This window comes from Pseudomonas sp. PDM22 (assembly GCF_014851965.1).
Lineage (GTDB): Bacteria > Pseudomonadota > Gammaproteobacteria > Pseudomonadales > Pseudomonadaceae > Pseudomonas.
Map to the genome: position 1 here is coordinate 221,931 of NZ_JACVAR010000006.1, position 57,671 is coordinate 279,601.

At 66.1% G+C, this 57,671-nt stretch carries 43 protein-coding genes and 1 pseudogene; 17 read left to right on the forward strand and 27 right to left on the reverse strand.

All coding sequences use genetic code 11. The annotated features are described in order from the left end of the window. The first annotated feature begins 185 nt into the window (after positions 1 to 185). Complete coding sequence (locus tag IB255_RS21665; protein WP_192210849.1) at positions 186 to 1,127, forward strand: hypothetical protein; 942 nt, start codon at positions 186 to 188, stop codon at positions 1,125 to 1,127. Positions 1,128 to 1,173: 46 nt separating this feature from the next. Here the strand turns inward: IB255_RS21665 and IB255_RS21670 are convergent, their stop codons facing one another. Both IB255_RS21670 and IB255_RS21675 read right to left on the reverse strand, forming a co-directional pair. Beyond that, a complete protein-coding gene (locus IB255_RS21670; RefSeq protein WP_192210850.1) occupies positions 1,174 to 1,995 on the reverse strand; it encodes an alpha/beta fold hydrolase in 822 nt (273 codons plus the stop codon). 139 nt (positions 1,996 to 2,134) lie between these two features. Then, positions 2,135 to 3,034 carry a LysR family transcriptional regulator gene (locus tag IB255_RS21675; RefSeq protein ID WP_081516676.1) on the reverse strand — a complete coding sequence of 300 codons (900 nt, stop codon included), beginning with the start codon at positions 3,032 to 3,034 and terminating at the stop codon, positions 2,135 to 2,137. 117 nt (positions 3,035 to 3,151) lie between these two features. Between IB255_RS21675 and IB255_RS21680 the strand changes: the two genes are divergently transcribed. After that, a complete protein-coding gene (locus IB255_RS21680; protein ID WP_192210851.1) occupies positions 3,152 to 4,144 on the forward strand; it encodes an aldo/keto reductase in 993 nt (330 codons plus the stop codon). 67 nt (positions 4,145 to 4,211) lie between these two features. After that, entirely contained in the window at positions 4,212 to 4,679 is a 468-nt protein-coding gene (locus IB255_RS21685) for a thermonuclease family protein (RefSeq protein ID WP_081516674.1), read from the forward strand. 12 nt (positions 4,680 to 4,691) lie between these two features. Here the strand turns inward: IB255_RS21685 and IB255_RS21690 are convergent, their stop codons facing one another. The 5 genes from IB255_RS21690 to IB255_RS21710 all read right to left on the reverse strand — a co-directional run bounded on the left by IB255_RS21690 (position 4,692) and on the right by IB255_RS21710 (position 14,558). Continuing rightward, a complete protein-coding gene (locus IB255_RS21690) occupies positions 4,692 to 5,498 on the reverse strand; it encodes a substrate-binding periplasmic protein (protein WP_081516673.1) in 807 nt (268 codons plus the stop codon). A 95-nt stretch (positions 5,499 to 5,593) separates the two neighbouring features. Beyond that, positions 5,594 to 8,311, reverse strand: a complete 2,718-nt coding sequence (gene mgtA, locus IB255_RS21695) for a magnesium-translocating P-type ATPase (protein ID WP_192210852.1) — start codon at positions 8,309 to 8,311, stop codon at positions 5,594 to 5,596. A 111-nt stretch (positions 8,312 to 8,422) separates the two neighbouring features. Beyond that, positions 8,423 to 12,088, reverse strand: a complete 3,666-nt coding sequence (locus IB255_RS21700; RefSeq protein WP_081516671.1) for a translocation/assembly module TamB domain-containing protein — start codon at positions 12,086 to 12,088, stop codon at positions 8,423 to 8,425. A 14-nt stretch (positions 12,089 to 12,102) separates the two neighbouring features. Next, positions 12,103 to 13,830 carry an autotransporter assembly complex protein TamA gene (locus IB255_RS21705; protein ID WP_081516670.1) on the reverse strand — a complete coding sequence of 576 codons (1,728 nt, stop codon included), beginning with the start codon at positions 13,828 to 13,830 and terminating at the stop codon, positions 12,103 to 12,105. Positions 13,831 to 13,910: 80 nt separating this feature from the next. Beyond that, positions 13,911 to 14,558 (reverse strand): GNAT family N-acetyltransferase, encoded by a 648-nt coding sequence (locus IB255_RS21710; protein WP_081516669.1) that lies wholly within the window; start codon positions 14,556 to 14,558, stop codon positions 13,911 to 13,913. Positions 14,559 to 14,687: 129 nt separating this feature from the next. On the opposite strand from IB255_RS21710, the gene xthA reads away from it, so the two are divergent. Continuing rightward, positions 14,688 to 15,500: an exodeoxyribonuclease III gene (xthA, locus tag IB255_RS21715; RefSeq protein WP_081516668.1), complete on the forward strand. Its 813-nt coding sequence runs from the start codon at positions 14,688 to 14,690 to the stop codon at positions 15,498 to 15,500. 57 nt (positions 15,501 to 15,557) lie between these two features. On the opposite strand, the gene IB255_RS21720 is transcribed toward xthA, so the two are convergent. From IB255_RS21720 to IB255_RS21735, 4 genes are all read right to left on the reverse strand, one after another. Beyond that, positions 15,558 to 16,763, reverse strand: a complete 1,206-nt coding sequence (locus tag IB255_RS21720; protein ID WP_139791496.1) for a hypothetical protein — start codon at positions 16,761 to 16,763, stop codon at positions 15,558 to 15,560. A gap of 331 nt (positions 16,764 to 17,094) precedes the next feature. Beyond that, on the reverse strand, positions 17,095 to 17,718 hold the full coding sequence (locus IB255_RS21725; protein ID WP_081516666.1) for a response regulator transcription factor: 624 nt from the start codon (positions 17,716 to 17,718) through the stop codon (positions 17,095 to 17,097). 234 nt (positions 17,719 to 17,952) lie between these two features. Continuing rightward, entirely contained in the window at positions 17,953 to 20,934 is a 2,982-nt protein-coding gene (locus tag IB255_RS21730) for a hypothetical protein (RefSeq protein WP_139791495.1), read from the reverse strand. Positions 20,935 to 21,090: 156 nt separating this feature from the next. Continuing rightward, positions 21,091 to 21,318, reverse strand: a complete 228-nt coding sequence (locus tag IB255_RS21735; protein WP_081517057.1) for a hypothetical protein — start codon at positions 21,316 to 21,318, stop codon at positions 21,091 to 21,093. Positions 21,319 to 21,515: 197 nt separating this feature from the next. On the opposite strand from IB255_RS21735, the gene IB255_RS21740 reads away from it, so the two are divergent. From IB255_RS21740 to IB255_RS21750, 3 genes are all read left to right on the forward strand, one after another. Further along, positions 21,516 to 22,898, forward strand: a complete 1,383-nt coding sequence (locus IB255_RS21740; protein WP_081516664.1) for a substrate-binding domain-containing protein — start codon at positions 21,516 to 21,518, stop codon at positions 22,896 to 22,898. A 219-nt stretch (positions 22,899 to 23,117) separates the two neighbouring features. After that, on the forward strand, positions 23,118 to 24,161 hold the full coding sequence (locus tag IB255_RS21745) for a TerC family protein (protein ID WP_081516663.1): 1,044 nt from the start codon (positions 23,118 to 23,120) through the stop codon (positions 24,159 to 24,161). Next, positions 24,127 to 24,327 (forward strand): hypothetical protein, encoded by a 201-nt coding sequence (locus IB255_RS21750; RefSeq protein WP_081516662.1) that lies wholly within the window; start codon positions 24,127 to 24,129, stop codon positions 24,325 to 24,327. Before IB255_RS21745 ends, IB255_RS21750 begins: the two co-directional genes overlap by 35 nt. A 187-nt stretch (positions 24,328 to 24,514) precedes the next feature. On the opposite strand, the gene IB255_RS21755 is transcribed toward IB255_RS21750, so the two are convergent. After that, a complete protein-coding gene (locus tag IB255_RS21755) occupies positions 24,515 to 25,744 on the reverse strand; it encodes an acyl-CoA dehydrogenase (RefSeq protein WP_081516661.1) in 1,230 nt (409 codons plus the stop codon). A 167-nt stretch (positions 25,745 to 25,911) separates the two neighbouring features. Here IB255_RS21755 and IB255_RS21760 point away from each other — a divergent pair, with 167 nt between their 5' ends. Continuing rightward, positions 25,912 to 26,844: a LysR family transcriptional regulator gene (locus IB255_RS21760; protein ID WP_081516660.1), complete on the forward strand. Its 933-nt coding sequence runs from the start codon at positions 25,912 to 25,914 to the stop codon at positions 26,842 to 26,844. 422 nt (positions 26,845 to 27,266) lie between these two features. Here IB255_RS21760 and IB255_RS21765 read toward each other — a convergent pair whose 3' ends face one another. The 8 genes and pseudogenes from IB255_RS21765 to IB255_RS21795 all read right to left on the reverse strand — a co-directional run bounded on the left by IB255_RS21765 (position 27,267) and on the right by IB255_RS21795 (position 37,322). Beyond that, complete coding sequence (locus tag IB255_RS21765; protein WP_081516659.1) at positions 27,267 to 28,394, reverse strand: acyl-CoA dehydrogenase family protein; 1,128 nt, start codon at positions 28,392 to 28,394, stop codon at positions 27,267 to 27,269. Positions 28,395 to 28,404: 10 nt separating this feature from the next. Then, complete coding sequence (locus IB255_RS21770) at positions 28,405 to 29,589, reverse strand: acetyl-CoA C-acyltransferase (RefSeq protein ID WP_081516658.1); 1,185 nt, start codon at positions 29,587 to 29,589, stop codon at positions 28,405 to 28,407. A gap of 16 nt (positions 29,590 to 29,605) precedes the next feature. Next, a complete protein-coding gene (locus IB255_RS21775) occupies positions 29,606 to 30,376 on the reverse strand; it encodes a 3-hydroxyacyl-CoA dehydrogenase (RefSeq protein ID WP_081516657.1) in 771 nt (256 codons plus the stop codon). Positions 30,377 to 30,394: 18 nt separating this feature from the next. After that, a complete protein-coding gene (locus IB255_RS21780) occupies positions 30,395 to 32,059 on the reverse strand; it encodes an acyl-CoA synthetase (RefSeq protein WP_081516656.1) in 1,665 nt (554 codons plus the stop codon). A gap of 285 nt (positions 32,060 to 32,344) precedes the next feature. Beyond that, positions 32,345 to 33,100, reverse strand: coding sequence for a methyl-accepting chemotaxis protein (locus IB255_RS31325; RefSeq protein WP_412548066.1), 756 nt, complete (start codon positions 33,098 to 33,100; stop codon positions 32,345 to 32,347). 102 nt (positions 33,101 to 33,202) lie between these two features. Further along, a pseudogene (locus IB255_RS31330) lies at positions 33,203 to 34,492 on the reverse strand (HAMP domain-containing protein); the annotation flags it as partial. A gap of 82 nt (positions 34,493 to 34,574) precedes the next feature. After that, positions 34,575 to 35,591 (reverse strand): AraC family transcriptional regulator, encoded by a 1,017-nt coding sequence (locus tag IB255_RS21790; RefSeq protein ID WP_081516655.1) that lies wholly within the window; start codon positions 35,589 to 35,591, stop codon positions 34,575 to 34,577. Between the two features lie 51 nt (positions 35,592 to 35,642). Next, on the reverse strand, positions 35,643 to 37,322 hold the full coding sequence (locus IB255_RS21795; RefSeq protein WP_192210854.1) for an AMP-binding protein: 1,680 nt from the start codon (positions 37,320 to 37,322) through the stop codon (positions 35,643 to 35,645). 512 nt (positions 37,323 to 37,834) lie between these two features. Between IB255_RS21795 and pbpG the strand changes: the two genes are divergently transcribed. From pbpG to IB255_RS21815, 4 genes are all read left to right on the forward strand, one after another. Further along, positions 37,835 to 38,767 carry a D-alanyl-D-alanine endopeptidase gene (pbpG, locus tag IB255_RS21800; RefSeq protein WP_081516653.1) on the forward strand — a complete coding sequence of 311 codons (933 nt, stop codon included), beginning with the start codon at positions 37,835 to 37,837 and terminating at the stop codon, positions 38,765 to 38,767. A gap of 170 nt (positions 38,768 to 38,937) precedes the next feature. Continuing rightward, positions 38,938 to 39,477, forward strand: a complete 540-nt coding sequence (locus IB255_RS21805) for a PaaI family thioesterase (protein ID WP_081516652.1) — start codon at positions 38,938 to 38,940, stop codon at positions 39,475 to 39,477. Positions 39,478 to 39,489: 12 nt separating this feature from the next. Beyond that, entirely contained in the window at positions 39,490 to 40,629 is a 1,140-nt protein-coding gene (locus IB255_RS21810) for a thiolase family protein (protein ID WP_139791494.1), read from the forward strand. 228 nt (positions 40,630 to 40,857) lie between these two features. After that, on the forward strand, positions 40,858 to 41,424 hold the full coding sequence (locus IB255_RS21815) for a TetR/AcrR family transcriptional regulator (RefSeq protein ID WP_081516650.1): 567 nt from the start codon (positions 40,858 to 40,860) through the stop codon (positions 41,422 to 41,424). Positions 41,425 to 41,642: 218 nt separating this feature from the next. Here IB255_RS21815 and IB255_RS21820 read toward each other — a convergent pair whose 3' ends face one another. After that, the gene (locus tag IB255_RS21820; protein WP_081516649.1) at positions 41,643 to 42,449 is read right to left on the reverse strand and encodes an SDR family NAD(P)-dependent oxidoreductase; all 807 of its coding nucleotides are present in this window, start codon (positions 42,447 to 42,449) and stop codon (positions 41,643 to 41,645) included. Between the two features lie 336 nt (positions 42,450 to 42,785). On the opposite strand from IB255_RS21820, the gene IB255_RS31070 reads away from it, so the two are divergent. Continuing rightward, positions 42,786 to 42,938 (forward strand): PSPA7_2676 family Cys-rich small protein, encoded by a 153-nt coding sequence (locus IB255_RS31070; protein WP_286175828.1) that lies wholly within the window; start codon positions 42,786 to 42,788, stop codon positions 42,936 to 42,938. Positions 42,939 to 43,002: 64 nt separating this feature from the next. Here the strand turns inward: IB255_RS31070 and peaD are convergent, their stop codons facing one another. The 5 genes from peaD to ccsA form a co-directional block, all read right to left on the reverse strand. Beyond that, positions 43,003 to 44,136, reverse strand: coding sequence for a quinohemoprotein amine dehydrogenase subunit beta (gene peaD / locus IB255_RS21825; RefSeq protein WP_139791493.1), 1,134 nt, complete (start codon positions 44,134 to 44,136; stop codon positions 43,003 to 43,005). A gap of 44 nt (positions 44,137 to 44,180) precedes the next feature. Then, positions 44,181 to 44,504, reverse strand: coding sequence for a quinohemoprotein amine dehydrogenase subunit gamma (gene qhpC / locus IB255_RS21830; protein ID WP_015477047.1), 324 nt, complete (start codon positions 44,502 to 44,504; stop codon positions 44,181 to 44,183). Between the two features lies 1 nt (position 44,505). Next, on the reverse strand, positions 44,506 to 45,936 hold the full coding sequence (peaB, locus tag IB255_RS21835) for a quinohemoprotein amine dehydrogenase maturation protein (RefSeq protein ID WP_081516648.1): 1,431 nt from the start codon (positions 45,934 to 45,936) through the stop codon (positions 44,506 to 44,508). Positions 45,937 to 46,013: 77 nt separating this feature from the next. After that, a complete protein-coding gene (gene peaA / locus IB255_RS21840; RefSeq protein ID WP_168190471.1) occupies positions 46,014 to 47,585 on the reverse strand; it encodes a quinohemoprotein amine dehydrogenase subunit alpha in 1,572 nt (523 codons plus the stop codon). Between the two features lie 197 nt (positions 47,586 to 47,782). Next, positions 47,783 to 49,966 (reverse strand): cytochrome c biogenesis protein CcsA, encoded by a 2,184-nt coding sequence (gene ccsA, locus IB255_RS21845; RefSeq protein ID WP_081516646.1) that lies wholly within the window; start codon positions 49,964 to 49,966, stop codon positions 47,783 to 47,785. A 491-nt stretch (positions 49,967 to 50,457) separates the two neighbouring features. Between ccsA and IB255_RS21850 the strand changes: the two genes are divergently transcribed. Then, entirely contained in the window at positions 50,458 to 52,134 is a 1,677-nt protein-coding gene (locus IB255_RS21850) for an MFS transporter (protein WP_081516645.1), read from the forward strand. Positions 52,135 to 52,320: 186 nt separating this feature from the next. Then, a complete protein-coding gene (locus IB255_RS21855; RefSeq protein ID WP_081516644.1) occupies positions 52,321 to 53,814 on the forward strand; it encodes an aldehyde dehydrogenase family protein in 1,494 nt (497 codons plus the stop codon). Positions 53,815 to 53,906: 92 nt separating this feature from the next. Here the strand turns inward: IB255_RS21855 and IB255_RS21860 are convergent, their stop codons facing one another. Beyond that, a complete protein-coding gene (locus IB255_RS21860) occupies positions 53,907 to 54,566 on the reverse strand; it encodes a glutathione S-transferase family protein (protein ID WP_081516643.1) in 660 nt (219 codons plus the stop codon). Positions 54,567 to 54,926: 360 nt separating this feature from the next. Here IB255_RS21860 and gabP point away from each other — a divergent pair, with 360 nt between their 5' ends. Further along, entirely contained in the window at positions 54,927 to 56,339 is a 1,413-nt protein-coding gene (gene gabP / locus IB255_RS21865) for a GABA permease (RefSeq protein WP_081516642.1), read from the forward strand. 63 nt (positions 56,340 to 56,402) lie between these two features. After that, on the forward strand, positions 56,403 to 57,407 hold the full coding sequence (locus tag IB255_RS21870) for a GlxA family transcriptional regulator (protein WP_139791507.1): 1,005 nt from the start codon (positions 56,403 to 56,405) through the stop codon (positions 57,405 to 57,407). Positions 57,408 to 57,671: the final 264 nt, after the last annotated feature.

The window sequence follows — 57,671 nt, forward strand, 5'->3', positions numbered from 1 at the left end:
CCGCCGAGCAAGGCCGCCCAGCGCCGGATGGAATCGGTTCCCGCCCGCCAGGCAGAAGCCCGCAACGCACCATGCAACCCGACGCCCGAGACAGCCCCTGCCCAGAGCCCCGCCCTGCCAGAAACCGGCAGCAGCCCTGCTCCAGGTGCTTCCCGCCTCACCAGGAACAACTTCGGGAGAACCGCATGAGCATTCGCAATTCCAAGGAACCGGCCGAAGGCGCAGGCCAGCCGAAGCCGCAGCGGCCCTTCGCGCACCCACAGGACCACCTGTCGCAGCTCTATGACCTGCCGCCCGGCCAGTTGCCGGACGCGCTGGGTGCCACGCCGAGCCAGGCATCCGCCTATTCGGCCGGCGCCACGGACTACGCCCGGAAACAGCAGCAGAGCGCACAGCACACCCTCGACCAGCTCGACGAACTCGATGAAGCCCTGCAACGCGAGGCGAGCCGGCCCACCCCCGATGCCATCGTCACGCCGGATGGCGCGCCCGACACCCCGCTCAGCCAGGCCGATCAGTTGCTGCAAGCAGTTGTTTCGCAGGACGCCAGTGACACCGAAAACGTGCTGCAGGACGTGCAGAGCACTCTCGACTCCCTCGCCGGCATGGCCCAGGGCCTGTCGCAGCAACGCCTGGACTCCATCAAGGAACGCGAGACGCTGGACGCGCGCCAGGAACAGGCCGATGAGCGCGAGCGCCTGCTCAACGAACGGGAAGACGCCTTGCGCCAATGGGAGCAGCGGTTACAGCAGGAGAAGGCTGCGCTGACCCGCCTCGGCGAGCAGCAGGCCGCCACCCTCGCCGAACGCAGCGCCACGCTGCAGGCGCTGGCGGAAACCGTCGACAGCCGCGACCGCGCCACCAGCAAGCGCTGCGAGCTGCTGCAGTCGGAGCAGGACCAACTGGAGCGCAAGCTGGCGCAAATGCGTATTCGCCATGCCGACCTGGACGGCCGCGAGACGTTACTGCAACAGAAGGACAACGAGCTGACCGAACGCTTCAAGCAACTGGTGGACGCCAAGGAGCGCTTCGGCGCCATCGTCCGCAGCTTCAATGAAACGGTGCGTTTCAATACCGCGCTGAGCGCCATCAACCGCACCGTGGGCGGGCGTTCGGAAGACCATTGAATTCCTCCGCGCAATGCCGGGGCCCGGTGGCCCCGGCAGCGGTATCTCAGCGATTGAGGAAGCCCAGCAGGTCCTCGTTCACCTCGTCAGCTCGAGTGGTGCACATGCCGTGCGAGCCGCCCTTGTAGACCTTCAGCTCGCCCTTCTGCACCAATTCGACAGAACGCTGGCCAGCGGCGCCGATAGGCACGATCTGGTCATCGTCGCCGTGGAGGATCAGCGCCGGCACGTCGATTTTCTTCAGGTCCTCGGTGTAGTCCACCTCGGAGAACTCGCGGATGCACAGGTACTGGCCCAGGTGCCCGCCGGTCATGCCCTGCAGCCAGAAGTTGTCGATCACGCCCTGGGACTGCTTCGCACCCGGCCGGTTGTAGCCGTAGAACGGCACCGCCAGGTCCTTGAAGAATTGCGAGCGGTCTTCCTTCACGCCCTTGCGGATGCCGTCGAACACGTCGATCGGCAGGCCGCCGGGGTTGGCAGCCGTCTTGAGCATCAGCGGCGGCACCGCACCGATCAGCACCGCCCCGGAAAGACGTTTGGTGCCATGCCGGCCGATGTAGCGCGTCACCTCGCCGCCACCGGTTGAATGGCCCACCAGCGTGGCGGACTTGAGGTCCAGCGCATCGATCACCGCCGCCAGGTCATCGGCGTAGGTGTCCATGTCGTTGCCGTTGGCCGGCTGGCCCGAACGGCCGTGGCCGCGCCGGTCGTGGGCGATGACCCGGTAGCCCTTCTGCACCAGGAACAGCATCTGCGCGTCCCAGGCGTCGGCATTGAGCGGCCAGCCGTGGGAGAACACCACCGGCTGCCCGCTGCCCCAATCCTTGTAGAAGATCTCAGTGCCATCTTTCGCTTTGACGAAGCTCATTTAGGTCGTTTCCTTCAGGGAGTGGTTGAAAAGAAACGCCGCAACTCCAGCGACTGCGAACCGCTCTACGGCGGCCTTGAGCATAGCCAGCGCGGTGACGCCGGCAGCCGCGCCTGGCAGCTTTCCGACAAGCGACCACTCAGCCGATGCCGGCCGCGAACAAACCGCCGAGCCAGTCGGAGAACACCCGCAGGCGCCGCGACATCTGCCGGCGCACCGGGTGCAGCACGCTGACCGGCAGCGGCGGCGGCTGCCAGGCGCGCAGCACCTCCACCAGTTCGCCGCTGGCCAGGCCCTCGTGCAGGTGATAGCGCGGCGCCTGGATCATGCCGAAGCCGGCGCGGCAGGCGGCAATGTAGGCGTCGGCGTTGTTCACCGCGATCCGGCTGGGCAGCCGCTGGGTGCGCAGCTGGCCATCGAAGCGGAACTCCAGGTCGAAGATGCGCCCGCTGGAGGCCGACTGGTAATTGACCGCCAGGTGCCCTTCGAGCCGCTCCGGATGCTCGGGCAGGCCGAACTCCTGCACGTAGGCGCGGCTCACGCAGGTCAGTTGCTCCAGCTCGGCGATGCGCCGGCCGACCAGGCTGGAGTCCGGCAGTTCGCCTGCACGCAGCACGCAATCGACGCCTTCTCGCACCAGGTCCACCTGGCGATCATTCAGGCTCAGTTCGAGCTCGATCTGCGGGTAGCGCCGGCAGAACTGCGGCAGCGCCGGGATTACCACCAGCCGTCCCAGCGAACTGGGCAGGTCGATGCGCAGCTTGCCGCGCGGGTTGTCGGGCGAGTCGGAGAAGCAGTTCTCCGCCTCCTCCAGATCCTCCAGCAGGCGCACGCAGCGCTCGTAATAAGCCTGTCCATCGGCGGTGACGCTGACCTGCCGCGTGGTACGACGCAGCAGTTGCACGCCCAGGTGCGTCTCCAGTTGCTGGATCAGCTGGGTCACGCTGGCGCGCGGCATCTGCAGGCTGTCCGCGGCCTTGCCGAAGGCCTTGAGTTCGACGATGCGGGTGTAGACCTGCATGGCCTGCAAGCGGTCCATGGCGCACTCCGATTATTCATCCAGGCCGAATAGTTAAACCGCAATCTGCCGGTTTATCCATGCCTGACAAACAACAAGAATGGTCCTGCCCCTTTCCCCACCCCGGAGAATCCCCGCATGAAGACCCGCCGCCTGGGCTCGCAAGGCCCCGTCGTCTCCGCCATCGGCCTCGGCTGCATGGGCATGTCCGACTTCTACACCACCGGCAGCGATGAGGCCGAATCCATCGCTACCCTGCACCGCGCGCTGGAACTGGGCGTCACCCTGCTCGACACCGCCGACATCTACGGCCCGCACACCAACGAGGAACTGCTCGGCCGCGCCCTGAAGGGCAAGCGCGAACAGGTGTTCCTCGCCACCAAGTTCGGCATCGTGCGCACCCCTGACCAGCCGCAGGTGCGCGGCGCCAACGGCAGCCCGGAGTACATCCGCCAAGCCGTGGAAGGCAGCCTGAAGCGCCTGGGCACCGACCACATCGACCTCTACTACCAGCACCGCGTCGACCCCAAGGTGCCCATCGAGGACACCGTCGGCGCCCTGGCCGAGCTGGTGAAGGCCGGCAAGGTGCGCTACCTCGGCCTGAGCGAAGCCTCGGCAGAAACCCTGGAACGCGCACACAAGGTCCACCCGATCACCGCGCTGCAGAGCGAATACTCGCTGTGGACCCGCGACCCGGAAGAGAACGGCGTGCTGGCCGCGTGCGAACGCCTGGGTGTCGGCTTCGTGCCCTACAGCCCGCTGGGCCGCGGCTTCCTCACCGGCGCTCTGAAGAGCCCGGATGACTTCGCGCAGGACGACTACCGGCGCTCCAGCCCGCGCTTCACCGGCGAGAACTTCGCGAAGAACCTGCTGCTGGTGGACAAGGTCGCCGAGCTGGCCGCCGCCCGCGGGGTGAAGCCCTCGCAACTGGCGCTGGCCTGGGTGCTGGCCCAGGGCGAGCACCTGGTGCCGATCCCCGGCACCAAGCAGCGCAAGTACCTGGAAGAGAACGTCGCCACCGTGGACCTGGCTCTGACCCGGGCGGAACTGCTGGAGCTGGACGCAATCTTCCCGGCCGGTGCGGCCGCTGGCGGGCGCTACAGCGAACAGGTGATGGCGCTGATCCAGTAAAAGCTCTGCATCGGGGCTCCGGTGGACGCTCGCAGCGGTTATGCTGACGGGGTCCACCGGAGGCTCCATGCGATTCGTTCCCGCCGCACTGCTCGTACTTTCCTTCCTTCCCCTCGCCGCCCACGCAGATGAGGAGTGCCAGGTGACGGCCGTGTTCAGCGGCGACCAGCTGACCTGCCAGCGCGCGGATGGCGGTGATACCACCATCCACCTGCGCGGCATCACTGCTCCGGAACTGGAACAACCCTTCGGCCAGCGCTCCCGCGCGGCCCTGGTGCAGCTCGCCCTGGGCAAGAGCGCCACCCTCAAGCACGCCGAGCCGCTACCCGACGGCAGCCTGCGCGCGGCGGTGTGGGTCACCCCGGCGGAGTGCCCGAACTGCGGTCATACCCTGGATATTGGTCGCGCCCAGCTGAGCATCGGCCTCGCGCGCTGGCGGCAGAGCGACGCGCAGACGCCCGAGGAAGTCGGCCAGTACCAGTTCGAAGAGCACGAGGCCAAGGCCCGCCGCACCAATCTCTGGCGCAAGCCCTGATGCGGGAATCCGTCAGTTGCTGACGTAGTGCTGCAGGATGCGCCGATCCTCGCCCGCTTCCACCAGCGTCTTCAGCGTCTGCGCGTAGCGACGGACGAAGTCCTCGTCCTGGGTGCGCTTGCTGAAGGCGACCTCCGCCGACTCCGCTGACACCACCACGCTGGTGGGCTCGATGCGCTTGGCCAGGCCCAACTGCTGCAGTTCGTACTGGCCGCTGTGCTCATCGGCGATGATGCCGTCGATTCGGCCCTTGTCGACCATGTGCCAGAGGTTGCTGCGGCTGGGATTGAAGAACACCCGCGCGGCGAAGTCGGGGTCGGCCATCAACTGGCGATAGGGTTCACCGTAGGAAACGTCGATCTGCGCGCCGAGGCGGAAGTCGCTGCCGGGCAGGTCGGAAAGCTGCTGCAGGCTGCCCAGCTGGGGCAGGCCGCGACGGACGAAGAGGATGTTGCGCGACGGTGGCAGCACGGTACCGGAGAACCAGGCGTAGGCCTCGCGCTCGGGCTTGCGGAAGGCCCCGGGCAGCACGTCGAGGCGACCGAGTTCGAGTTCCTTGAGCGCCCGAGCCCAGGGCAGCTTGACCATCCGCACCTCGCACCCCAGGCGCTCCAGCACAGTGCGATTCAGCTCGACGTAGAGCCCGCCGACGCTGCCGTCGGGCAATTGCATGCTGAAGGGCGGGTCGTCATCCCAGCGCAGGGTCTTCTCGCAGGCGGCCAGCGGCACGCTGGCCAGCGCCAGGCCCAGCAGGACCAGGCGCTTCAGGCGCGCACGCGGGAGCAACGGCAGGCGATGGGCTTGCGACGGCAAGATCACGACTCACAGCAGGAGAAGACGGATGACCGGAGTGTATTGAACCCGATGCCTGCGTGACCAGTGGTGATCGGGTTCGCACGTTGGTTCCGTTTCGCTCACTGCCAGCCGTAGCGCCGGGCGAACCAGCCCTTCACGGTCTGGGTCAGCGCCATGTAGCCCAGCAGGATCGCCACCAGCCAGGGCCAGTACCCCAGCGGCAGCGCCTCCATGCGGAAGGAATGCGCCAGCGGCCCCATGGGCAGGAAGATCGCCACCGCGACGATCGCCAGGGTCATGCCCAGCAGCGGCCAGGCGGCGCGGCTCTGCAGGAAGGGAATGCGCCGGGTGCGAATCATGTGCACCACCAGCAGTTGCGAGATCAGCCCCTCGACGAACCAGCCGGACTGGAACAGCGTCTGCTGCGCCGGTGAATTCGCACCGAACACGTGCCAGAGCACAAGGAAGGTGGCGATGTCGAAGATCGAGCTGATCGGCCCGAAGAACACCATGAAGCGCCCCAGTCCGTCCGGGTTCCACTGCTGCGGCTTGCGCAGCAGTTCGTCATCGACATGGTCGAAGGGAATGGCGATCTGCGACAGGTCGTAGAGCAGGTTCTGCACCAGCAGCTGCAGCGGCAGCATCGGCAGGAAGGGAATGAAGGCGCTGGCCACCAGCACGCTGAACACGTTGCCGAAGTTGGAGCTGGCGGTCATACGGATGTACTTGAGCATGTTGGCGAAGGTGCGGCGCCCTTCGATCACGCCCTCCTCCAGGACCATCAGGCTCTTTTCCAGGAGGATCAGGTCGGCGGCTTCCTTGGCGATGTCCACTGCCGAATCCACTGAAATGCCGATGTCCGCCGTACGCAGCGCCGGGGCATCGTTGATGCCGTCGCCGAGGAAGCCGACCACGTGGCCGCGCTCGCGCAGCACGCGCACCAGGCGCTCCTTGTGGCTGGGCGTGAGCTTGGCGAACAGCGTGGTGCGCTCGGCCAGTTCGCCCAGCTCGGCGTCGTTGAGCTCGTCCAGCTGTGGGCCGAGCAGCACGCCTTCGACCAGCAGCCCCACATCGCGGCAGACCTTCAGGCTCACCCGGTCGTTGTCGCCGGTCAGCACCTTCACCGCCACGCCGTTCTCCGCCAGCGCGCGCAGCGCCGGGGCGGTGGTTTCCTTGGGCGGGTCGAGGAAGGCGATGTAGCCGGCCAGGCAGAGGCCGCTCTCGTCCGCCACGCCGTAGACATCGCGGGTGGGCAGCAGCTCGCGGGTGGCCACGGCGACCACCCGCAGGCCTTCCTGGTTGAGCCCGTCGGCCACTGCGCGGATGCTTTCCAGACGCGCCCCGGTGAGCGGCTCGACACCTTCGGCGGTTTCCACCGTGGCGCAGACCGACAGCACCTCTTCCAGCGCGCCCTTGCAGATCAGCAGGTGGTTGTCCTCGCGTTCGCTGACCACCACCGACATACGCCGGCGGGCGAAGTCGAAGGGAATCTCGTCGAGCTTGCGGAAGCGGCTGTCCACCTTCAGTGCATGACGCAGTTCGACGTGCTCGAGGACGGCGACATCCAGCAGGTTCTTCAGCCCGGTCTGGTAGTGGCTGTTGAGGAAGGCCAGTTGCAGCACGCGGTCCTGCACCTGGCCGAAGGCATCGGTGTGGCGCTCGAGGACGATGCGATCCTGGGTCAGGGTGCCGGTCTTGTCGGTGCAGAGGATGTCCATGGCGCCGAAGTTCTGGATGGCGTCCAGGCGCTTGACGATCACCTTGCGCCGGCTGAGCACCACCGCGCCCTTGGCCAGGGTCGAGGTGACGATCATCGGGAGCATTTCCGGGGTCAGGCCGACGGCGATGGACAGCGCGAACAGCGCGGCCTCCAGCCAGTCGCCCTTGGTGAAGCCGTTGATCAGCAGGACCACCGGCGCCATGACCAGCATGAAGCGGATCAGCAGCCAGCTGACCCGGTTGACGCCGGTCTGGAAGGCCGTCGGCGTCGGGTCGCTGGCGATCACCCGTTCGGCGAGGGAACCGAAATAGGTGCGCGTGCCGGTGCCGATCACCACCGCCAGGGCGGAGCCGCTAACCACCGTGGTGCCCATGAAGCACAGGCTGTCACGCTCCAGCGGGTTGCCCTGGCGGGCGTCACGCAGCTGGGCAAACTTCTCCACCGGCAGCGATTCGCCGGTGAGCGCGGCCTGGCCGACGAAGAGGTCCTTGGCGCTGAGCAGGCGCACGTCCGCCGGGACCATGTCGCCCGCCGACAGCCACAGCACGTCGCCGGGCACCAGCTCGCGAATCGGCACTTCCACCCGCAGCGCGGGGCCATCGCCTTCGGCACTGCGAAATACCGTGGCCGTGTTGCTGACCATCGCCTTGAGCTTCTCGGCGGCACGGTTGGAGCGCTTCTCCTGGATGAAGCGCAGCAGCGTGGAAATCCCCACCATGCTGCCGATCACCACGGCGGCCTCGACGTCCTCGGTGAACCAGGAAATGGTCGCGAGCACGGTGAGCAACAGGTTGAAGGGGTTGCAGTAGCAGTACCACAGGTGCATCCAGGCACCTAGCGGCCGGTCCTGGTCGACTTCGTTGAGCCCGTCACGCTGGCGGCGCTCGCCCGCCTCGGTCTCGTTGAGGCCCTCGCGCCGGCTCTCCAGGCGCTCCAGCACCGTGGCCGATTCCAGCGCGGACCACTCCAGCAGGGCCGCAGCCAGCGCATTGGGCGCCTGTCTCCCGGCCGCCGAACCGCGCAGCAGGTCACGGGCGACCAGCCGGCGCAGTTGGCGGGCCGGGAAGCCCTTGTTGATGAATTCGAGCAGATGGGTCCTGATGAGGTCCAGGCGCATGATGACTTTCCCCTTGTGCGCACTTCGTCCGGCGGCGGGGGGAGTCTGTGCCGGGTACCTTAAGGGGCCATGAAGACCGGCGGCGCCGAACGACGGCGCCGCCGAGCGCACTCAGAAGTCGCGCTTGTAGAAGATATCCAGGGAGCTGGCCAGGCCGCTGGCGGCCTCCAGGTAGACCTTCTTGCTCAGCAGGTAGCGCAGCGCGATGGTGTTGGCCGGTTCGAACACGCCCACGCCGTAGCGCAGGCTGAGACGGTCGGAAAGCTGGCCGCTGGCGACCACGCTGGTGCTGTTGCCGGTGCCTTCGGTGTCCAGCTGGAAGTCCTGGATGCCCAGGCGCTGGGCGACTTCACCGGTCAGCGGCGCGCTGCCGGCCAGGCCGAGCGCCAGGGCTGCCTCGCCGAGCATGTTGCTGTCCTCGCCGCTGGACATGGGCCGGCCCAGCACCAGGTAGGACAGCGCCTGCTGCTGGCTCATGGCAGGCTCGGAGAACACTTCGCTGCGCGGCTGCTCGGCGTTGCCGGTCAGGCGCAGGCCGGCCACCACGTCGTCGACCTTGCGGATCGCCTCGACGTCGAGGAACGGCTGGTCGATAGGCCCGGCGAACAGCAGGCGTGCGCGGCGGATGGTCAGCTTCTGGCCGTAGGCGCGGTAGCGGCCGTTGTTCAGGCGCAGCTCGCCACGGGTGTCCATGTTGTCGCCGATGTGCACCTGGCCCGCCAGCTCCGCGTTCAGGCCGAAGCCGCTGAAGGTCAGCTTGTCGCTGCCGACCCTGACATCGATATCCATGTTCAGCGCAAGCGCGCTTTTCGGCTCCTGCTTCGCGCCGACGATCACGCTGTCGTCGGACACCTTGACCGTGGACGGCGGCAACTGGCGAATGGTGATGGCGCCGCGCGGCACCTGCACCGAGCCGGACACGGCAAGCCGTTCGCCCGCCATCTGCACCGTGAGATCGGGCTCCACTTCGAGGTTGGCGTAGGGCTCCACGGTCACCGGCAGTCGACTGCCGCGCAGCTTCACGTCGACGTCCAGGCCACTGAACCAGGCGATGCGCCCGGACAGGCTGCCGTTGCCATGTTCTCCGGCCTTCCAGTCGCCGCTCAGGTCGACCTGCTCGCCGGCAATCCGGGCGGTGACCTGCAACTGCTCGAAACGGGTCGGCAGGTCGCCGCCGGAGATTTCCCCGTCGTTCAGGTGCAGCTCGCCATCCACCCGTGGTGCCAGCAGGCCGCCAGAAATCTGCCCGCTGCCGTTGAGGTGGCCTTTCAGGGTTTCCACCATGGGCGCAAAGGGCCGCGCCACGGCGATGTCCAGGCCACTGAGGCTGAAGGTGCCGCTCACCGGCTTGGCTCTCGGCCGCGGGTCGAGCTGGACCTGGGCCTGCAGGCTGCCGAGCTTGTCGCCCTGGAACTGCAGGCTGGTGTCGATGCGCCGGGGCGTCAGGCGGCTCTCCAGTTGCAGGCGCTGGTAGGGGAAGTCGACCCACTCCTCCTGCTCCTTGATGCGCAGGGTGCCGTTGTTGGCATTGATCAGGATGGAGCCGTTGGGGCCGCTGGCGGGCAGGTCGAGCTGCACGTCGCCGTCGAGCTTGCCTTTCCAGGCGAAGTCTTCGGGCAGCCAGCGCGCCAGGCTGTCCAGCGGGAACTCGCGCAGGTGCATGCGCAGGCGTGGATCGGGCATCAGCCGCTGGTCTTCCATGCACAGGCTGGCGGGGCCGGAAGCCCAGCAATGGGCGCCGAGGTTGATCCGACCATCCGCCAGGCGTTCCAGGCGTGCCGGCTGTTGCAGGCGCCAGTCCTGGCCGCCACTCTGGATATCGCCCTTCAAGAGACTTCCGCGCCAGTCCTTGCCGTTCCAGTTGCCGTCCAGGCCGAGGTCGAGCACTACCGGCTTGCCCTGCAGGTTCAGGGCAAGTTGCTGGCGCTTGAGGTCGCCGCTGCCCTCCAGCTTGAGCACGCCGAAATCGGTGTCGCCGCTGCGCAGCCCCTGGGCTGTCAGGTTGACGCGACCACGCTGGCCGGCATCGAGGGAGGCGCTCAGATCCAGTGTGCGCAGGCCCTGGTCGGCGTAGGCGACGCGCTGGCCGTCGAGCTTCAGCTGCCCTTGCGGCGCCTGCAGCGTGCCGGCCAGGTCGAGCTGGCCGTTGAGACGGCCAAACAGCTGCGGCCACAGCTGACCGAGGCGATTCAAGGCGATGTCCAGGCGACCGGATAGCCGCTGGTCCAGCGCGGCTTGCCCGCTGATGCGGTTGTCGCCCAGCTGCAACGCCAGGCCATCGACCTTCCACGCCTGCCCTGCCGCCGTGGCATTCGCCTTGAAGGTAGCCGGCTGGCCACGCAGGCGGCCCTGCAGGTCGAGGTTGGCATCGAGGTTCAGCGCTTCGCCCTTGAGCGAGCCCTTGCTGCGCAACGGTCCAGCGAGGCGGCCGGGCATTTCTTCGAGCCAGTAGGCCGGGTCGAGATCGGACAGGTCGAGCGCTGCGTCCCAGCTCACCGCATCGGCGAAACCGACCTTCAGGTGCCCTTCGGCCTTGCCCTGCCCGGCCACCAGTTTCAGCGACGGCAGGAAGACTTCCGCGAGATTGCCCGACACCGGGCTGGCCAGGGTGAAATCGCCGGCCGGCCCCTTGAAGGCGCCGTCAAAATTACCCAGGTAGGCACCCTCGCTGTAGCTCACCTCGGCCTTGAAGGTGTGTACGCTCACCGGCGGCTCGTCGATCTCCGGGTACAAGCGGCGCCAGGGGAAGTCCAGCCAGTCGAGCTGGGCGTTGGCGGCGAAGGCGTCTTTCCAGTCGAGGCGGCCGGTCAGTGCCACGCGCTGGTCCTTGGCGGCGCTCAGGTCGAGGGCGGCGATATCCGCACCCTCGGCGTCGACGCGCCCGCGCAGGGTCAGCACCACCGGGCTTTCCTCGGCGGGCAGCACGGCGGCGCCAGCCAGCTGGTAGCCATCCTTGAGGTTGCCGCTGGCATTCAGGCGCAGCTGGTTCAGCGTCAGAGTGTCGGGTAAGGACGCATCGGCCTTGAAGCCGTCGGCAGTCACCAGCGCGGTGGCCGGCAGGTTCTCCGCCAGCGGTTGCAGGTCTCCTTCCAGGTTGCCGTTCAGGTAGCCACTGCTCTGCGCCTGCAATTTGAGGTGCCCCATCAGCTCACCCTTGGCCTGCAGCTGCAGGGTCCAGGGCTTCTCGCCCGGCGCGGGCAGGCCAAGCGTCCCCTCGGCCTCCAGCGGCCAGCCCTGGGTCGGCTTCAGCAGGCCCTTGAGCGACAGGCTCAGGCCATCACGGGCAAGCTTCACTGAGTCGATGTGCAGGCCTTCATGGTCCCAGTGCGCGGCCAGTTCGGCGTCGCGCAGCTGCTCCTGGCCATCGAGCAGGAAGCGGCCGATGCGGATGTCACCCAGTTCCAGTGACAGCGGCAGGCTCAGGTCGGGCAGCTCGATGGGACCGGACGATTCGCTCGGCTCGCTCGGCGGCAGGGTCAGCAGCACTTCGTTGGCCACGACCTTGTGCAGGCACAGCGTCATGCGCAGCAGGCAGGCCGGCGACCAGTCGATCTGCGGCTGGTCCAGCACCAGATGGGTGCCGCCGTCGGTCCACTCCAGGCGCTTGGCGCTGAAACCACCGGCAAGGCGGCCGTCGAATTCATCGACGCTCAGGCCCGGCACCCAGCTCAGCACGGCGCGGCTGCCCGCAGGCGTGCCGAGCAAGGCGGCCACCGCAATGACCAGCAGCAGGATCAGCCCGAGCAGGCCGCCCAGGCTCCAGCGCAGAGCGCGCATCCAGCCCGCCCGGGTCACAGCTCAGGCCCCATGGAGAAGTGCAGGCGGATGCCGCCGTCCTCGTCCAGGCCATCGGCGAGGTCCAGGCGCAGCGGGCCGACCGGGGAAATCCAGCGGATACCGATGCCGACGCCGGTCTTGATCGAGGGGAAGTCCAGCGAGTTGAACGAATTGCCCTGGTCGACGAAGGCTGCAATGCGCCAGCGCTCTGCGATGGGGTACTGGTATTCGACGCTGCCAGCGACCATGTAGCGGCCACCGATGCGATCGCCGTCTGAGTTCTTCGGCGACAGCGTCTGGTAGTCGTAGCCGCGCACGCTCTGGTCGCCGCCAGCGAAGAAGCGCAGCGACGGCGGGATCGCGCTGTAGTCATTGGTGGCGATGCCACCAACCTGGATGCGTCCGAGCAACCGCTGCCCTCCCCAGAAACTGGTCACGCCCTTGGCCATGGCGTTGATATGGGCGACGTCGGCGTCCGCCAGCAGCCCTTCCTTGGCGCCCTTCACCTCGAATTGCAGGCGATAGCCCTTGCCAGGGTCGATCTTGTTGTCGGCCTCGAGGATCGAGTAGCCGATGCCCGGCATCAGGAAACTGCTCAGGCCCGAATCGTCGCCCAGTTTGTATTCCTCGCGCTGCCAGTTCAGCGAGACGACCCGCTGCCAGCCGCTGTCGAGCTTGTGGTGCCACTCGCCGCCGAGGGTCAGCAGCTTGCTCTCGGTGTCCACCAGGTCTTCGTACTGGTAGCCGCTGGTGAAACGCAGCTTGTCGGTGAGCGGCGGGTCCAGCGGAATTTCGTACCAGGCGCCGACGTTCTGCCGGGGCGCGGAAACTTCCGCCTCGAATCCCAGACTATGGCCCTGCGGGTTGACCCAGTGGCGGGTCCAGGTGGCCCGTGCACGGGGCCCGACGTCGGTCGAGAAGCCCAGGCCAAGGCCCATGGTGCGTGGCTTGCGCGCCTCCAGATGAACGTTCACCGGCACCACTTCGCCATCGGCGTTGGTCGGCGCGGCATCCACCCGCACGCCATCGAAGTAGCCGCTGGACTGCAGGGCCTGGTTGAGGTCGGCGATCTGTTCGGAATCGTAGTCGGCGCCTTCCTTGAACGGCACCATGCGCTGCAGCAGGTCCTCGTCGAAGGGGAAATCGCCAGCGAATTCGACCTTGCCCAGGCGATAACGCGGCCCGCTGGCGTACACCAGTTCGATGTCCGCCACGCCGGCTTCGGGGTCGATGCGCAACTGCTGCTGGGTGAACTGGCCGCGGAAGAAACCGAAGCGCGAGGCCTGGTTCTGGATCAGCCGCTTGGCGTCTTCGTAGGCACCGTGGTTGAGTTGCGCGCCGGGCTTCAGGGCGTCGCCGCCGGGCACTCGGAAACTCTTGAGTCTGGCTGCCGGGCCTTCGACGCGCACGGTGACGTTACGCAAGTGAACGGGCTCGCCGGGCCGCACATTGATGCGCAGGGTGGGCACCTTGTCGTCGGTCACCCGGCCACGGATTCGCGCCTGGTAGTACCCCAAAGCCTGGGCGGCCTTCTGCGCCTGCTCCACGGCATTGCGCCGGAATCTTTGCAGGGCCTCCTGATCACGCTCGCCAAGGCTGCCCACATAGGCCTCGATATTGGCCTTGAGCGCAGCGTTGGCGGGGGTGACACGAACGTCGAGATGGGCTTCGGCCGCCAGGCCCCTCTGCAAGCAGAAGGCCATCACCAGCAGCAGCCCAAGCAATCCTTGGACAACTCTCATGGCGCGAAATGCTAGCACGGGTTTTCCCCGTATTGCCTTCCTTCAGGCTGTAGGAAGCGTCTGAGGATTCAAGGCGACAGCTATCCCGCGGACACTTTCACTGCCTCGCGCCCATGGGTGGGATGGAACAACACGTGCTCGCGGATCGGGCCCAGCGCCACCTCTCCCAGTTCCTCGTAACCGTGGCGCCGGTAGAACTCCAGGTAGCGAGCGTTGCCCGTATCCAGCACGAGCCCCTGGGAGCCGCCGTCCTCGGCGCACCAGGCATGCAGCGCATCGAGCAACTGCTCGCCCAGGTGCTTGCCCTGGAACTCCGGGTGCACGCCGATCAGCGGCAGGATGTGATAAGGCCCCGGCGGCAGGCAGCCGAGCACGGCGGCGTGGTAGTCCAGGTAGCGTCGGGTGCAACCCAGGCCGGTGGTGAGCAGCATGCGCATGCGCCAGAACCAGCTCTCGGTGACATCCAGGCGACGTTGCGGCGGGACCACCAGCGCTACACCCACCAGACGATCCTCGATCAGCAGGCCAATGGCGGGCAGCTCCTCGAGGAAGTGCTGGTTGACCAGCTCGCGGACGGTCGCCCGCACGCGCTGGTCAAAACCGGCACGGTCGGATTCGAACAGGTAGGCGAAGGTGGGTTCGTGGCGGTAGGCGTGATAAAGCAGCGAGCGGACTTCACGGCTGTAGTTGCCGTCCAGCAGACGGACTTCGGCGAGGGTATCAGGCATGCGGACGCCTCTTCGTGTGAGTTCTTCTTATGGTTATGAGTCCAGCCACAAAACCCTAGCAGCGCCTTGCCGGGGTCGCCAGGGTCGCCCTACCTGGGCTAGCATCGTGCTTTTGCCAGGGCGCCCAGGATGAAAATCGTCTCCTTCAATATCAACGGTTTGCGCGCACGTCCCCACCAGCTCCAGGCGATCATCGAACGCCACCAGCCGGACGTGATCGGCCTGCAGGAAACCAAGGTTGCCGACGAGCAGTTCCCCCGCGAGGAGATCGAGGCCCTTGGTTACCACGTGCATTACCACGGACAGAAAGGCCACTACGGCGTCGCCCTGCTCTCCCGCCAGGAGCCGCTGGAGCTGCAGCGCGGCTTCCCCAATGACGGCGAGGAATCCCAGCGCCGCTTCATCTGGGGCACCTTCAAGGACGCCGATGGCCAGCCGATCACCGTGATGAACGGCTACTTCCCCCAGGGCGAGAGCCGCGACCATCCGGTGAAATTCCCCGCCAAGCAGCGCTTCTACGCCGATCTGCAGGACCTGCTGGAAACCCGCTTCCAGCCCGACCAGCCGCTGGTGGTGATGGGCGACATCAACATCTCGCCGGAGGACTGCGACATCGGCATTGGCGAGGAGAACCGCAAGCGCTGGCTGAAGACCGGCAAGTGCAGCTTCCTGCCGGAAGAGCGCGAATGGCTGGCTCGCCTGAAGGGCTGGGGCCTGGTGGACAGCTTCCGCCTGCAGAACCCGAGCGTGGACGACCGCTTCAGTTGGTTCGACTACCGCAGCCGTGGCTTCGAGGACACGCCCAAGCGCGGCCTGCGCATCGACGTGATCCTCGCCTCCGAGGCCCTGCGCGGCCGCATCGCCGAGACCGGCGTGGACTATGACATCCGCGGCATGGAAAAGCCCTCGGACCACGCGCCGATCTGGCTGCAGCTGAAGTAATCGCCTGGAACGAAAAAGCCCGGCCAATGCCGGGCTTTTTCATTTTCCGGTGAGAACTCAGGCTTCTTCCGCACCGGTTCCAACCGTCTTGCTGATGGCGCTGTAGGTCGTATTGAAGCGCACGGTCTCGTTGAAACCCTTGACGATGGCGCCAAAGCGCTCCTTGGCGTCGAGCAGTTGCTTGAAACGGTCCGCCAGCTCGCCGCTCTGGCGCTGCAGGCCGGCCTCGCGATCATCCAGCTCCTGAACCCGCGCACGCAGCTGGTTCTGCTGGCGGTCGATGCTCTGCTGCTCCTGGCCCAGGACCTCAGCGCGCTTGGTCGTCGCGCGGTCGCGGCTATCGACGGTCTCGGCCAGGGCCTGCAAGGCCGTGCTGCGTTCGGCAAGAACGGCGGCGTTGTGTTCAGCGATGCGTTCGATACCTTGTTTCTCTTCCTGCAGGCGTTGCTCCTGCTGACTCAGGCGCTCCTCCCGCTCGGCCAGCTGGCGCTCGCGCTCCAGTGTCGCCAGACGGCGCTCCTCGAGCGCCTCGCGCATTTTCACGATCTCCAGTTTCTGCTGCGACAGGCCGTGCGCCATGCCAGCCAGCGAGTCGAGAGTGGACTGAACATCGTGCAGGACGCCATCGGTTTCGAGGACCGAAGATTGGCGCACAGTCACGGCGGATTCCACGGACGCCCGGGCATTCGCGGCTTCGGTGGTGGTGGGTTGGGCTTGAGCGTTCATGATGGAGGTTTCCTCGTGGGAAATGGGGGAAGTCGCCTGACTGGAAAGCAAATGGGTTGTCGCATCGACAGGAGTGCGTGGGTGGCCCTGGTTCGGCTCCGGAATCCGTAGCGAATCCAGCAGGATCTCAGACTCTTGAACTTCGGAAACTGCCGGCTCGAAATGGGGAACTCCAGCGGCCAGCGCCAGTGGCTCGGCGGTGTCGGGGGAGTCGTTGTCCGCGACACCCAGCCCAGAACAGGCAGAGGCGAGTTCGGCAAGGTCTCTTTCGAGGTGCTCGAAAGCCTCCAGGGACTGAGGTCCCTCCGGCTGCCCGGCGGGCGACGTCTTGTCGCTCTGAATCGGGATGTACCCTGCCGATAGTGCAGGGCGAGCAATTTTCTCGGCCGGCGGGGGTAGAGGTGCCGTGAGACTGGGCAGACTCTCGTCAATAGCTGGAGAAAGAAGTGCGGTGACCTCACCGGACGAATGTGGAGCGGTCACGTCTGACGAGCCGTCCTCCTGGAGTCCTTCGAACCGCTGCGCATCTGAAGTCATGAAACGTCCTACCCTGAGGGTGGTCAGCCACACCTTCTCTGCACGCCGCACGACAAGTCGAACGGAGGTCGGAGACTCGGTGGCGCTGCCCCTTCGCAATCAAGGGCAACAGGCCGACGGGAAGAGCCGATGGGATGCCCCGCTCTTCTCGGATGGGGGAAGAGCAGGACAGGTTGCAGGAGGAATTCTTACAACCCCGCGCCACCGTGACTGTCAGTTAATTCCTGCACGAATGAAGGAAAACTATGGAAGGCCACCTGATCGATTCGGCTCGTTACCACCGCGCCGACTGCCCTCCAGAAGCCAGGCGAGCGGTCACTGACCGATGCCCCTAAAGCAGGCCGATCTCCTCACTGATGCTGAACAGCTCTTCCAGGGTAGCGGCCGACAGTTTCCGCATCAGTTGCCTCTTATGCTGGCCGACACTGGCCCCCGATAGAGCCAGCACCTCCGCAAGCGATGCCACCGAACGCCCCAGTCGCAACCCGTGCAGCACGGCGACCACATGGGTGGGGAGACCCAGTGCCGACTCCAGCCGTGGATCGTCCACCAGCGGCAAACGCTCATGTTCAGGGAAGATCTTGCCACCCGAGAGTACGGCGTCGACGGCCCTGCCGATCAAGGTCGGTCGGTCGTCCATCAAGAGAAAGCCTGAAACCCCGACGCGAATTGCGCGTTGAATGTTCAGCGGTGAGCCCAGGCTGGAGCAGACCAGCACAGGAGTGCTGGGTTTGAGTCGGCCGTCTCGCCTGAGCATGGTGACCAGTTCCATACCATGGATGTCCGGCAACTCCAGGGTCACCACCAGCAGATCGCAGTCACTGGCCTCCAGGCTGCTCAAGGCCTGGCGTGCGTACTTGAAATGCACGTCGCACTGATGGCCATGCTCCTGCAGAAACCGGCGGAGCGTGAGGAAGTCACGCCGAGACGGCTCGATGAGTACTATACGGGCCATGTTCCTCCTTGCTGCAAAGGCCCCGCGGGCCGCGTGCGACATGGCATACAGAAAGAATCCACTGCAGTAATCGTTCCCACAGAAATCTCATTGAACAGCTAAGCCAACGGAACACGGCGCTGGCGCAACTGACAAAGCCGGACAACTCCTTGTCTCGGCATCCCCTGTTTCGCCAGCCCCCACTGCGGCAGATAAACCCGACCGGAACGCCCGATGGCGTGCCGGTCGCTCCGGTCACTCGTTGACGGTTTTGGAAATGGCCGACAGGGTGCTGTTGAACTGCACCGTCTCGTTGAAGCTCTTCACGATAGTGCTGAACTTGTCCTTGGCGCTCTGCAGTTGCTTGAGCCGAACGCCCAGTTCCTCGCTCCTGCGCTTGAGGGAACTCTCCCGCTCGTCCAACTCGCTGGCGCGGATACGCAGGCTGGCAGTCTGTTCATCGATACGCTGCTGTTCCAGCTGGATCGACTCGGCACGTTTGACAGTGGTCTTGTCGCGCAAATCGACGGTCTGGGCCAGCTCCTTGAGCGCTTCGCTGCGTTCGGCGAGTAGACGATTGTTCTCTGCGGCCATGCGATCCAGGTTGGTCTTGGCCTGCTTGAGATGATTTTCCAATTGCAGCAGGCGCTCTTCCTTGTCGCCCGCCAGGCGCTCGCGCTCCTGCAACTGGATGTTCCACTCCTCCAGCTCTTCCTGCAGACGGCCCGCCGCCTGTTTCTGCTGAGTCAGCCCTTGAGCCATGCCGGCGAGCGAGTTCAAGGTGCTCTGCACATCGGACAGCACGTCATCCGGATCGGCCTCAAGCTGCGGAACACTCAGCGTGGCCGCTACTTCCTGCAATTCCGCCGAGGAGATGGGGGCATTGGCCGGAGCCTCGACCTCGATTGACTCATCGTGCATTTCGGTCATTTCAGTTTCCTTCTGGATAAAGATTCCCTGAAGCGCCGTCGCTTCAGGAAGGTTGTCGTCTGTCTGCCTGACCTCGGCAGCAAGGGGGGCGGACGAGGTGTGCGCGGCGTTCAGCCGGGCCTTTGCTGCCGGGGTTGCATCGCGAACGACATTGGCAACCGTCAGCACAGCCAGGGCGTCCTCCAGGCTTGCGATCATCGGTTCAAGACCGAAATCGTCCGTGACAGTGGCTTCCGGGGTCATTTCGATCACTTGCGTGCCCACCTGCCTGACCAGATCAGGCTGTTGCTCCGGAGTCACGGGCTCCCAGTGCATGACGGCCGGCGGATGATCCGTTTCGGGCTGGTCGGCGGCCTCCGCGATCGGCGACTGCGCAGGTTCGGCAGCCTCTGTGCCGATGTTCTCGGTGGTACACACGCTCGCAGCGATGGTTTCCAGCGCGCTCGCTTCCGGCGCATCGGCTACCGCCGCCGGCTGGACGTGCTGGAGCGCAGCCTCGACCTCGGGAGCGCTCTCATCAGCCGACAGCGATATACCGAGACTCGGAGCGGCAGACGCCCGCTCCACGCTCGGCCGTGGCCGCGCGACGACTTTCCTGGCGAGACGCACGTCACTGACGACGATGCCCGGACCTGCCGCTTTCGGCGTTACCGCCACGGGCTCGGGCCCTTGCTCGTGGCCGACCTCGCTGTCTGCCCCTGCCTCGGGCACTGCCACTGCCGGCACCGCTGCAGTGCTCACCACGGACGACTGCCGCTGCTCGACAGCCTCCTCGATCACCGGCGCCTGCACGATGGACTCCGACTCAGCCACGACCGTCGCCTCGACGGCAGCCACGGTCTCGGCAGGACCTTCAACTTCAGGCTCGATCGCTGCCGTGACCACTGGCGCTGTCGGTGCAATGCTCATCACGGACGGCTGCCGCTGCTCGACAGACTCCTCGATCACCGGCGCCTGCTCGATGGGCTCCGGGACAGCCTCGTCCGACGCCTCTACGTCAGCCACGGTCTCGACAGGACCTTCAACTTCAGGCTCGATCGCTGCCGTGTCCACTGGCGCTGTCGGTGCAGTGCTCACCACGGACGGCTGCCGTTGATCGACAGGCTCCTCGATCTCCGGCGCCTGCACGATGGGCTCCGGGACAGCCTCGTCCGACGCCTCTACGTCAGCCACGGTCTCGACAGGACCTTCAACTTCAGGCTCGATCGCTGCCGTGTCCACTGGTGCTGTCGGTGCAGTGCTCACCACAGACGGCTGCCGTTGCTCGACAGCCTCCTCGATCACCGGCGCCTGCACGATGGACTCCGACTCAGCCACGACCGTCGCCTCGACGGTAGCCACAGTCTCGGCAGGACCTTCAACTTCATGCTCGATCGCTACCGTATCCACTGACGCTTCCACTGCTGGAAGTTCGCTGACGACTTCTTCCAGCTGGGACGGCTCGCCAACGGGTTCAACGAACGGCATTGGCACGGGTGCGGCCACTGGCTGCAGTCCTACGTCCTCGACCAAGGGCGACGTCCGCCCTTCAGAGGCAGCCGTTTCCGGCGTCGAAACCTGCGGTCGCTCGACGCGCTCCTGAACGTTCAGCACTGGCTCCACTGCCGCAGATTCGCCCCGCTCCACCAGGGCCGGAACATCCAGCGCTTCCATGGTCAACTCGACCGGAGGTTCGTCCAGAGGAAGCGGTGCCTCCGGCATCGGGGGAAGCTCGGCAATCTGCTCTTGTGGCGCCTGCGCAGCCTCGGTACGGCCCTTCGCGGCAGACGATTCGCGTACCAGGAAGTCCTGGTCCAGGGACTCCGACGCCACGCTGCCGGCCAGACTGAGCCCATGCAACTGGTCAATACCGACAGTGGAAGCGAGAGTGGACGGCTCATCGTTACTGGAAGCTGCAACCACGGCCTCGGGTTCCGCTCCCACTTCTTCGGCGGAGCTGTTGTGCCTCGACTGGCGGGCGAAATTGGCGAAATCCAGGATCATCTCGGTAGCCATTTCGAATCCAAGGTCTTCGATCCTGGCCGGCGCATCCTCTTCGCCCTCGTCGGGCTGTCGCAGGACGCCGGCCGCAGGCGGGCGTACACCGAGCATTCCGGCTCGGGACAACAGTTGCAGCCACGAACGCATCGGCTGTAGCGGCAGCCGGATCCCCTTGAAGGTCAACGCCTGGGGAGAAGGCAGGCTCAGTGCGCGACGCCGCCAGGGCCGTCCCCAGGAAGCGGCGGATGCGACATGCAGGGCCAGAGCGGTGGGTTTGACACGATGTTCGGAGCCAGCCGAGGCTGGCGCGCTTTGGAATTGGGTCATGATCACTTTCCGGCGGGGACGTTGAAACGACGCAAGTTTCGCTTGGCCGGAAAACGGGTGTTATCAGGCTTTCCTGATGAGCCAGGAGATTTTTCCTATCACTTCGTCAGCGCCCTTTTGTCAGCCGTTCCAGCAAGTCCCGGCTCAGTCGCGGCGTCAATGCGGCAGGCGCTTTCTGGCCCCCTTCGCGGAAAAGCGCTGAGCGAGCCCCGCGAGATCCAGCAGCATCACCAGGACAAAAAGTGGCGCCACCAGCATGAGCATCGGGACCGCCAAGGCCAGCGCCCTTTCCGGTGCGATGACCAGCGTGCCGGCCATCAGCGCCACCAGAAGAATGAGCACCAGCTTCATCAGGACCGACGCAAAATCGAGGGTCTCGTGCATGTCGTTCTCCAGCAGGGTCGATTCGAGTGACCTGTATAGCCGTGGGCCAAGTGCGTCGAAATCGGAAACTTCCTGCAATCCGCCAGTCATGTCCGAAGGCATCAGGAACTGCTCTGCCCTGCTGCGAAGCGTCATATCGATGCAATGATTCCGACTTAATCTGCCGCGCCAACGATGCCTCAAATGGAAGTTGACCCATGCAGTACAAGTCGAGCCCCAGCGATGCCCAACCCTGGCCCGTCACCATCGCCTGGCTCACCATCGCATTCATCTGCTACGCATTTCCCTGGTCGGCCTTTGCCGCCCTGCCCTCATCCCAGGGCGGCGAGCCGGTGCTGCGTATCCAGGGCTCCAACACCATCGGTGCGCACCTGCTGCCGGAGCTGGTGAGGGGCCTGCTGGTCAGCGAGGGCTACGCGGACGTCAGCGCCAAGCCGGGCAAGGCGGACAACGAACAGCGCATCATCGGCCGCAGCAAGGAAGGCAAGGAGGCCATCATCGATCTCGCCGCCCACGGCTCCAGCACCGGTTTCGTTGCCCTGAAGGACAACAGTGCCGAGCTGGCCGCCGCTTCGCGCCCGATCAAGGACGCCGAGGTCGCGGGCCTGTCGGCGTCGGGCAACCTGCGCAGCGCCAAGGCCGAACAGGTGATCGGTATCGACGGCCTGGCGATCATCGTCAACGCGGCCAATCCGCTGGACGAGCTGACCACCGATACGCTGGCGAAAATCTTCTCCGGCGAGGTGAAGACCTGGGAGGAAATCGGCGGCCGCGGCGGTGCGATCCGCCTTTACTCCCGCGACGACAACTCCGGCACCTTCGATACCTTCAAGGAGCTGGTGCTGGCCAGCCACGGCAAGACGCTGGCCAGCGGAGTACAGCGCTTCGAGTCCAGCGACCTGCTGTCGGCCGAGGTGAGCAAGGACCCGCAGGGCATCGGTTTCGTCGGCCTGTCGTCGATCCAGAAGTCCAAGGCCCTGCGCATCGCCGATGGCGACTCCCAGGCCATGCCGCCGTCCACCACCCTGATCGCCACCGAGGACTACCCGCTGTCGCGTCGCCTGTTCCTCTACATGAAACCCGAGGAACCGAACCGCTGGGCCCGCGCCCTGCTGCAGTTCGCCCAGGGCGACAAGGGCCAGGCCCTGGTCAGCGCCAGCGGCTTCGTCGGCCAGCGCGTGCAGGCGGTGAAGATGGCACCGCGCGCCAGCATGCCGGAGAACTACCAGGCCCTGGCGCGCGACGCCGAGCGTCTGTCGGTGAACTTCCGCTTCCGCGAAGGCAGCGCCACCCTGGACAACAAGGCCCAGCGCGACATCGACCGCCTGCTCGCCTACCTGCAGCAGAACGGCAAGATGAACAAGCAGGCGGTGCTGGTCGGCTTCGGCGACCCCAAGCAGGACCCGGCGCGCGCCGAGCTGCTTTCCAAGCTGCGCGCCATGGCCGTGCGCCGCGAGCTGGCGAAGGAAGGCGTGATGTTCCGCGAGATCAGCGGCATGGGCGATGCCCTGCCGGTGGCGGCCAACAGTGACAACGACGGCCGGGTGAAGAACCGCCGCGTCGAGGTCTGGGTGTACTGAGTTTCCAGATCGAAAAGGGTTCTTCCGAGGATCAGCGTCTAGACTTTCTTTCAGACGCTGATCCTCAGTCACCAATTCATGTAGGAACTTGTTACGTTCCACCGCTTGCCTGAGGCGTCCGCTCTGCTATTTTCCCGCCAGTGACGCCGGGCCCCTCTGACGGTTGCCAACCGCCATGTCGGAGTCACTTTTCGACAACGACACTAAGGGAGGGGCCACATGACAGCTCTGCACGCCTTTTTGACCGAACCATTCCTCGGAACCGCCACCTGGTTCTGGCTGGCCTTCCTGGCCATCGTGATTCTTCTGCTCGTACTCGACCTGGGCGTCCTGCAACGCGACCACCATGAAATCGGTGTGCGCGAAAGCCTGATGCTCTCCGCGGGCTACTTCGCCTGCGGCCTGGCCTTCGGTGGCTGGGTCTGGTACGAATTCGGCGCCACCAGCGCGGTGGAGTACTACACCGGCTTCCTCGTCGAACAGTCGCTGTCCATGGACAACGTGTTCGTCATGGCGATGATCTTCGGCTTCTTCGGCATCCCCCGCCGCTACCAGCACCAGGTCCTGTTCTGGGGCATCCTCGGGGCCATCGTCATGCGCGCGCTGATGATCGGCCTGGGTGCCGCGCTGGTGAAGGAATTCGAATGGATCATGTACGTATTCGGCGCCTTCCTGCTGTTCAGCGGCGTGAAGATGCTGTTCAGCAAGCATGACAGCGAACCGGACCTGGCCAACAACCCGGTACTGAAGTTCCTGCGCAAGCGCATCCGCATGACCGACACCCTTCACGAGCACCACTTCTTCGTGAAGATGCCGGACGCCTCGGGCAAGTTGGTGCGCTACGCCACCCCGCTGTTCCTGGCGCTGATCCTCATCGAGCTGGCCGACCTGGTGTTCGCCGTGGACAGCGTGCCGGCGATCTTCGCCATCACCCAGGACCCGTTCATCGTCTACACCTCGAACATCTTCGCGATCCTCGGCCTGCGCGCCCTGTACTTCTCGCTGGCGGCGATGATCCACCGCTTCGTCTACCTGAAGTACGCCCTGGCGCTGGTGCTGGTGTTCATCGGTACGAAGATTTTCCTCCACGGATTCATCGGCAAGGTTCCCGCAGCCCTGTCCCTTGGCGTAACCTTCGGCCTTTTGGCAGGTGGCATACTGCTATCCTTGCTCAAGACCCGCCGGACCAGCGAGGAACCGCTGGAAATCGTCAGCCAGGAGAGGATCCATGCAAGCGCTGGAGGTGAGGATCGAAGCCGTTGAGTTTCGCGGCCGGGCCTATTGGCAGGTCCGCCTCGGTCGTCGCGCGCTGCGTTTCCCCCATGAGGCCGCTGCGCGCGCCTTCGCCGCCCAGTTGCACACGCGGCGGGAGTGGCTGATCGAGCAGCGGGCGAACGCCGAAGGGCCGGAACCCTCCGCCCCGCAATGAAAGAACAAGGCCAGCGCAAGCTGGCCTTGTTCGTTGTGCGGGGCGGAGAATCTCCCGTAGGGCATATAAGCCGGAACGGGTTATATGCCGATGGCTCCGATGGCGGATAACGCCTCAGGCGTTATTCGCCCTACGCTTTGCCAATGAAAAGGCCCGCATCAGCGGGCCTTTTCAGTGCTGCCTGGGATCAGCGGCTGCTGCGCAGCGCGTCGCGCGGCACGTACTTGCCGATCTCGTATTTGCCGATGGCGGCGCGGTGCACTTCGTCCGGGCCGTCGGCCAGGCGCAGGGTGCGCTGCATGGCATAGAAGTACGCCAGCGGGGTGTCGTTGGAAACACCGGCACCGCCATGCATCTGGATGGCGCGGTCGATCACCTGCAGGGCGACGTTGGGCGCCACGACCTTGATCTGGGCGATCTCGCTCTGGGCGATCTTGTTGCCGGCGGTGTCCATCATGTACGCGGCATGCAGGGTCAGCAGGCGGGCCTGGTTGATCTCGATGCGCGAGTTGGCGATGTGGTCGATGTTGCCACCCAGGCGCGCCAGCGGCTTGCCGAAGGCGGTACGGCTGACGGAGCGCTTGCACATCAGTTCCAGCGCGCGCTCGGCCATGCCGATGGAGCGCATGCAGTGGTGGATGCGGCCCGGGCCGAGGCGACCCTGGGCGATCTCGAAGCCGCGGCCTTCGCCGAGCAGCACGTTCTCATAGGGCACGCGCACGTTCTCGAAGAGCACTTCGGCGTGGCCGTGCGGGGCGTCGTCGTAGCCGAACACCGGCAGCGGGCGGAGGATCTTCACGCCGGGGGTGTCGGTGGGCACCAGGATCATCGAGTGCTGCTGGTGACGCGGCGCGTCCGGGTTGGTCAGGCCCATGAAGATCATGATCTTGCAGCGCGGGTCGCAGGCGCCGGAGGTCCACCACTTGCGGCCGTTGATGACCCACTCGTCACCGTCGCGTACCGCGTTGGCTTCCATGTTGGTGGCGTCGGAAGAAGCCACGCCCGGCTCGGTCATGGCAAAGGCGGAACGGATCTCGCCGCGCAGCAGCGGCTCCAGCCAGGTGCGCTTGTGCTCTTCAGTGCCGTAACGCACCAGCACTTCCATGTTGCCGGTGTCCGGCGCGGAGCAGTTGAAGGGTTCGGAGCCCATCAGCGAGCGACCCATGATTTCCGCCAGCGGCGCGTATTCCATGTTGGTCAGGCCGGCACCCAGCTCGGACTCGGGCAGGAACAGGTTCCACAGGCCCTCGGCCCGGGCCTTGGCCTTGAGCTCTTCCATGATGGCCGTGGGCTGCCAGCGGTCGCCTTGCGCCACTTGCTCCTCGAACACCTTCTCGGCGGGATAGACATAGGCATCCATGAACGCGGTAACGCGTTCACGCAGGTCCTGAACCTTGGCGGAATAAGCGAAATCCATGGGGGCTAACCTTCTGGCGGCGGTTGTTTGTGTGGTGATGATGCTAGAACAGCCCAGGGCATTTACCCAGCCTATTATCCGAATCAATGAACATTCATAACCCGTATGGACCTGAGCGTTCGTTCGGGTATGATCGGCCGCAGAACAAATACAAGCGGAGCCCTGGAATGAACCTCAGCAAGGTCGATCTGAACCTGTTCATCGTCTTCGACGCGATCTACACCGAAGCCAACCTGACCCGCGCCGGACAGATAGTCGGCATTACCCAGCCGGCCGTGTCCAACGCCCTCGCCCGCCTGCGTGAAACCTTCAACGACCCGCTGTTCGTGCGGACTGCGCAGGGCATGGTGCCCACGCCGATGGCGCAGAACATCATCGGGCCGGTGCGCAACGCGCTGCAGTTGCTGCGCGTCTCGGTGCAGGAGAGCCGTACCTTCACGCCGACCCAGGCGAGCAAGACCTACCGCATCAGCATGACCGACCTCACCGAGGCCATCGTCCTGCCGCCGCTGTTCCAGCGCCTGCGCCGCCTGGCGCCGAACGTGCACATCGAGAGCTTCCTCTCCAAGCGCCGCGAGACCACCAAGGAATTGGCCGCCGGCCGCCTGGACTTCGCCGTGGACGCACCGCTGAACACCGACCCGCAGGTGCGCCACGTCAAGCTGATGGAAGACCGCTACGTCTGCGCCATGCGCCAGGGCCACCCGCTGGCCAAGGACAAGCTGAGCCTGGACGAGTACCTGTCGGTGGCGCACATCCAGATTTCCAGCCGCCGCAGCGGCCTGGGCTATGTGGACCTGTCGCTGGGCAAGATGGGCCTGCAGCGCAAGATCGCCCTGCGCTCGCAGCACTACCTGATGGCCTCGACCGTGGTGCAGCAGACTGACATGGTGGTTACCGTCCCCGAGCGCTTCGCCCGCCACCACGGCCTGCATTTCGTCGACCTGCCGGTGAACGACGTGCCCAAGCTGGAAACCCATCTGTACTGGCACGAAAGCACCGACCAGGACCCGGCCAACCGCTGGATGCGCGAGCAGATCATCGAGTTGTGCCAGCAGGTGACGGCGCGGGAAGCGCGTGAGGCGGCGGAGCGGGCCTGATGCTTCGAGCGATGTCCATCGATGGGTATCGCTTCGCTCCACGCCATCCTACGTAGCGCCTGTAGTCAATGTAGGAGCAACTGTCTTTGTACCGGTTCACTTCGTGCCAGCTTTCCCCTCACCCCAGCCCTCTCCCAGAGGGAGAGGGAGCAGATTGTGCCGGCTGACGCTGTAGTTTCATCCTGCACCGAACGGTCCCCTCTCCCTCCGGGAGAGGGTTAGGGTGAGGGCAAGCCCAAACGACGGAGCCCCATCGTAGGAGCGAGCTTGCTCGCGAACCGCCCAACGGTGAAATCTCCGGCGAGCACTGTTCGCGAGCAAGCTCGCTCCTGCAAGAAATGTCCGCTACATAAGCCACCCGCAAACCCCACCCTGCCGAAGTGCCTGTCCAACGAACAGGCCGGGGTCTGCCGGCGAACCCTTCAAAGACTCCGCGCGATCACCAGCCGCTGCACGTCGCTGGTGCCTTCGTAGATCTGGCACACGCGCACGTCGCGGTAGATGCGTTCAACCGGGTAGTCCTGCAGGTAGCCATAGCCGCCGAGGGTCTGGATCGCTGCGGAACACACGCGCTCGGCCATTTCCGAGGCGAACAGCTTGGCCATGGAGGCTTCGGTCAGGCACGGCAGGCCGGCTTCGCGCAGGCTGGCAGCGTGGTGGACCATCTGCCGGGCCACGGCGATCTCGGTGGCCATGTCGCTGAGGCGGAAGGCCACCGCCTGGTGCTGGATGATCGGTTTGCCGAAGGTCTCGCGCTCATGGGCGTAGTCGCGGGCGTACTCGAATGCCGCGCGAGCCATGCCCACCGCCTGCGAGGCGATGCCGATGCGCCCGCCCTCCAGGTTCGCCAGGGCGATGGCGTAGCCCTGCCCCTCCTCGCCCAGCCGGTAGCTGGCCGGGATGCGCACGTCGTCGAAGGCGATCTGGCAGGTATCGGAGGCGTGCTGGCCGAGCTTGTCCTCGACGCGCACCACGCGGTAGCCGGGTGTGTCAGTGGGTACGATGAAGGCGCTGATGCCCTTCTTGCCCGCCGCCGCATCGGTCACCGCGAAGACGATCACGAGACCCGCGTGCTTGCCGGAAGTGATGAACTGCTTGCTGCCGTTCAGCACGTAGTGGTCGCCGTCGCGGCGAGCGCGGGTCTTCAGGAAGCTGGCGTCGGAGCCGGCCTGGGGTTCGGTCAGGGCGAAGGCGCCGATCATCTCGCCACGGGCCAGCGGCACCAGGAACTGGCGCTTCTGCTCGTCGTTGCCGAACTTGACGATGGGCATGCAGCCCACCGAGTTGTGCACGCTCATGATGGTCGAACAGGCGCCGTCGCCGGCGGCGATTTCCTCCAGCGCCATGGCGTAGGCCAGGTGGCCGGTCTGCGCGCCGCCCCACTGCTCCGCCACCAGCATGCCGAGGAAGCCGAGGTCTGCCATTTCCTTGATGGCTTCGGCCGGGAAGCGGTGCTCGCGGTCCCAGTCGGCGGCGAAGGGCTTCAGCCGCTCCTGGGCGAACTGGCGGGCAACGTCGCGGATCTGGATATCTTCTTCGCTGGGAATCATCACTCGCTCCTTAGGCCAGGCGCTCGACCGCGATGGCCGTGGCTTCGCCGCCACCGATGCACACCGAGGCCACGCCGCGCTTGAGGTCGTACTGCTTGAGCGCCGACAGCAGGGTCACGATCACGCGCGCGCCGGAGGCGCCGATGGGGTGGCCGAGGGCGCAGGCGCCGCCGTGGACGTTGAGCTTGTCGTGGGGAATGTCCAGGTCGCGCATGGCGGCCATGGCGACCACGGCGAAGGCTTCGTTGACCTCGAACAGGTCGACATCGCCCAGCGCCCAGCCGGTGCGCTGCATCAGGCGCTCGACCGCGCCCACCGGGGCGGTCGGGAACAGGTTCGGCGCGTCGGCGTAGGACGAATGCCCACGGATTGCCGCCAGCGGCGTCAGGCCACGCTTCTCGGCTTCGGACAGGCGCATCAGCACCAGCGCGGCGGCGCCGTCGGAGATGGAGCTGGCATTGGCCGCCGTCACGGTGCCGCCGTCGCGGAACGCCGGTTTCAGGGTCGGAATCTTGTCCAGCCTGGCCTTGGGTGGCTGCTCGTCTTCGCTGATGGCGCGCAGTTCCTTGCCGGCCTTCACGGTGACCGCGACGATCTCGTCCTTGAAACGACCTTCGCTCATGGCGTTCTGGGCGCGGCTCAGCGAGGTGATCGCGTAGTCGTCCTGCTGCTCGCGGGTGAAGCCGTACTTCTCGGCGCAATCCTCGGCAAAGGTGCCCATCAGGCGACCCTTGTCGTAGGCATCCTCGAGGCCATCGAGGAACATGTGGTCGAGCACCCGGCCATGGCCCATGCGGTAGCCGCTGCGGGCGCGATCCAGCAGGAACGGCGCGTTGGACATGCTCTCCATGCCGCCGGCCAGGGCGACGCGAGCGCTGCCGGCGAGGATGGCGTCGTGGGCCATCATCGCGGCCTTCATGCCCGAGCCGCACATCTTGTTCACCGTGGAGCACGGCGTGCCGCGCGCCAGGCCCGCGCCCAGCACGGCCTGGCGTGCCGGCGCCTGGCCCTGCCCGGCGGCAAGCACGCAGCCGAGCACGGCTTCGTCCACTTCTTCGGCGCCCAGGCGGGCGCGCTCGACGGCGGCGCGGATCGCTGCCGCGCCGAGGGTGGCGGCGGTGACGTCCTTGAAGTCGCCGAGGAAGCCGCCCATGGGGGTGCGGGTGGCGCTGACGATGACGATGGGATCGTTCATGACTCTGACCTCCTGCTTACTTCGCGGCCATGCGGATGGCGCCGTCGAGACGGATCACCTCGCCGTTGAGCATGGTGTTCTCGATGATGTGGCGGGCCAGCGCGGCGTACTCGTCCGGGCGACCGAGGCGCGGCGGGAACGGCACGCTGGCACCGAGGGAGTCGCGCACTTCCTGGGGCATCGCGGCCATCATCGGCGTCTCGAAGATGCCGGGGGCGATGGTCATCACGCGGATGCCCGAACGCGCCAGTTCGCGAGCGATCGGCAGGGTCATGCCGACCACCGCGCTCTTCGAGGCGGAGTACGCGGCCTGGCCGATCTGCCCGTCGAAGGCGGCCACCGAGGCGGTGTTGATGATGATACCGCGCTCACCACCGGCGTCCGGCTCGTTGCCGGCCATGGCTTCGGCAGCCAGGCGCAGCATGTTGAAGGTGCCGATCAGGTTGATGTTGATGGTGCGGGTGAAGCTTTCCAGTCCGTGCACGCCGTTGCGGCCGATGACCTTTTCCGCCGGGGCTACGCCTGCGCAGTTGGCCAGGCCGTGCAGCGCGCCGAAGGCGTCCAGCGCGAGTTGAACAGCGGCTTTGGCGTCCGCTTCGCTGCACACGTCGGTACGGATGAAGCGTGCATTCGCCTCGCCCAGCTCGGCGGTCTGGGCCGCGCCGGCTTCGGCGTTGACGTCGGCCAGCACCACCTTGGCGCCGGCGCTCACCAGCAGCTTCGCGGTGGCCGCGCCGAGGCCGGAACCGCCGCCGGTGATGAGGAATACCTTGTTCTGGATCTGCATGAAGTCTCTCCGCTGTACTTAGTGAGCCGCCGCTTTCTCGGCCGCTTCGCGTTGCCTGGCAATCTCCTGGTTGCGCAGGAGGAAGCGTTGGATCTTGCCGCTGGGGGTCTTGGGCAGTTCGTCGACGAACTCCACTTCCCGCGGGTAGCTGTGCGCCGACAGTCGCTTGCGCACGTACTGTTGTAGTTCCTCGGCCAGCTCCGCGCCCGGCCGGTAGGACGAACAGAGCACCACGAAGGCCTTGACCAGTTCGGTGCGCTCCGGGTCCGGCTTGCCGATCACCGCCGCCTCGATCACCGCCGGGTGCTCGATCAGCGCGCTCTCCACGTCGAACGGGCCGACGCGGTAGCCGGAGGTGGTGATCAGGTCGTCGGCGCGGCCGACGAAGCTGATGCTGCCGTCGGCATTCAGCTCCACGGTATCGCCGCTCAGGTAGTAGTCGCCGACGAAGGATTTGGTCTCCATGCCCTGGTAGCCGGCGAACCACATCAGCGGCGACTGGCGGCGGTCCATCGCCAGCACGCCGGGCTGGCCGGCGGGCAGTTCGTTGCCCTGCTCGTCCAGCACCACCACACGGTGACCGGGGATGGAGAAGCCGGCAGCGCCCAGGTGCACCGGGTGCTGCAGTTCGTGGTGATTGGCCAGCACCATGCCCAGCTCGGTCTGGCCGTAGTGGTCATGGATGGTCACGCCCAGCTCGCTGGCGAACCAGCGGATCACTTCCGGAGTCAGCGGCTCACCGGCGCTGCTCACTGCGCGCAGACAGCCCTTGAGCGGTCTGGACACGGCCTCGCCAGCGGCGATCAGCAGGCGGTACGCGGTGGGCGAACCGGCCAGGTTGGTGATGCCGTACTTGCGCACGATGCGGCAGGTGCTTTCCACCGTGAACGCGCCTTCGTAGAAGGTGATCGGGTGCCCCATGGCCAGCGGCCCGGTGACGCCGTAGTAGAGGCCGTAGGCCCAGCCCGGATCGGCGAGGTTCCAGAACGAATCTTCCTCGCGCAGCCCCACCGCATCGCGCATGTAGCCAACGAAGGCGACGATGGCCTTCAGCGGCACAGCCAGCGGCTTGGCCAGCCCGGTGGTGCCGGAGGTGAACATCAGCAGGAAGGTGTCTTCGCCGCTGCGCAGCACCGGTTCGAAGTCCGGCGAGTGGCGTTCCAGTTCGGCCCAGAAGCTGTAGTCGCCATGACGGATGCCCTGCCCCTTCGGACCACCAACCGTCACCAGCAGAGGCGCGTCGGGCACCTCGTCGAGCTTGCCGCGGTTGGCGCCGTCGGTGACCACCACCTTGCTGCCGGCCAGCTTGACCCGGTGCTCGATGGCCTTGGGGCCGAAGGCCGTGAACAGCGGCTGGTAGACCGCGCCCAGACGCCAGGTGCCGAGTACGGCGATCAGCAGTTCCGGGGTGCGCGGCAGCATGCCCGACACCACGTCGCCTGGACGCACGCCGAGGCCGTGCAGGAAGCTGGCGAAGCGGCCTGAAAGCTCCTTGAGCTGGGTGAAGGTGTAGGAGGCGCTGTCGCCGTCCTTGCCCTCCCAGAACAGCGCGACGCGGCCGGGAATGGCGTGGCGGTCGCAGCATTCGACACAGGCATTGAGGGCATCGAGGTTGCCGGCCAGGACGGCGTCGGCGGTGGCGCGGTAGTCGAACTCGGCCGTGGCGGCGGTATGGGAACGCATCGCGGAACTCCTGGGTTTGTTCTTGTCTGGAGTCCCCTGATGTTCCCGCCGCGCTGGCGCGCGGGCAATGTCGAAAGCCGCCAATCTGGATGAGCGGATTGGACAGCTGCACCCTACGTCCCAGCTCGGTCCGAGCGAGAGCCTGTGACGGAAGGCACTATGCAGGATGGGTGGAGCCTAGGCGATACCCATGCTGCCAGCATGGGAGCGATGGGTATCGCTTCGCTCCACGCCATCCTACGGTCGAGCGCCCTGTGGAATTCGGCGCTCACTAGCGGCTCCGACTTAGACGCGGAACTGATCCATCAACCCCTGCTGATGGTTCGCCAGCTTGTTCAGCGACTGGCTGACCTGCGCCGATTCCTGCGCCTGGCTGGACAGCGATTCGGTGACGTCACGGATGCCAGCGACGTTGCGATTGATCTCCTCGGCCACCGCGCTCTGTTCCTCGGCGGCGCTGGCGATCTGCAGGTTCATGTCGGTGATCACGCCCACGGCGTCGCCGATGCGCTTCAGCGCGGCCACGGCCTGCTCGACCTGGTTCACGCTGTCCTGCGCCTGGCGGTGGCTGTTGTTCATGGCGCCGACTACCTCGCGGGTACCGTTCTGCAGGCCTTCGATGACCTGGCGGATTTCCTCCACCGAGTCCTGGGTGCGCTTGGCGAGGTTGCGCACCTCGTCGGCGACCACCGCGAAGCCGCGCCCGGCCTCACCGGCGCGGGCCGCTTCGATGGCGGCGTTGAGCGCCAGCAGGTTGGTCTGCTCGGCGATGCCGCGGATGACTTCCAGCACCGAGCCGATCTGCTCGCTGCTCGCCGCCAGCCCTTCCACCTGGCTCATGGCGCTGCTCATGTCGCTGGCCAGTTCGTCGATCAGGCGGGTGGTGTTGTCGATCACGCTCAAGCCATCGCGGGTCGCGCCGTCGGCGCCACGGGCGGCATCGGCGGCCATGGCGGCGCTGTTGGCGACGTCATGGGCGGTGGCGCTCATTTCCTGGGAGGCTGTGGCGACCTGATCGACTTCGCGGAACTGCTGCTGCATGCCGGCGCTGGTCTGGCTGGCGATTTCCGAGGACTGGTCGGCAGTGGCGCGGGCGTCCTGCACCGAGGATTTCACGTCACGGATGATCGGCTGCAGCTTGTCGAGGAAGCGGTTGAACCAGCCGGCCAGTTCACCCAGCTCGTCCTTGCCGCTGTAGTCCAGGCGCTTGGTCAGGTCGCCTTCGCCGCTGGCGATGTTGCGCAGCATGGCGGCGACGTTGAGGATCGGCCGGGTCACGCCGCGGGCGGTGAGCCACACCAGCAGCAGGCCGACGATGGCGGCGGCGAGGCCGAACAGGGTCTGCCACAGCGCGCCGCTGGAGTTGCGTTCATCCAGTTGCTTCTGCAGTTCCAGCGCCGGAGCCAGCAGCACGTCCTGCGGCACGTCGAGCACCACAGCCCAGGGCTTGGTGGCATCCGGGATCGGCAGCAGCGGCTCGAGCACGCGCAGCTGGCCGTCCTGCTCCAGCACCTGCGGACGACCGCCGGCCTGCAGGGACAACAGCTCGGCGGCCTGGTCGGGAATGGCCTTGGCCAGCGGCTGGCCGAGCAGCGCTTCGTCGCTGCTGTAACCGGCGAGCAGGCCCGCCGGGCTGACGATGCTGACGCTGCCGGCGCCGTCGTAGAGTTGGTTGTCGCCATCGACAGAGAGCTTCTGCAGGCGGCTGAGGCTGATGTCGATGCCGATCACGGCGATGACCTTGCCCTGGTCGATCAGCGGGAAGGTCACGGTGGTCATCAGCACCTTGGTGCCCGAGGCGCTGTCGAAATAGGGGTTGAGCACGCAAGCCTTGCGGGTCTGCAGCGGGCACAGCTGCCAGGTGTTGAACGGGCTGCCGTCGAGCATCGCCGAGGTGTCGGCGATCATGTCCTCGGTCACTGCCAGGCCGGTCATCTCGCCGGAGGCCTTCTGCGCCCAATAGGCGCCGAAGCGCCCCTTCTCGTTGCTGCCGGCGTCGGGCTGGTCATGGAAGGCAGCGTCCTGGCCGTCCAGCGCATCGGGCTCGAAGACCACGTAGAGGCTGAGCAGGTTCGGGTTGCTCTTCAGGCCGTCGCGCACCAGCTGGTTCAGGTCCTTGCGCACGCTGCCGGCGTCCGCGCCGTGCTGGGTGCTCTGCTCGCGCAACTGGGCGACCTGGCGGGAGAACTGGTTGCCGAAGTGGTAAACGTCGGTGAAGAAGCGCTGGATGATCTCCGCCTGTTGCTCGCTGCGCGCCTGCATCCGCGACTTGGCCGCGTCCTTGAGCATGTCCGCGTTGGCCGCCTTGATCAGTTGCGCGTCGTGGTTCATCCGGAACAGCGAGAGACCGACCAGCAGGCAGACGATGCAGAGCAGGCAAAGGCCGGTCAGCAGCGTGATCTTCCACTGGATCGAGAGGCGGGAAAGGGGCATGGAGTGGCGTCCTTGAGCAACAAGCAATTCTTGGGAGTTTTATCGGCTTGTAAGGCGGCTACTTGAGCTGCGCCCTTAAATTTCAGGGCTCCTGGCGGATCAGCGCGCGGTACTGCCCAGGCGTCGATCCGGTCCATTTGCGGAAGGCCTTGTAGAAGGCGCTGGTGTCGGCGAAACCCAGCTCCTCAGCGAGATCGGCGAAGTTGCCGTCGCCGCTGTCCAGCCGGGCGATGGCGAGGTCGCGGCGCAGCTGGTCCTTGAGCGCCTGGTAGGACTGCCCCTCGGCGGCGAGCTTGCGGCGCAACGTCGAGGGCGCCATGTAGAAGTGCCCGGCGAGGGCGTCGAGGTCCGGCCAGCGTTCGAACTTCAGGCTGCGCAGGTAGGCCTTGGTGCGGGCGGCAAGACTCTGCGGGTCGCGGTAGCGCACCAGGATGTTCGCTGGCGCGCCCCCAAGGAAGCGCCGCAGCTCGCGCTCGTCGCGGCGCACGGGGAGATCGAGCGCCTCGGCGTTGAACAGCAGGCGCGACTGGCGACGGGCGAAATTGAGGTTCTCGGTGAACATCACCCGGTAGTCGGCGATGAAGTCCGGCTGCGGGCAGCGCAGTTCGATGGCCAGCACCGGGATGCGTCGCCCCACCAGCCAGCAGGCCAGGCCGTGCAACATCAGCCACAGGGTGAAGTAGCAGAAGGCGCGCGGCGCCGGGCCTTCGGGCTCATCGAGGACGATGGCGGCCAAGCCTTCCTGGCGAGTCAGGCGCGGGGTGAAGTCGTCGAACACCAGACCCATGAAGCGCAGCGCGGCGTTCATCGCCGTCTCCAGGGTCGGCTCGCGGACGGCAGCGGCAGTCATGAAGTTGAAGCTGCCGGATTTCATCCGGCGGGCGTTCATGCCGAAGAACTCGTCGTCCATCTCCCTGGCCAGGCGCAGCCAGAGCCGCGCATAGGCCTGGCTGGAAACCCGCGCGTAGGGTTTGCCGAACAGCTCCGGGGCGATGCCGGCGGCGGCCAATAGCGGGCCGTCGTCGCGGCCGGCGCGACGAAACTCGGCCAGCGCTTCGCTGACCAGGCGGATGGAGATGGTGCCCTTCTCTACGCCCATGGCGCCCCGGCAATCCGGGCGCGCGCCAGGGCGCAGGCGGGCATCGGGCGATCAACCACGCTGGCTGCGCACCTCTTCGATGCTGATCTCGCGCATGCGGAACTTCTGGATCTTGCCGGTCACCGTCATCGGGAACTCGTCGCAGAAGCGGAAGTGGCGCGGCACCTTGAAGTGGGCGATGGCGTTCTTGCAGAAGGTGCGCAGCTCGTCTTCGGCGACGCTATGGCCGGGGTGGAACTTGACCCAGGCCACCAGTTCCTCGCCGTACTTCTCGTCGGGGATGCCAATCACCTGGGCGTCTGCCACGGCGTGGTGGGTGTAGAGGAACTCCTCGATCTCGCGCGGATAGATGTTCTCGCCGCCGCGAATGATCATGTCCTTGCTGCGTCCGACGATGCGCACATTGCCGGCTTCGTCCATCTCGGCGAGGTCGCCGGTGAGCATCCAGCGCGCCGGACTGATGGCCTCGGAAGTCGCCTGCGGGTTGTTCCAGTAGCCGAGCATCACGCTGTAGCCACGGGTGCACAGCTCGCCGATGGTGCCGCGCGGGACGATGCGGCCGTCAGCGTCGATGATCTTGCTTTCCAGGTGCGGCTGGGTGCGGCCGACGGTGGTGACGCGGGTTTCCAGGTCGTCTTCCGGGCCGGTCTGCAGCGACACCGGGCTGGTCTCGGTCATGCCGTAGGCGATCTGTACTTCGGCCATGTGCATCTCGTCGATGACCCTGCGCATCACTTCGATCGGGCAGGTGGCGCCGGCCATGATCCCGGTGCGCAGGCTCGACAGGTCGAAGTCGCGGCGGGTCGGGTGGTCCAGTTCGGCGATGAACATGGTGGGCACGCCGTACAGCGCGGTGGCCTTCTCTTGCGCCACCGCCGCCAGGGTCGCCTCGGGTTCGAAGCTGGGCGCGGGGTAGATCATGGTGGAGCCGTGGGTCAGGCAGCCGAGGTTGCCCATCACCATGCCGAAGCAGTGGTACAGCGGCACCGGGATCACCAGGCGGTCGTGCTCGGTGAGGCCGAGGCTGTCGCCGACCATCAGGCCGTTGTTGAGGATGTTGTAGTGGCTGAGCGTGGCACCCTTGGGGAAGCCGGTGGTGCCGGAGGTGTACTGGATGTTGATCGGCTCGTCGAACTGCAGCAGCGCCTGGCGCTCGGCGAGTTCGGTGGCGGCGATACCACGCCCCAGCGGCTCCAGCTGGCTCCAGCGCAGGAAGCCGGCGGGCGCGGTATCGGACAGGCTGATCACCCCGCGCAGCTCCGGCAGGCGGTCACTGGACAGCTCACCCGGCCGCCCCTGGCCAAGCTCGGGCAGCAGGTCGGCGAGCATGCCGTGGTAATCGGAGGACTTGAAGGCGTCGGCGCACACCAGCCAGCGGCAGCCGGACTGCTTGAGCGCGTATTCGAGTTCGTTCACCCGGTAGGCCGGGTTGATGTTGACCAGCACGGCGCCGACCTTGGCGCTGGCGAACTGGGTGACGCACCACTGCGCGCAGTTGGGCGCCCAGATCCCCAGACGGTCGCCAGGACGCAGGCCGAGGGCAAGGAAAGCGCGGGCGATGCCATTGACCACCTCGGCCAGCTCGGCCCAGGTGTAGCGCAGGTTCTGGTGACGCACGACCAGCGCCTCGCGCGCGGCGAAACGCTCGACGGTGGCGTCGAAGGCAGCGCCGACGGTCATGGCCAGCAGGGATTTGTCCTGCGGGCCGCGGGTGTAACTCAGGTGGTTCATGGCTTTCCCTTGTTGTGCTTGTTCTGGGATCAACACTGAACGATCGGTTCGGGCAGCGACGCAGAGCGTCTGGAACCGCGCTTGCTTACCGGCAGCCGCGCGGCTGACTGGCCGGTCGCGGGCTGCGAAACATGTTTACGTTAACGTAAAGGTAAACGCAACCCCGACCTTCGACAGCGCAGCAGGCCGGGCGCCTCCGCTCATTGCAGGATAGCCACTCACAAAGCGTGCCATCCGGCCTGAACGCCATATGCGGCGCGGCTTTGAGAAGGTTTTCAGTCGTTCGTGGGTAAGCCGTCCCGGTTGCATTTCGCAACAGCTCCGGCAAGCTGCCGCGCCGCGACTGCCAGCACGGCGCACGGCCTCTGCGCAGCGGGCGGCGCGACGTCTCAATCTGTCGCAATCTGAGACGCCCCGCGCCGCGTGCGCTATGACGGACCTTGCATTAGAATTCGCCGAAAATGCCTACATGGATGTAGATACATTCCCACTCACGCTTGCGAATCCCGTCCATGACTAGTCGTCGTTCGATACTGAGCCTGCTGTTTGCCTGCGCCGCTGTTGTCTGTTCATCGAACACCTTCGCCGCCTCCCCCGCCAAGGCGGCTTCCCCCAAGGAGCTGGTGCTCGCGTCCGGCAGCGCCCTGGTGGTCGACCTGGAGAATGGCAAGACCCTCTACTCCAGCAATCCCAACCTGGTAGTACCCATCGCCTCGGTGACCAAGCTGATGACCGCCATGGTCACGCTGGACGCCAAGCTGCCGATGAACGAACTGATCCCCGTGGACATCTCCGAGACCGCCGAGATGAAGGGCGTGTTCTCCCGCGTCCACCTGGGCAGCATGATCAGCCGCCAGAACATGCTGCTGCTGGCGCTGATGTCCTCGGAAAACCGCGCCGCCGCCAGCCTCGCCCACAACTATCCGGGCGGCTCCAAAGCCTTCGTCGCGGCGATGAACGCCAAGGCGAAATCCCTCGGCATGACCAGCACCCATTACGTCGAGCCCACCGGTCTGTCGATCCACAACGTCTCCGACGCCAATGACCTGATCCGCCTGGCCAAGGCCGCCTACACCTACCCGCAGATCCGCCAGCTGAGCACCACGGCGACCAGCGACGCGCGCTTCAGCAAGCCCAGCTACTCGCTGAGCTTCTTCAACACCAACCCGCTGGTGCGCAACGGCAAGTGGGACATCCGCCTGACCAAGACCGGCTTCACCAACGATGCCGGCCACTGCCTGGTGATGGTCACCATGATGAACGGCCGCCCGGTCGCCCTGGCCCTGCTCGATGCCTTCGGCAAGCGCACCCACGTGGCCGATGCCGGCCGCATCCGCCGCTGGGTGGAAACCGGTGTCGCCTCGCCGGTGCCCGCCGTCGCCCTGCAGTACAAGGCCCAGCGCAGCCAGGCGCGTGCGGCCAACATCACGGCCACCGCCGAGTAAGCTCCTCCCCGCGCTGGCGGAGTCCGCTCCGCCGGCCGCGTTTTTTCTCCCCTCCCCCTCCTATCGCACTGTCGTTTCAGCCCTGCTAGATGGCGCTTCCGTCACTTATATGCCGATCATCATTCAATGATAGTATGACGACTGTAATATTTGATTGCCGGAGCCTTGCGATGACCGAACTGACACTCACCCGTGAACAGAAGATTGCCGCCTGGGAAGCGGCGGCTGCGCAGATACGCCAGCGTCTGGCCGAGCCCGGCGTGGTTTCGCTGCAGGAATTGCGCGGCAAGACGCCCCAGGAGTTCTTCGACGGCATCGGCGCTGGCGAACTGCCCGCCCCACCGATCAATGCGCTGATCGGCTTCGTCCCGCTGGAATGGGGCCAGGGCCGCTTCATCTTCCAGGGCACCCCGGACATGCGCCACTACAACCCGCTGGGCACCGTGCACGGCGGCTACGCGGCGACGCTGCTGGACTCGGCCATGGGCTGCGCGGTGCACACCATGCTCGAACCGGGGCTGGGCTACACCACCACCGACCTGCGCATCAGCTACATCCGTGCACTGACCCGTGATACCGGGCCGATCCGCGCCGAAGGCACCCTGGTGCACATCGGCCGCTCCACCGCCCTGGCCGAAGGCCGCCTCTACGACGTGGACGGCCGGCTCTACGCCACCGGCTCCACCACCTGCCTGATCCTCGGGCGCTGATCCCTCAGGAGACTGACCATGACTTCCGTCGTCATCGCGGGTTATGCCCGCTCCCCGTTCCACTTCGCGAAAAAAGGCGCGCTGATCGACGTGCGCCCGGACGACCTCGCCGCGCAGACGGTCAAGGGCCTGGTTGCGCGCAGCGGACTCGACGCCCGGCTGATCGAGGACCTGATCATGGGCTGCGCCTACCCCGAGGCCGAACAGGGCATGAACCTCGCGCGCATCACCGGCTTCCTCGCCGGCCTGCCGGAAACGGTGGCCGGCGCCACGGTGAACCGCTTCTGCGGCTCGTCCATGACCTCCATCCACTTCGCCGCCGGGCAGATCCAGCTCGGCGCCGGGGATGCCTTCATCTGCGCGGGCGTGGAGTCCATGACCCGCGTGCCCATGGGCGGCTTCAACCTCTCGCCCAACCCGCGCCTGCTCGCGGAGTTCCCCCAGGCCTACATGCCCATGGGGCAGACCGCCGAGCTAGTCGCCGAGCGCTTCGGCATCTCCCGCGCGGACCAGGAAGCCATGGCCGTGGACTCCCACGCCAAGGCCGCCCATGCCCGCGAGCAGGGCCTGCTGACGGCGGAGATCGTGCCCATCGACACGCCCAATGGGGTGGTCAGCGAGGACGGCTGCATCCGCCCCGGCACCAACCTGGAGGCACTGGCGCAGCTCAAGCCGGCCTTCGGCGGCAGCGTCACCGCGGGCACCGCCTCGCCGCTCACCGATGGCGCCGCGGCCGTTCTGGTGTGCAGCGAGGACTTCGCCCGCGCCAACGGGCTGGACATCCTGGCGCGGGTAAAAGCCGTCGCGGTGGTCGGCTGCCCGCCGGAAATCATGGGCATGGGCCCGCTCTACGCAACCCGCAAACTGCTCGACCGCACTGGACTGCGCATGGCCGACATCGACCTGGTGGAGATCAACGAGGCCTTCTCCAGCCAGGCGCTGGCCTGCCTGCGCGGGCTGGAGCTGGATAGCGACCGGGTCAACCTGCACGGCGGTGCCCTGGCCATCGGCCACCCGCTGGGCGCCACCGGCGCTCGCATCACCGGCAAGGTGGCAGCGCTGCTGAAGGAAACCGGCGGGCGCTACGCCATCGCCACCCAGTGCATCGGCGGTGGCCAGGGCGTGGCGACGCTGCTCGAGGCCGTTCGCTGACGGCCACGCCCGTAGGGCGCATAACGCGCCAGCGTTATCCGCCGGCGGATAACCTGTTCCAGGTTATCCGCCCTACGGTGCTGATGATTCCCCTGTAGGAGCACGCCATGCGCGCAATCGCGGGCACGGCCCGCTCCTACAGGTTAAGTCCATGCCCCGAATCACCTCCCCGCGCCCGCCCTGCGTTAGAATGACATCCAGCATTCCATGATCCGCAGGAGACCGGTCATGCGTTACTCCGAAGACCACAAGGCCCAGACCCGCGAACGCATCATCAACGAGGCGGCGCAGCGCTTCCGCAGCGAGGGCGTGGACGCCACCGGCCTGCAGACGCTGATGAAGGCGCTGGGCCTGACCCACGGCGGCTTCTACGCACACTTCAAGTCCAAGGACGAGCTGGTGGAGATCGCCCTGCAGCAGGCCGCCGAGCAGCTGCGCCCGGTCGTCGACCAGCAGTTCGAAAAGGCCGAGCCGCTGCCCGGCTTCATCGACCAGTACCTCTCCCCCGGCCACCGCAATGCGCCCGGCAAGGGCTGCCCGCTGCCGACCATCTCGGCCGAGCTGGGCGCGCGCGGCCATGCCAGCGCCACCACCGACGCCATCGTCCAGGCACGCATTGACGCCATCGAAAAGGCACTGCCCAGCGAGCATGCCGAGGATGAGAGCGTGGCCATGCTCGCCACCCTGATCGGCGCGCTGGTGCTATCGCGCAGCGTGGCCGATCCGCAGATGTCCGACCGCATCCTGGAGAGCACCCGCCGGCACCTGAAGCGCGAGATCGGCGCGGCGGAGTGAGGCGCTTTTGTAGGGGGCATAACGCGCCAGCGTTATCCGCCGTTCAAGGGTCGGCGGATAACCTGTTCCAGGTTGTTCGCCCTACGCTCCCGGGCACCAATTTCAGCGCCGATCGACACCTGTAGGAGCGGGCCATGCCCGTGATCGCGAGCATGGCGCGCGCATAAAAAAGCCCCGGCGCAAGGCCGGGGCAAGCTTTTCGCCACTCAGTTACCCGATCAAGCCACTGCCACGCCATAGCGCTGTGCCGGGGCGCTGCGCGACAGGTTCGGCGCCATCTTCAGGCGCGCGGCAGTAAAGGCTTCGAATTCGCCCGCATCCGGCAGCGCCGGCAGGGTCACCACTTCACCCTGGGCCAGGCCGGCCAGCGCGGCGTCGACCATGTGGTTCACGTCCATCAGCATTTCCGCCGGCAGTGCGGAGATGTCGGTGCCGGCGCGGTCCCAGATTTCGGTGCGGGTGGCGCCCGGCAGCACGGCCTGGATGCGCAGTCCCAGCGGCGCCAGCTCCTGCTGCATGGACTGGGTCAGGTTGAGCACGAAGGCCTTGGTGGCGCTGTAGCTGCCATTGAACAGTTCCGGCGCCAGCGCCAGCACCGAGGCCACGTTGATGATGGTGCCGCGGCCACGCCCGGCGAAAGCCTTGGCGGCAGCGCCAGCCAGGCGCGCAGTGGCGATGACGTTCAGCTCGATCATGCTTTCCAGGCGGTCCAGGTCGGTTTCCAGCAGGGTGCCGTTGATCGCCACGCCGGCGTTGTTAAGCAGCAGGCTGAGACTCGCATCCTCGGCCAGGCGGGCCTCGATGCGGGCGCGGTCTTCGCGACGGGTCAGGTCGGCCTTCAGCACATCCACCGAAACGCCGTATTCCTCACCGAGGCGTGCGGCCAGGGCGTCCAGGCGTTGCTGGTCGCGGGCCACCAGCAGCAGGTCGTAGCCCTGCGCGGCGAGGCGCTGCGCGTAGGTGGCGCCGATGCCCGAGGAAGCACCGGTGATCAGTGCGCGGCCCAGTTCGGATTTGGCATTCATGGTTCTTTCTCCAGGGAGGCGTTCGCCCCGCTTGCAACGTTGGGTGGGCCTGGTGGCCGTCTGGAATGTCCGGCCACTGAAATGATGACCGTCATCTGAAGGTGAATATTATGCTCATAATATTATCTGTCAAGACCTGCCATGCGGTGCTGACGAACGGCCAGGGAGTCGCTGGCAAGCCTTGCGGGGCAGGCGCCAGGTGCCATCCGGCAGTTTAGGTTGCCCATTCCAGAGCGCTCGCGAGAGGCTCGCCGGGTCTCCACACAAGAACAATCCCGGAGCGTCACCTGCACCCTGCTGCCTGTCTACGTACCGGAGCGATCCGGAGGAGGACACATGCGATTGCGCTGCTTTTTCCTGGGATGTGTTTGGGATGAAGGGAATCTGACCGAAGTCGGCCGCGTACCGATGCTGTGCCAGCGCTGTGCGCGCTGCGGTGCACAGCGGTATCTGGCAATGAAGAGCGAGAGTCCCGAACCGGAAATCTGAGCCGGAAACAAAACTGCCCCGGAGCACGCGAATGCTCCGGGGCAGTTCGTCAATCAGACAGCTTTCAGTTGGCCACGAACGCCTGACTGGTGGTGATCGCCATGTCGCCGCCGGGCAGCTTCAGATCGCCGATGCGCTCCAGGCTGTCGGCGTCGAAGATCGCCACGTCGTTCAGGGTGCCGGTCAGGTACAGCTTGTTGCCGGCCTTGTTGGTCGACAGGCAGTAGTAGGAGTGGTCCAGGTTCGCCGCCTTGACCAGCTTCTGCTCCTTGATGTCGTACTTGGCCAGGCGGTTCAGCACGCCGTAGACGATATTGCGGTCCTTGGCCGAGCGGATGCCGCTGAAGTACACCTCGGTGACCGGGCCGAAATCGACGGTCTCGGTCTTGCCGGTGGCCAGATCGATGTTGAAGAAGCCGTAGAGGAAGTCGGCCGTGGCCATGTCCTGCTTGGCGTCCTTGAACTTCGCCGTGGTGTAGAGCAGCGAGAAGTCACGCGGGTAGGTCTGCTGGTTCCACACGTAGAGCACATCTGGCGGCGCGTAGTTGGGGCGCTTCCAGTTGCGGCTGGGGATCACCACGTCGAACTTGCCGGTCTTCACGTCCACCTTGTAGATGTCCGGGCCTGCCACGTAGAGGGTGCCGTCATCGCCGCTCTGCATGATGGTCAGCTGGCGCGGCGCCGGGAAGGTGCGCACCGGCTTGGCGCCCATGCCGTCGGCGACGGAATACACCTGCAGGCGCGGCTGCTGCACCTCGTAGTGCTCGGCGAGGATCAGCGTCGGGTTGGCGATGGCGTAGATCTCCTTGCCGTCGTGGCTGACGGTCATGGAGAACATCGCCCGCGCGTTCTCGCCCGGCTTCTGCGCGATGGTGGCGTGGAACACCGGTTTGCAGTCATCGAGCTGGATGCCGTAGATGTCCGCGTAGTGGTTGCTGAGGATGTAGACGGTCTTGCGGTCCGGCGACAGCTGGGTCATGCCCGGGCCGTAGGCGCCGGGGATGGTGCAGGTCTTGAACAGCTTGTCGGTCTGCATGTCGATGACGTGCAGGTTGTTCGGGTAGTTGGTGCTGATCAGGTACTCGTGGCCACTTTCCAGCGCTTTGCTCACGTCTGCGCCGGCGTCGGCGGCTACAGCTTGCAGCGCGCAGGCCAGCGAGAGGCCACCGAGGGCGGCGGCGAATGCTTTTCTGGACATGCAGGTTTTCCTCTTGTTCTTCTGTCCCATATGTTTCAGGGCGATCATTTGTCGTCCGGGAATACGGTGCCGAGGTTGCGCCAGTTCTCGGCCGAGGCCTGCGCATCCTTGTTCCAGTCGGGGTAGGTGCTCATCATGTCCGGCACCTGGGCCGGCCACCAGCAAGGGTCGGAGCAGCCGTAGAGGTCCGCTTCCATCGGCTGGCAGAGCGAGGACACGCCGCCGAACACGTCGACTTCCCAGCCCGGATCGGTGGTCGCCGCGCAGCCGGCCACGGAGTTCATCGCCACCACGTCCTCGATGCGATCCTCGGCGGCGGCCTGTTCGAGCTTCTGTGCTTTGGTGTTGATCGCTTTCAGATGTTTCATGTCAGTGCGCCTTCCGCGGAGTGATGTGGCGGTCGATGAAGCTGGGGTTGGAAGCCATGATCCGGCTGTAGACCTCGATGCCGAAGTCGACCCAGTCCCTCATCAGTTCGCAGTAGTGGTAGGTGGGATGCGCCGGGTCGCCGTAGCGCGCGTAGCTCTCGTGGTAGCAGCCGCCGGAGCAAAGGTTGCGGATGTGGCAGCTGGCGCAGCCGGTGTCGGTGCGGTCCAGGCGCTGCGAGAGGAACTCGTTCAGCTCGGCCTGCTTCACCCCTTCATGCACGTTGCCGAAGGTCGGCAGCGAAGAACCGGTGAAGCGATGGCACAGGTTCAGCTCGCCCTTGTGGTCCACCGCCAGCATCTTCAGGCCGGCGCCGCACGGCAGGGCCTTCTTCTGCCCTTCGTGGATGTCGGTGATCAGCTGGTGCAGATTGGAGAAGCCGATGTTGCGCCCTTCCAGCGCCTCGTCCAGGTAACGGCGGCCGAGGGCTTTCATACCAGCGAAGACAGCCTTCAGCTCATCGGTGGTGAGGTTGTAGCTGCTGATGTCGCCCGAGGTGACCGGCGCGAAGCCGACTTCGGCGAAACCCATCTCGTTGAACAGGTGATTCCAGATGGTCTCGACGTCGGTGACGCCGGTGGTCAGGGTCACCCGCGCGCCAACCGGCCGCGCGGTGTAACGCGACAGCAGCATGTCAGCCTTGCGCCGCACCACGTCATAGGTGCCCTGCCCGCCCACGGTGATGCGGTTGCGGTCATGCACCGTCTTCGGCCCGTCGATGCTGATGGACAGCCCGAAGCGATGGGCGTTGAGCCAGTCGACGATTTCCTCGGTGAGCAACGTGGCGTTGGTGGTCATGACGAAGTCCACCGTCTTGCCCAGCTCGCCGAAACGGCGCTCGCAGTACGCGACCATGTGCTCGATCAGCGGACGGTTGGACAGCGGTTCGCCGCCGAAGAACACCACGGTGTAGCGCTGCTCGTCGGGGGATTCCTGGATCAGCATTTCCACCGAAGCCTCGGCAGTTTCCGCGCCCATCTTCTTGCCGGCGGAGGGCTTGTCCAAGTCTTCCTTGTAGCAATAGGTGCAGCTGAGGTTGCAGCCGGTGTTGACGTTCAGCACTACGGTGTTGAGCGCGGTGCGGTCAACCTTCTTGATGCCGATTTCAGGGGTCAGCGGCGAGCCGTCGCTGACCAGCTCCAGCGCGATCAGCTCGCGCAGGGTCTCGTCGATATCCTCGGCGGCGAAACGCCCGGCCAGGCGCTGGGTCAGCTCGTCCGGCGAGCAGGCATGCCCGCGCAGCGCATCGATGATCCCGCCGGTCAGCTCGTCGCTGGCGAACAGCGAGGAGCTGGGGATGTGGAACAACAGGCGGTCGGCGTCGACCTGCACTTCATGCAGGTTGCGTTCGACCAGATTCAAGATGGCGCCCATGGCGACCTCCCGGAACTTGCTTGGTACACCCGCCCGAAGGCGGGGGCTCATGCTCTGAGTTCATCCGATACCGACACTTACGGAATCGGCGGGTTGTTCCAACGCTGCACGGTGACGATCATGTGCCCTTCGCCCTTGTGCGACTGGCCGGCGTCGTCCACCGCGGCGATCACCTTCAGGTTGCCGGCGTTGTTGGTCATCATCTTGCGTTCCGGGTTCGGGCCGGCGTCGCCCGGGGTGAAGATGCCGGTGGCGGCGTCCATCGCGCCGGCGAACTTCACATCCTGGTCTTCCTTGGCGCGGTCATCGAAAGGCTCGACCGACCACTGCGCCGGGAACTCGCCGATGCGGAACGGCTTGCCGTCGGCGCCCTTGCCCCAGGCCTCGGCATCGAAGCTGCCCTGGACCTTGGGCGTGGAGCCGCCATTGCCGCCGATGCGGGAGATGGAGAACTCCGGCACCACCTTCACCTCGGCGATGTCCTTGTACACCGCGAGGCTGCCGCCCTTGGCAGTGCCCACGCTGACATCACGCTCGCCGGCGGCGGCCGCATCGCTGGCCTTGACCTTGACGGTCACGCGCTCGGGCGTCTCGGAGACCACCGACACCACCTCCACGCCCTTGCCGAACGACGGCTTGCCCTTCAGGCCGGTGCCGACCACGCTGACTTCGCTCTCCGCGCCCGCCTTGATGTAGGCCGGCTGCACACCCAGCACGTGGCTGGTGCCGTCCTTCGCCGCGACGAAGTCCAGGCCACGCTCGTCGTGGGCCTTGTCGAACATGCGGCCCTGCATCTGGCCATTGAGGGCGGCGAACACCTGACGCATGGTCACGTCACCGACGGTGACCGCGCCGCGCCATTCGTAGCCGTTGTAGAGCACCGCGCTACCCTCGCCGCTGAACGGCGAACCGTCGGCGTACTGGCCCTTCACGCTCACCTTGAAGGCATCGTCGCCGTCCTTGCTAACGCTCATGCTGCCGGCCAGGTCGCCCTTGCCCGGCATGTGCCCGGCGAAGCTCCAGTTACCCGCCAGGGATTCGGCCTTGGGCCGGTTCTTCTGCCAGTCGGACCAGGCCTTGCTGTCCAGCGGGTAGCGCTTGGCCAGTTCCGGGACCATCTCTTTCTTCGCCAGGTCGAACCAGTCGCGGTCGCGGGACAGGGCCTGGTATTCCAGCGACGGCCAGCGGCCGAGGTGGAAGTTCACCAGCTTCTCCCACTCCGCCGCCGGGCGGCGCTGCAGGGCGATGCGCGCACCCGAGTGGCAGCGGGCGCACATCTGCTCGAAGTTCGTATCGAATTTCTCGACGGTGTTCAGCCGGCGCTCGAGGGCGTAGCGCACGCCTTCGGTTTCGCTGGGCGCCAGGCCCTGCTTGTCGGCGAGGAACTTGACCACCGAGCGACGTTCCTCATCGGTGATCTTCAGGCCGTACATCACCTGCATGCGGGCGATGCTCATCAGCCAGCCTTCGGGGGTCTTGCGCTGGTGGCTGATGCGGCTGAGGGAATTGTTGCCTTCGGGCGTGTGGCACGCCTGGCACTTGGCGTTGATGATCGCCTGGCCTTCGGGTGCGGCCTGGGCCGTCTGGTGGAGCGCAAGGGCCAGTGCGGCCAGGGTTCCGGCACCCAGATAGTGCCGAAGTCGTGTCATCTTCAAGGTCAGGCCTCCTCGGTATTCTTGTAGGTTATTCGCGCCCACCGATGGGCTAAGAGCGAGCTCTTGAAAGCGGTTTTGCAGGTTGTGTGCCACTACTGCGCAAACCGCGCCGAATCAGGCTTTCGGCGCTGTTTGCAGGCACGCCCGGCAGAGGACACCGGGATTGCGACGTCACATTTCGCGATTGCTGTCTAACTCTGAGACAGGGTCCGTGAGACACCCTGCGAAGCAGTATGGTCCGGCTGGCGCAAAGCGCCGCCCGCCGGGAGCAACAAGGCGCCGAACAGCATGGTCAGCAGGCCGATCCAGACCAGCGAGAGGAACGGAAAACGGCGCACCACCACGACGCTCTCGATGTCGTCGCCGGGCTGCTTGAGCAGACGAGCGGAAGCCGGCACCCAGATCTGCAGGTCGCCCCTCCAGCCGCGGACGATGAACGGATGCAGCACGTAGCCACGATCCGAGGCGAAGCGCGCGTAGTGGTAGTCGAGGATTTCGCAGAGCTGGCGCACCGGGCCCTGGTAGGCCGGCGGGTTGCCGCGACTGTCCTGGAACAGCGCGTGGCCGGCCAACGTGCGGTCACCGTCACGCAGCTCCACCTTGGCCACCGCGTGGTAACCGGAGAAGTCCGGGCGGCTGGCATCCGGCGAGACGCGCATCTGCATGCCGCCGATCACCGCGTGCCACTGCTCGAAGGAAGTGCCCGGCGGGATGCTGATCTGCTGGTAGCTGTTCAGCGCCGTGGCGGCCAGCCCGCCCACCAGCGCGATCACCGCGCCGCCGTGTACCAGCGCCAGCCCGCCGCTGTAGCGCAGGTTGCCGACACGCCGGCTGCGCCACAGGGTCTGCGAGCCCCAGAGCAGGCAACTGCCCATCAGGAAGGCGCCGCCCAGCAGCGACGCGTCCAGCCACGGCAGTACCCGCACGATGTTCTGCGAGAGCATGCCGTCGCCGTTGTAGCCGTCGCTCAGCCAGCCGCCGTGCAAGCCGGTCCAGAGCATCACGGCGGCCATCAGCAGGGTCGCCAGCAAAGCCAGCCGGGGCCGCCCGCAACGGCGCAGGAAGCCGTAGCCGCCCATCAGGCCGAGCGCCGCCAGCAGCGGCACTACCCAGTGCGCCAGGCCGTAGCCATTGACGTCCCACTGGTCGAAGGCGCGGCGCAGGCTGTCCATCTCGGCGGTGGTGGCCCAGGCAGTCAGGGTCTCGAAGAAGGGCTTCAACTCGCTCGGCCGCTCCACCCCCAGCCACTCGTAGAGGTGCGCCTGGAGCAGCGCGCCGAGGGCCAGCAGGCCGGTGCCGGCGAACAGGTAGATGGCCACGTCCAGGGTCCAGTCCGACGCCCCGCGCCGCCGCCCTGCCCGCTTGCGCGGGCGCCACCCAACCAGCAGGTGGAACGCCGCGAGCGCCAGCAGGATCGCCGCCAGCGCCAGGTGGCTGAGCCAGGAGGTGGTGCCGATGTAGCGATGCGAGCTGGCGAGCACCGTGCTGCGGGTGACCGCCATGGCGCCGCAGGCCATGGCCGCCGCCAGCAGGCTGAGCACCGGCAACAGGCGCGCGTATGAGCCGTCCGCGCGCCAGCGGCGGGCGCCGTGCAGCACCGCGCCGAGCAGCGCCCAGATGATGAAGGCCGAGGTCTGGACCGGGTCCCAGTGCCACAGCTGGCCGTAGGTGAAGTCCTCCATGGCCCAGGCCATGCCGACACCGATACCGGCGCTGAGGATCAGCCAGGCGCGGCGACTGTAGCGCGGCATCACCCAGGCATAGGCGTGGCCGCCTCGGCCCAACGCTTCCAGCGCGGCACCGGCCGGCGCCAGTACCCAGGCATAGGCGCAGAGGATCAGCGGCGCGTGCAGGGACATCCAGAAGGTCTGCAGATGGGCGTTCATGCCCTGGCTCGGCTGCGCCGCCAGCCAGTCCGCCGGCGTCGCGCTGAACGGCCCGAGCCAGGCGGCGGTGGCGACGTACCAGGCGGCGATCAGCGCCATGCCGCGCCCGGCCCAGCCCGGCAGCGCCGCGCTCTTCAGGGCAATAGCCATGCTGAAGGTCGCCAGCAGCAGCACCGTGCCCTCGTCGCCGCCCCAGAGGTTGGAGAACTTCAGATACGTCGGAAGCGCCGCGCTGCTGTAGAGCCAGGCGTAGCGCAGCTGGAAGTGGTCGGCCACCAGGTGCAGGCCAAGCGCCAGGCTGGCGCCGCACAGTGCACCGAGGGCAACCGGCCACGTCAGCCCGCGCCACTCCTGGCGGATGGCCCCCAGGGCAATCAGCGCCGCCAGGGCCCAGAGCAGCCCATTGCCCACGCCGGGCAGCAGCCACAGCAACAGGCAGGTCAGCACGGCAGCCAGCGGCCCCGCAATCCACGGCAACGACAGGTGCATCCTCTTCAAGCCAGGCCTCCTTGTGCAACGCCGACGTGGCGCCGGGCGAAACCCCGAGCGCTTCACGTTGCGTGCCAGCCGGAAAAGTCCTTGCGAAACAGTAGCCTGCGCGCGCTCCAAGCCCCTCTGCGCGTGGCAGATCGCGACAGCTGTAGCAGTCTGAGACAGCCCTGACCGTTATAGACGATGGTCTAATTGCACGTCTTTCCCGCAGGGAAGTGCCCGTCATCGAGGCGCCAGCCAGACGCCTCGCGTCATCAGGCCTGTCCGGAACAGGTGCCAATCCGCGCCAGCCGGGGCTTTGCCGGGGCCGGCAGGTGGCCGAATACGTGGGAACGATTATGCTTTCAGATGACCTTGCGACCAGCCGCAGGGCCGCCTGACTTCACGCATCGCGCAATCCGTACGACCTGTCATCAGCCCTGGGCTCGAGTGCGGTAACGGAAAATCGAGGGACTCCGGCCCAAAACAACAACAAGACGGAGACGAACATGGCGCAGACATACAGCCCGGCCGCGGGCAACGCTCCTCACAGCGGAATCACCAAGGAGGAGCGCAAGGTCATCTTTGCCTCCTCCCTGGGTACGGTGTTCGAGTGGTACGACTTCTACCTCTACGGCTCCCTGGCGGCGATCATCGCCAAGCACTTCTTCGCCGGGGTCAATGAAACCACCGCCTTCATCTTCGCCCTGCTGGCCTTCGCCGCCGGCTTCGCGGTGCGGCCCTTCGGCGCCATCGTGTTCGGCCGCCTGGGCGACATGATCGGGCGCAAGCACACCTTCCTCATCACCATCATCATCATGGGTATCTCCACCGCCGTGGTCGGCCTGCTGCCCGCCTACGCCACCATCGGCGTGGCCGCGCCGATCATCCTCATCACCCTGCGGTTGCTGCAGGGCCTGGCGCTGGGCGGCGAGTACGGCGGCGCGGCGACCTACGTCGCCGAGCATGCGCCCAAGGGCAAGCGCGGCTTCTTCACCTCGTGGATCCAGACCACCGCAACGCTGGGCCTGTTTCTCTCGCTGCTGGTGATCATGGCCTGCCGCACCGTGCTGGGGAACGAGGCGTTCGAGGCCTGGGGCTGGCGGATTCCGTTCCTGCTGTCGATCCTGCTGCTGATCATCTCGGTGTACATCCGCCTGCAGCTCTCCGAGTCGCCGGTGTTCCTGAAGATGAAGGAGGAAGGCAAGGCGTCCAAGGCGCCGCTGACCGAATCCTTCGGCCGCTGGGAGAACCTCAAGGTGGTGATCATGTCGCTGCTCGGCGGCACCGCAGGGCAAGCCGTGGTCTGGTACACCGGGCAGTTCTACGCGCTGTTCTTCCTGCTGCAGACGCTGAAGATCGACGCGCAGACCGCCAACCTGCTGATCGCCGGCTCCTTGCTGCTGGGCACGCCATTCTTCGTGTTCTTCGGCAGCCTGTCCGACCGCATCGGCCGCAAGAAGATCATCATGGCCGGCTGCATCCTCGCCGCGCTGACCTACTTCCCGATCTTCCACGGCCTGACCCAGTTCGGTAACCCGGACGTGTTCGCCGCCCAGGAGAAGAACCCGGTCACCGTGGTGGCCGACCCGAACGCCTGCTCCTTCCAGTTCGATCCGGTGGGCAAGGCGAAATTCGTCAGCTCCTGCGACATGGCCAAGAGCCTGCTGGCCAAGCGCGCCATCCCCTACGAGAACCTCAAGGCGGAAACCGGCGCACTGGCCCAGGTGCACGTCGGCGACAAGATCATTGCCAGCTTCGAAGGGGCCGGCATGCCGGCGGCGGAGTTCAAGGTGCAGTCAGAGGTCTTCACCGCGCAGCTCGCCGCCTCGCTGAAGGAAGCCGGCTACCCGGAGAAAGCGGACCCAGCGAAGATCAACCACCTGATGATGCTGGTGCTGCTGACCATTCTGGTGATCTACGTGACCATGGTCTACGGGCCGATTGCCGCGTGGCTGGTGGAGCTGTTCCCGACGCGCATCCGCTACACCTCCATGTCGCTGCCCTACCACATCGGCAACGGCTGGTTCGGCGGCTTCCTTCCCACCGTCGCCTTCGCCATGGTGGCCGCCACCGGGGACATCTACTACGGCCTCTGGTACCCCATCGTCATCGCCGTGATGACGGCCATCCTCGGCATCTTCTTCCTGCCGGAAACCAAGGACCGGGATATCACCAACACCTGAGCCCTGCGTCTCAGCCGCTGTCGCACAATGCGACAGCGGCTTTTCTCCCGCCCACCAAAAACCACAATTAAATCCTTTTAATTCAATAAGTTATAAAAACTTGACAGCCTTGGCACAGCCGTTGCGATGCTCCGCCTCAGCGACTCCCAGACCGGGAGCACGAACAGACAACAAGAGGCCACCGCAATGCTCGCTTCCCTGCCCATCAAGCCCGAATCCCGCGCCTTCCTGCAGCGCGCTCCGAAGATGCTGATCGGTGCCGACTGGACCTCCGCCAGCGACGGCGCCCTGATGGACCTGCGCAACCCGGCTACCGGCGAAGTGCTCTGCCAGGTGCCGGCCGGCACCGCCGCCGACGTCGACCGCGCCGTGCGCGCCGCGCGCCAGGCCTTCGATGACTCGGCCTGGAGCCGCACCCGCCCGCGCGAACGGCAGAACCTGCTGTGGAAACTCGCCGACCTGATGGAACGCGACGCCGACCTGCTGGCCGAGCTGGAATGCCTGAACAACGGCAAGAGCGCCGCCGTCGCCCGCGTGATGGACGTGCAACTGGCCATCGACTTCCTGCGCTACATGGCCGGCTACGCCACCAAGATCGAAGGCACCACGGTCGACGTGTCCATGCCGCTGATGCCCGACGGCGAATTCCACGGCTATATCCGCCGCGAAGCCGTCGGCGTGGTGGGCGCCATCGTCGCCTGGAACTTCCCCCTGCTGCTGGCCTGCTGGAAGCTCGGCCCGGCGCTGGCCACCGGTTGCAGCGTGGTGCTCAAGCCCGCCGACGAAACCCCGCTGTCCGCGCTGAAACTTGCCGAGCTGGTCCTGGAAGCGGGCTACCCGGCGGGTGTGTTCAACGTCGTCACCGGCGCCGGCATCACCGCGGGCGCCGCCCTCTCCCACCACCCGCTGGTGGACAAGCTGACCTTCACCGGCTCGACCCCGGTCGGCAAGGAAATCGGCAAGGCGGCCATGGACAACATGACCCGCGTGACCCTGGAGCTGGGCGGCAAATCGCCGACCATCGTCATGGCCGACGCCGACCTCGCCACCGCCGCCGCTGGCGCTGCCCAGGCGATCTTCTTCAACCAGGGCCAGGTCTGCTGCGCCGGCTCGCGCCTGTATGTGCAGCGCAAGCACTTCGATAACGTGATCGCCGACATCTCCGGCATCGCCAACGGCATGAAGCTGGGCAACGGCCTGGACCCGAGCATCGACATGGGCCCGCTGATCTCTGCCAAGCAGCAGAAGCGCGTGTTCGACTACATCGAACTGGGCCGAGGCAAAGGCGCCACCATCGCCTGCGGCGGCGAGCAGTTCGGCCCTGGCTACTTCGTCAAACCCACGGTGATCGTCGACGTCGACCAGAAGAATCCGCTGGTGCAGGAGGAGATCTTCGGCCCGGTGCTGGTCGCCATGCCCTTCGACGACATCGAGGACGCCCTGCGCCTGGCCAACGACAGCCCCTACGGCCTGGGCGCGAGCATCTGGTCCAACGACCTGGCGGCGGTGCACCGCATGGTGCCGCGCATCAAGTCCGGCTCGGTGTGGGTCAACTGCCACAGCGCGCTGGACCCGGCGCTGCCCTTCGGCGGCTTCAAGATGTCCGGCGTCGGCCGCGAGATGGGCGCCGCGGCCATCGAGCACTACACCGAGCTGAAATCGGTGCTGATCCGCCTGTAACTCTCCGCTGGTCTACCTCGCCCGCGCGGTCCCCCTGCGCGGGTCTTGCATCCCCCGGTCGCGGCAGCGCACGGGGGATTTTTTTGCCCGGTTCAATCCCGATCCGGCGCCCCCAGCGGGAACAGCGGCCGGTGCGGCCGCGCCTCCTCCACGGCGCGGGCGAAGGATGGGCGCGCCAGCAAGCGCGAGCGGTAGGCGCGCAGTGTCGGATACTGGTCGCCGATGGGATGGGTCCAGTCCGCATAGAACAGCGAAGGGGCCGCCGCACAGTCGGCGAGGCTGAAGCTCTCCCCCGCCGCCCAGGTACGCCCGGCGAGTTCTTCTTCCAGCCAGGCGTAGGCCAGTTCCAGCTTGCTCACCGCATGGGCCAGGCCTTCCGCACGCTTGCCCGCTTCGCCGCTCATGGCGCCCAGAACGGCGTGCTGCACTGGGGTCATCACGTGCCAGTCGAAGAAGCGGTCGAGGAAACGCACGTCCAGCGCCTTCAGCGGGTCGTCCGGCAGCAGGCGCACCGGGCCGGGATGCTTGAGGTGCAGGTACTCGATGACGATGCTGGTCTCGGCGACGCTGTGCTCACCGTCCAGCAGCACCGGGAACTTCGCCAGCGGCCACAGGCGCAGCCAGTGCGCGCCGTTCTCCGGCTGATCCGGGCCGAGGCCGCGGAACTCGAAGGGTGTGGCGTTCTCGTAGAGGGCGATCAGGACCTTCTGCGTGTAGGAGGAAAACGGATGGCCGAACAGGACGAGGGACATGGCAAGTCACCTGAGGCAGACGAAAGTACTCAGCCTAGACCCGAATGCCGGCGGGCGAAGGGGGCATGACCGCCGATCCGATCAAGCCGCCGTGCAAAGCCGTCCACTACGCATGGAACCTCCGTCCCAGAGCGGCCTATCGCCACTACACCAGCCGCCGCCCATGTCGTTTTTGGTCATGCCCACGGCGATTTCGAGCAACTCGACACCCATCCGGTGCCTTAGCTTGAGCCCCGCGTGAAGCGCATAGCCGCCACGCGGATTCCCCGGCCTCTACCAGCGCACCAGCGGTTGCGGGGAAGCCGCACCCGGCCACGCGTCGCCGCGCCCTACATAACAATTTCAATAAAAGGCCGACAGATGAGTGCTCCCAGTGCAAAAGACGCCAATGGCGATCTGGTGCAGGGCTTCAAGCCCCGCCACGTAACCATGCTCTCCATCGCGGGAATCATCGGCGCAGGCTTGTTCGTCGGCTCCGGCCATGCGATTGCCGCCGCCGGCCCCGCCGCCATCGTCGCCTACGCCCTCTCCGGGCTGCTGGTGGTGCTGGTGATGCGCATGCTCGGCGAGATGGCCGTGGCCAGCCCCGACACCGGCTCCTTCTCCGCCTATGCCGACCAGGCCATCGGCCGCTGGGCCGGCTTCACCATCGGCTGGCTGTACTGGTGGTTCTGGGTGCTGGTCATTCCCATCGAGGCCATCGCCGCCGGGGTCATCCTCAACAACTGGTTCCCGCAGGTCGAGACATGGGTATTCGCCCTGTCGATGACGCTGCTGCTCACCGTCACCAACCTGTTCAGCGTCGCCAAGTACGGCGAGTTCGAATTCTGGTTCGCCATGCTCAAGGTGGTCGCCATCGTCGCCTTCATCGGCCTGGGCGCCGCCGCGCTGTTCGGCCTGCTGCCGGGGCGCGAGGTGAGCGGCCTGAACAAGCTGATGGGCGAGCACGGCGGCTTCATGCCCAACGGCTGGACGGCCATCTTCAGCGCACTGATCACCACCCTGTTCAGCTTCATCGGCACCGAGGCGGTGACCATCGCCGCCGCCGAATCCAGCGACCCCAGCCGCAACATCGCCAAGGCCACGCGCTCGGTGATCTGGCGCATCAGCGTGTTCTACCTGCTGTCGATCCTGGTGATCATCTCGGTGGTGCCGTGGAACGACCCGCGCCTGGTGGAGATCGGCTCCTACCAGCGCACCCTGGAACTGCTGAACATCCCCAACGCGCAACTGCTGATGGACCTGGTGGTGCTGGTCGCCGTGGCCAGCTGCCTGAACTCCTCGGTGTACATCGCCTCGCGGATGATCTATTCCCTGAGTCGGCGAAACGATGCGCCGGCCTTCATCCAGCGCACCTCCGCCGCCGGCGTGCCGCGCGCGGCGGTGATCGCCAGCACGCTGATCGGCATGTTCACCACCCTGCTCAATTTCTTCGCACCGGGGCGGCTGTTCGAGTTCCTGCTGGCCAGCTCCGGCTCCATCGCCCTGCTCGTCTACCTCGCCATCGCCGTGTCGCAGCTGCGCATGCGCGGCATCCTGCGCCGGCGCAACCACGAGCTGGTGTTCCGCATGTGGCTGTTCCCCTGGCTGACCTGGCTGGTGATCGGAATCATCAGCTTCATCCTCGCGGTGATGTTCATCATGCCGACGCACCGCATCGAAGTGAGTTCGACCCTGGCGCTGACGGTAATCATCATCCTGCTCAGCCAGACCAGCCGGCGCACTTCGCCCTCAGGCCAATCCGCCCTCGGCCGCCGCGCCGTGCGCGGCTGAGCCGGTCACCAACCCACGCAGACGAGGTGCCGATTGGTCGAACGCCGCCAGTTCAGTGGGGCCATGCAGGGCCGCAACCTGCGCTACCTCGACGGTGACTCCAGGGAGCCCGGCCGCCTCGCGCGGGTGGGCTTCCTGCTGCTCGAACACTTCTCCCTGCCCGCCTTCACCCAGGCGCTGGACACGCTGGTCACCGCCAACCTGATCCGCACGCAGACGTTCGCCACCGAGACCTTCAGCCTCGACGGCGAGTCGGTCACCAGCGACCTCGGTCTGGTGATCTGCCCCGGCGCCATGCTGACCTCGACGCAGCTCGCCGAGCTGGACCTGCTGGTAGTCTGCGGTGGGTTGCGCACTCCGCTGCGCGCCATCCCGGAGCTGACCCGCCTGCTCCAGGCCGCCGCCGACAAGGGCATCGCCCTCGCCGGCCTGTGGAACGGCGCCTGGTTCCTCGGCCAGGCCGGCCTGCTCGACGGCTACCGGTGCGCCGTCCACCCGGAGAACCGCGCAGCGCTGGCGGAAATCGCCCGGCACAGCGAAGTCACCAGCGAGAGCTACCAGGCCGACCGCGACCGCCTCACCGCCGCCAGCCCCACGGGCGCCTTCAACCTGGTACTGGAGTGGATCAACGCCCGCCACGGCCGCGAACTGGTGGACGCCATCGTCGACATCCTCGCCTTCGAGGAATCACGCTTCCGCCGCACCCGCCCGGCGCTGCACGAGAAGCTCAGCGAGCCGCTGCGCGAGGCGATCAACCTGATGAGCGCGAACATCGAAGAGCCGCTGAACCAGGACCAGTTGTCGAGCTACGTCGGGCGTTCCAAGCGGCAGATCGAGCGACTGTTCCAGGAGCAACTGGGGACCACGCCGGTGCGCTATTACCTGGAACTGCGCATCACCGAAAGCCGCCGCCTGCTGCAGCATTCAAGCCTGCCGATGTACGAGGTCGGCCTGGCCTGCGGCTTCGTCTCGCCCAGCCATTTCAGCAAGTGCTACACGTCGTTCTATGGCTACTCGCCGTCGAAGGAAGCGCGCTTTGGTTGCGTGAAGGCACAGCGCACCGTGTAGGACGGGCGGGGACATCTGGTCCATGCCCGTGATCGCTCCCCATGAGTGCTTCTGGAGGGTGGCATCGGAATTTCCGGCCAGGTAGCGAACCGTCTGAAACGCCGGCCCTGCCGGCGGATCGCGGGCACGGCCCGCTCCTACAGGGGAGCGCTGGCGTTGAGCGGCTCGCGAGCAAGCTCGCTCCTACAACTGCTCTCCAACTGCTCTGCGCTCTGTGCTCTTTGCTCGCTGAAGACTTCCAGCGAAATGTCCGCGCACTCCGAA

Coding starts and splice junctions, on each gene's coding strand:
- IB255_RS21735 (WP_081517057.1), bottom strand. CDS start 21,318: ATGCACGAGACCCTCGATTTTGCGTCGGTCCTGATGAAGCTGGTGCTC.
- xthA (WP_081516668.1), top strand. CDS start 14,688: ATGAAAATCGTCTCCTTCAATATCAACGGTTTGCGCGCACGTCCCCAC.
- IB255_RS21710 (WP_081516669.1), bottom strand. CDS start 14,558: ATGCCTGATACCCTCGCCGAAGTCCGTCTGCTGGACGGCAACTACAGC.
- mgtA (WP_192210852.1), bottom strand. CDS start 8,311: ATGCGCCTGGACCTCATCAGGACCCATCTGCTCGAATTCATCAACAAG.
- IB255_RS21815 (WP_081516650.1), top strand. CDS start 40,858: ATGCGTTACTCCGAAGACCACAAGGCCCAGACCCGCGAACGCATCATC.
- gabP (WP_081516642.1), top strand. CDS start 54,927: ATGAGTGCTCCCAGTGCAAAAGACGCCAATGGCGATCTGGTGCAGGGC.
- ccsA (WP_081516646.1), bottom strand. CDS start 49,966: ATGCACCTGTCGTTGCCGTGGATTGCGGGGCCGCTGGCTGCCGTGCTG.
- IB255_RS21855 (WP_081516644.1), top strand. CDS start 52,321: ATGCTCGCTTCCCTGCCCATCAAGCCCGAATCCCGCGCCTTCCTGCAG.
- IB255_RS21720 (WP_139791496.1), bottom strand. CDS start 16,763: ATGACTTCAGATGCGCAGCGGTTCGAAGGACTCCAGGAGGACGGCTCG.
- IB255_RS21780 (WP_081516656.1), bottom strand. CDS start 32,059: ATGCGTTCCCATACCGCCGCCACGGCCGAGTTCGACTACCGCGCCACC.
- IB255_RS21680 (WP_192210851.1), top strand. CDS start 3,152: ATGAAGACCCGCCGCCTGGGCTCGCAAGGCCCCGTCGTCTCCGCCATC.
- IB255_RS21850 (WP_081516645.1), top strand. CDS start 50,458: ATGGCGCAGACATACAGCCCGGCCGCGGGCAACGCTCCTCACAGCGGA.
- IB255_RS21725 (WP_081516666.1), bottom strand. CDS start 17,718: ATGGCCCGTATAGTACTCATCGAGCCGTCTCGGCGTGACTTCCTCACG.
- IB255_RS21685 (WP_081516674.1), top strand. CDS start 4,212: ATGCGATTCGTTCCCGCCGCACTGCTCGTACTTTCCTTCCTTCCCCTC.
- IB255_RS21675 (WP_081516676.1), bottom strand. CDS start 3,034: ATGGACCGCTTGCAGGCCATGCAGGTCTACACCCGCATCGTCGAACTC.
- IB255_RS21730 (WP_139791495.1), bottom strand. CDS start 20,934: ATGACCCAATTCCAAAGCGCGCCAGCCTCGGCTGGCTCCGAACATCGT.
- IB255_RS21670 (WP_192210850.1), bottom strand. CDS start 1,995: ATGAGCTTCGTCAAAGCGAAAGATGGCACTGAGATCTTCTACAAGGAT.
- IB255_RS21870 (WP_139791507.1), top strand. CDS start 56,403: ATGCAGGGCCGCAACCTGCGCTACCTCGACGGTGACTCCAGGGAGCCC.
- IB255_RS21740 (WP_081516664.1), top strand. CDS start 21,516: ATGCAGTACAAGTCGAGCCCCAGCGATGCCCAACCCTGGCCCGTCACC.
- IB255_RS21745 (WP_081516663.1), top strand. CDS start 23,118: ATGACAGCTCTGCACGCCTTTTTGACCGAACCATTCCTCGGAACCGCC.
- peaA (WP_168190471.1), bottom strand. CDS start 47,585: ATGACACGACTTCGGCACTATCTGGGTGCCGGAACCCTGGCCGCACTG.
- IB255_RS21705 (WP_081516670.1), bottom strand. CDS start 13,830: ATGAGAGTTGTCCAAGGATTGCTTGGGCTGCTGCTGGTGATGGCCTTC.
- IB255_RS21820 (WP_081516649.1), bottom strand. CDS start 42,449: ATGAATGCCAAATCCGAACTGGGCCGCGCACTGATCACCGGTGCTTCC.
- qhpC (WP_015477047.1), bottom strand. CDS start 44,504: ATGAAACATCTGAAAGCGATCAACACCAAAGCACAGAAGCTCGAACAG.
- IB255_RS21750 (WP_081516662.1), top strand. CDS start 24,127: ATGCAAGCGCTGGAGGTGAGGATCGAAGCCGTTGAGTTTCGCGGCCGG.
- IB255_RS21700 (WP_081516671.1), bottom strand. CDS start 12,088: ATGCGCGCTCTGCGCTGGAGCCTGGGCGGCCTGCTCGGGCTGATCCTG.
- pbpG (WP_081516653.1), top strand. CDS start 37,835: ATGACTAGTCGTCGTTCGATACTGAGCCTGCTGTTTGCCTGCGCCGCT.
- IB255_RS21760 (WP_081516660.1), top strand. CDS start 25,912: ATGAACCTCAGCAAGGTCGATCTGAACCTGTTCATCGTCTTCGACGCG.
- peaD (WP_139791493.1), bottom strand. CDS start 44,136: ATGTCCAGAAAAGCATTCGCCGCCGCCCTCGGTGGCCTCTCGCTGGCC.
- peaB (WP_081516648.1), bottom strand. CDS start 45,936: ATGGGCGCCATCTTGAATCTGGTCGAACGCAACCTGCATGAAGTGCAG.
- IB255_RS21805 (WP_081516652.1), top strand. CDS start 38,938: ATGACCGAACTGACACTCACCCGTGAACAGAAGATTGCCGCCTGGGAA.
- IB255_RS21755 (WP_081516661.1), bottom strand. CDS start 25,744: ATGGATTTCGCTTATTCCGCCAAGGTTCAGGACCTGCGTGAACGCGTT.
- IB255_RS21790 (WP_081516655.1), bottom strand. CDS start 35,591: ATGGGCGTAGAGAAGGGCACCATCTCCATCCGCCTGGTCAGCGAAGCG.
- IB255_RS21795 (WP_192210854.1), bottom strand. CDS start 37,322: ATGAACCACCTGAGTTACACCCGCGGCCCGCAGGACAAATCCCTGCTG.
- IB255_RS21665 (WP_192210849.1), top strand. CDS start 186: ATGAGCATTCGCAATTCCAAGGAACCGGCCGAAGGCGCAGGCCAGCCG.
- IB255_RS31070 (WP_286175828.1), top strand. CDS start 42,786: ATGCGATTGCGCTGCTTTTTCCTGGGATGTGTTTGGGATGAAGGGAAT.
- IB255_RS21765 (WP_081516659.1), bottom strand. CDS start 28,394: ATGATTCCCAGCGAAGAAGATATCCAGATCCGCGACGTTGCCCGCCAG.
- IB255_RS21770 (WP_081516658.1), bottom strand. CDS start 29,589: ATGAACGATCCCATCGTCATCGTCAGCGCCACCCGCACCCCCATGGGC.
- IB255_RS21860 (WP_081516643.1), bottom strand. CDS start 54,566: ATGTCCCTCGTCCTGTTCGGCCATCCGTTTTCCTCCTACACGCAGAAG.
- IB255_RS21775 (WP_081516657.1), bottom strand. CDS start 30,376: ATGCAGATCCAGAACAAGGTATTCCTCATCACCGGCGGCGGTTCCGGC.
- IB255_RS31325 (WP_412548066.1), bottom strand. CDS start 33,100: ATGCAGCAGCAGTTCCGCGAAGTCGATCAGGTCGCCACAGCCTCCCAG.